This is a genomic window from uncultured Campylobacter sp. (assembly GCF_938017705.1).
Lineage (GTDB): Bacteria > Campylobacterota > Campylobacteria > Campylobacterales > Campylobacteraceae > Campylobacter_B.
In genome coordinates this window covers 1-48,194 of record NZ_CALIIS010000089.1, presented here as the reverse complement: position 1 = coordinate 48,194, position 48,194 = coordinate 1, and the positions used below count along the sequence as shown (strand labels likewise).

Sequence of the window (48,194 nt, the reverse complement as noted above, 5' to 3'; positions counted from 1 at the left end):
GAGAAAGATATGGAATTTAACTTTAGCATAAAGTATACGCTAAATTTTAACTAGCCTTAAAGCTTCTACTAAAAACCCCTGCCTGGGCGGTGAAATTTTAAAATTTTACCGCTCTTACCGCTTTATCTTAGCTCGCAAAATTCCATCTTGACGAAGTAAAATTTTAAATTCGCCGCTTTTGCCGCATGAGCTTTTATAAACGGATTGGCGCCGTGAAATTTAAAATTTAAACGGAGAAAATTATGTCTTTTCAAATTTAGCCAAGCGAGCATCTTAAAGCGTTAAAATTTTAAATTTAAGCTGCGAAATTGCTAGGAAATTCCACTGATTTTAATGGAATTTTTACTATAATTTCGTATGAAATTTAAAAGATTAAAGGAAATTTATGATAGACGTTTACGACTTGGCGGTGATCGGCGGCGGTCCTTGCGGCATCGCTTCCGTAGTAGAAGCCAAAAGAAACGGGCTTGCGCACGTACTTCTGCTTGAAAAAGGCGACAACCACTCTCAAACGATTAGGCAGTTTTACAAAGATAAAAAGCGCGTCGATAAAGAATATAAAGGTTTTGACAGCGAGACGCGCGGCTCTATTTCGTTTGAAACCGGCACGAAAGAGAGCGTGCTAAATTATTTTGACGAGCTCTTAGATAGCGACGAAATCGATACGAATTTCAAAAGTGAGGTCGAAAAGATCGAAAAGCACGCAGATGAGTTTTATATCACGACTAGCTCGGCTGGATACCGCGCGCGCAACGTCATCGTCGCAATTGGCAGGATGGGCAAGCCCAATAAGCCCGCTTATAAAATTCCGCCTTCGATCACGCAACGCGTAAATTTCAATCTCGATAAATGCACGATCAATGAAAAAATTCTAGTCGTTGGAGGCGGTAACTCAGCCGCAGAATACGCTATAGCGCTATGTAAAACCAATGTCGTGACGCTTTGCTATCGCAAGGCTAAATTTACCCGCCTAAACGAGACGAACGAAAGCGACGTAATGCGCGAGACCAAATACGGCAACATCATCTTGCGCTTAGGTATCGATATAGAGGCTCTTGAGAATGAAAACGGCAAGGTGCTGGTAAAATTTGATGATGGCACCGAGCTAGTATTTGACCGTGTGATATACGCGATCGGCGGCACGAGCCCGATCGATTTTCTTAAAAAATGCGGCATCGCTTACGATGAAAACGGCGTGCCGATCGTGGATGAAAATCTCCAGACCGCCACTAGCGGGCTTTACGTCGGCGGAGATCTCATCAGCAGAAGCGGCGGATCGATCGTAGTAGCGATAAATCACGCCCATACCATCATCAAAAATATCCGCAGATGAGGCTTTATCAGCCAAAAAAGGGTTATCGCTACACGAGCGATACGATTTTTTTGTGGAATTTTATAAGAAGCTCAGGCGTGCGTAAAACTGACGTAGCATCGCAAAATGGCTCTTGGGCGCTGGGCTGTGGCGCGGAATTTAAAGACGCGACAGATGGAGGCTTTAATGCAAAATTTTACGCTGCGGATTTCGCAGGCGACGAAGTGGAATTTTGCACCGAGGATTGTGCTTTTAGCAAAGAAGAGTTGTATGCCGCTGACCATAGCACGGAGAACGATCGCGATTTTGGAGGTAAGGGCTGCGCTGAACTTCAAGCGGAATTTAAAATGGAATTTCAAGCGGAATTTCAGGAGAAATTTCAAAGCGAGCGCTATAAAAATTCCTATTTTCAAAGCTACGAAGCCCATCATGCTTTAAAGCCTGATATCGCAAGCGGTGAAAATTTTAAAATTTGTGACGAGCAAATCGCGCAGTCTTTAGAATCTCAAAAGACGCACGATAAAGATTTCGCGAGCAAATTTAAAGGCGCCAAAGCACGCGAGGATTTTGCTGCGGAGTGCTTGCGTGACGGCGGGTTTGCCGCTTGCAATGAGCGTAGCCTAAAAGGCGCGCTAAATCCGCGAGCGATATATGGCGACGTGCTGGATGTGGGCGCAGGATGTGGAATTTTAGGACTTTTACTAAAGCGCGATTTTGAGAGCATTAATTTAAGCTTGCTAGAAATTCAAGAGCGAAATTTAGAAATCTTAAGGCTAAATTCTTTGCAAAACGATCTGCCTGCCGAGATTTTGCACGCGGATTTCGCGGAGTTTAAAAGCAAAAAGCGTTTTGACTTTATCGTCTCAAATCCGCCTTTTTATCGAGAGCGCATTTCGCTTAGCAAAGAGCCTCATATGGCGCTTAGTAAGAGCGCAGCAAGCCTTAGCTTACGGGATTTTGTGCGATCTGCGAATGCTCATCTTAAGCCTGGTGGCACGCTTATTTTTTGCTACGAGGCGGGCAAGCTAGCTAAAATTTGCGAGCTTTTGGGCGAGTTTAGGCTAAATTTGACGAGGCTTGGTTTTATCTATCCCGACATTTCAAAGCCCGCTAAGCTCGCGCTTTTGCAGGCTCGTAAGAACTCGCGCTCGCCCTGTGAGATCGTCCTTCCGATCTACGCTAGCGCGCACGGAAGGCGCACCGAGCAAGCCCAAGCGATCTACAAAAGCGCGGATCTTACGAGCGTGGATTATGAGTGAGTTTGGCTTTAGCTTTGATGCAAGCGCGTGTGAGCGCTGCGGCGGTAAGTGCTGCACGGGAGAGAGCGGCTATATCTGGATAGATGAGAGCGAGATTGCGGCGTTGGCGGTAAAATTTAAAATTTCGCCCGCAAGGCTTAAAGAAATTTATTTACAAAAAATAGGCGCTAAATTTAGCGTAAAAGAAAAGCCCTTTGAAGGCGGTTTGGCGTGCGTATTTTTTGACGAGGCGCAGCGCAACTGCGGGATTTACGAGCTGCGCCCGAAGCAGTGTCGTAGCTTTCCATTTTGGGAATATTTTAAAACGCATACTAAAGAATTGGAGGAAGAATGTATCGGGGTAAGGTTTTTGGCGGAATTTTAATCGCGGCGATGATTTTAGCGCCACAGTATCTAAGTGCGGAGGGTAGGACGAATGCTGCAGTAGCGAAGCAGTCCGTTACGGATAAAAAGGCGTCTGATCGGAATTCCAGCATTGGCACAAAAAACAGTGCAAAAGATGCAATTAAAAAGAGCTTGATAAATCGCGGCGTAAGCGCTACAAGTATAACCAAAGAAAAGCTAAACCACGCGATGCGAGCGCAAGAAGACGCCGAGCTAAATTTCGATTTGCTTACAGCTTTGGAGCTACTGCATAAAGATCCCGTCGCATCGATGTTTTTATACGAAAAGGCATACAATAAAACAGGCTCGTCCGTTTATCTGCTAGAAGCGCTAAAGACTGCTTTTGCGATCAAAGATCGTAAAAATACGGCGCGCTATTTAAAGCTCGGCGAAAAAAGTCTAAGCTCAGACTCTGAGTATCTGCGAGTAAAAATCGGCTACTACTTAGGCATTAAAGATAATCTAAATGCCAATACTGCTGCTCTTAAGCTAGTCACCGTAGATCCAGTTTCGCGTAGTTACGCGATCTTAGCGGCGACATATTATGCGATGGAGAATTTTACTTTAGCCAAAACCTACTTCGAAAAAGCCTATGAGCTAGACAAAACCGACGAAAATCTCATCAGATTATGCGACGTGCTGCTAAATAAACTCGATGATTCGGACGGAGCGATCCGCATCATAGAGACGCATAGGCGCATCTACGGCTGTGCCCAGGGTATGGCGTGCGAGCTGCTAGCCGATGTGTATCGCGCGAATAAGCGCTATTTGGATGTCGCTAAGATCGATGAAGCGCTGTATGAAGCCAAAGGAGATAATAAATTCTTAGACGATATGATAGCGATTTATTACTACTCAAACAACTTTGATAAAATAATCGAGCTTTTGAAAAAATACGACTACAAGCGCGAGCTTCTAATCGATGCCTACGCGCATAAAAAAGACTATAAAACCGCGATTAAAATGGCACGCGATGAGTTTATGAAGACCAAAAATTACGACTTTCTGGCGATCGAGGCGATCTACGAATATGAAAGTGCGGGCAAAAGCGTGGACGCTAAAACCCTGTCTAGCGTAGTGGCAAAATTTGAAAATATCGCGCCGCAGCTTAAAGACCCCGTGCACCTAAACTACTACGGCTACATCTTAATAGATCACGATTTGGACGTTCGCAAGGGCATCGAGCTCGTCCGCCGCGCTCTACAAAAAGACCCCGACTCACCGTATTATCTGGACTCGCTTGCTTGGGGATACTACAAGCTTGGCGAGTGCGACAAGGCTAAAAATGAAATGGCTAAGATCAAAGACGCAGAATTTTTTAATTCTCCCGAAGGCAAAGAGCATTTGGAGGCGATCGATGCGTGCGCCGCTGGCACAGGCGTAGCGCCGCAGAATTCTATATCGCAAAACCCCGCTACGATAAAAGGCTCCGCGCCGAAAGATCAGGCGCCGCAAAGCCCGGCAATAAAAACTCCTTCGCCTAATTCCATAAAATCTACGGCGCCCGAAAGCTCTGCGTTAGATTCCGCGCGTCCAAGTCCCACCACAACGCAGAATTTGGCGCCAAAAGACTCCGCTTCGCAAAATTCTGCTGGGTCTGCAAATTCCGCGATTCAAAACCAGACACCAAATTCCGCGGCTTCTGAAAATTTTGCGACGCCTATAAATTCCGCCGCGCAGAATTCTGCCTCGTCAAGACAAAATTCTGTATCGAGGCAGGATTTTATGCCAGAGCAAAATTCTACGTCGAAAGAGCCCACCGGCTCTAAAATCCAGACACCAAAGCAGTAGCGATGATTTTGGATGAAATTTTAAAACGCACTCGCGAGGATCTGGCGCTTCGTAAAGAAAGACTGCCCGAGGATCTGCTTGGCCGCTCGCTAAGCGCCAATCCCTACGAGCCGCGCGACGTCATAAGCGCGCTTAGAAGCGATGAGAAGGATCCGCTTCGCATCATTGCCGAAATCAAAAAGGCAAGCCCGAGCAAGGGGATCATCCGCGAGGATTTTGAGCCGCTAAGCCTTGCCGTGGAGTACGAAAATGCAGGTGCGAGCGCCTTTTCGGTGCTAACCGAGCCGCATTATTTCAAAGGCGATTTGGAGTTTATCCCGCAGATCCGCCGCTACACTCGCACGCCCATCTTGCGCAAGGATTTCATCATAGATCGCTATCAGGTTCTCGAAGCGCTGGTTTATGGCGCGGATTTTATCCTGCTGATCGCCAAAGCTCTGGAAGGCAAGGAGCTGAGAGAACTGCTTGAGTTTGCCCGCAGGCTGGGGCTTGAGGCGCTGTGCGAGATCCACGATAAGGACGATCTGAAAAAAGTGGTCTTTGCAGGCGCTGATATTATCGGCATCAACCATCGAAATTTAGAGACTTTCGAGGTCGATACGAGCCTGAGCGAGCGGCTAATCCCGCTGATTCCAAACGGCAAGATCATCGTCGCCGAAAGCGGTCTGCACTCGCACGAGCAGCTTTTAAGCTTGCACGAGGCGGGCGTCGATGCGTTTTTGATCGGCGAGCATTTTATGCGCCAAAATGACGTCGGCGCTGCGCTGCGCGAGATAAAGCTCGGCGCGAGCGGCAAAATTTAAATTCGGCTCGTTTAATAGCGCAAGCTTAAACCCGAAGCGAGCGGTTAAATTTAGCGAACGGAGTGAAATTTTAAAGCAGTAAATTTTAAAATTCTGCGGACTTTAAAATTTAACGGCTCTTTAAATTTAGCGCCGCGCCGCAATTTAATATCGCACATCGCGCGAGAATTCACGCTACGCTTTGCATCGTGAGTTTGTTATTGCACATGGCGCGAACAGCTGCGGAGCGAGGTTTAAATTTACGCTTCGCATAGCTTCGCGCAGGCGGGTTTGCGCTTGCGGAATTTGACTGCTTAGGATTGCGAGTTTGCCGCAATGCCCTACATGTCGTACGCTTACGCAAGCCTAGTATTGGCGATTATATACGGCGCCGTAAATTTAATCGCAGCTCGCGATCTAAGCCGCCCGTAGGCTGCAATACATCGCGATTGGGCTTTAACTGAGCCGCAGTTACGCGTGACCGCGCCGCGTTAAATTTTACCACGTGTTGCGATGGTGATTGCGGCGCAGGTTTGGCACCGCGTATCGTGCCTGTGAGTGCGTCAAAGTTTTGTTATAATGCGCCGCGCAAACGACCGCGTAAATTTAAATCGCATGCCGCGTAAGCGTATGTGCTACGCCTTGGCGTCGCGAGCTTGTTATCGCACGCTGTGCGAACGGCTGCGGAGCGGATTAGACGCTATGTTTGCCGCGAGATGAGTGTCCACCAAATACGCGCCCGCCGCGGGCTTCGATCCGCAGAGTGCGTATTGCGCCGAAGTGCTCCGCGATTGCAAAGCATGTCGCGCCCTGCCACGTGCATAGCTCCGCATCGTGCGAGCAAGCGCAGACCGCGTAAATTTAAAATTTTATGAAATTTAGAAGTTTTAAATTCCAAATTTCATAGAATTTTGCTAAACGCAAATTTTAAAATTCCATAGAATTTTGGAATTTCGGAAAGGAAAAGAGATGGATTATCTTTGCGCCCCTTGGCGAAGCGAGTATTTTACCGAAAAAAGAAGCGGCTGTCCCTTCTGCGACGCGGCGGCGGATGCGGCGTTTGACGATCGCAACGGCGTGCTTTTCCGCGCGCAGCACTGCTTCGGGGTGATGAACCTCTACCCCTATAGCCCGGGCGCGTTTATGGTCATACCCTACGAGCACGTCGATAATATCGAGTGTCTTAGCGACGACGCGTGGGCGGAGATGAGCCGCTACGTGCGCGCCGGAGTGGGGATCTTAAAGCGCACTCTGGGTGCAAACGGCGTAAATATCGGTATGAATCTCGGCGCCGCCGCGGGTGCGGGCATAGCCGAGCACGTGCACTATCATCTCGTGCCGCGGTGGCAGCGCGATACGAATTTCATCACGACGATCGCAAACGTCCGCGTAAACGGCGTTTCGTTCGCCCCGCTTTTTGAGAAGCTAAAGGCGGCTTACGCGGAGATTAAAATTTAAATTCGGAAGATCGAGATGGTATCGGCATGGGTTAAAAAGAACGATAAATGGGGTTTTATCGATAAAACGGGAAAGGAGATAGCTTCTTGCGTCTATGATGACGTTTCGTATTTTAGCGAAGGCCTAGCATGCGTTAGAAAGAACGATAAATTCGGCTTCGTCGATAAAACGGGCAAAGAAGTTATTCCCTGCATATATGATCGGGCCGAGGAGTTTTGCGAGGGCTTGGTGCGGGTTAATAAGAACGATAAATTCGGCTTTATCGATAAAACGGGTAAAGAGGTGATTTCTTGTATATATGATGATGCTTATAATTTTGAGGAAGGACTGGCGGAAGTTCAAAAAAGCGGCTATTGGGGCTTTATCGATAAAACCGGCAAAGAGATCGTTCCTTGTATATATGATGATGTTGGCGTTTTTCGCGAAGGCTTGGCGGACGTTAAAAAGAACGATTATTGGGGATATATCGATGAAACGGGAAAAGAAGTTATTCCTTGCATATATGATCGGACCGGGAGTTTTTGCGAAGGCTTAGCAAAGATTGAAAAGGACGGCAAATGGGGCTTTATCGATAAAACGGGCACAGAGGTAGTGTCTTGTATATACGAGCTTGTTTGGGATTTCGACAATACCTTGTGCGGATATTATGACGAAATCAAATATTACGAAGGATATGTTAAAGTCAAAAAAGAGGGCAAATGGGGGCTGCTAGATGATGAGGATAATGAAATTGTAAAGCCGGTGTTTTATGACGAAGTAGAATTTGTGAAAGTTTTAAGCGACGACTATATCAAGATTATTTTAGACGGTCGCGAAATAATCGTTGATAAAAACGGCAAGATAATATCGTAAATTTAAAGGAGAGATAATGGTTAGCGTAGAGCAAGCGATCGAGGATCTGAAAAACGGCAAAATGCTCGTTATGGTCGATGACGTCGATCGCGAGAACGAGGGCGATTTGGTGTTTGCGAGCACCTTTAGCAGCGCACAGAAGGTAAATTTTGCGATCACGCACGCTCGCGGAGTGCTGTGCGTGGCGCTTAGCCCGCAGATTGCGCAGCAGCTAGATCTAAATTTGATGGTCGATAAAAACACCTCGAATCACGAGACCGCATTTACCGTCACGATCGACGCGAAGGACGCCAAGACGGGCGTAAGCGCGTATGAGCGCAATATGACGATCGAGCTGATGTCGCGCGTGGGCGCTCGCGCGGATGATTTCGTCCGCCCGGGGCATATCTTCCCGCTTATCGCCAAAAGCGGCGGCGTGCTCGCCCGCACGGGGCACACCGAGGGCTCTACGGATCTATGCCGCTTGGCGGGGCTTTCGCAAAGCGCCGTGATCTGCGAGATCGTCAAAGACGACGGCGATATGGCGCGCAGGGACGATCTGGAAAAATTCTGCGCGCAGCACGGCATCAATATGATCTCGGTCGCGCAGATCGTGCAGTACCGCCTAAAACACGAAACTCTCGTTAAATTTAGCGAGCCAAAAAGCGCTCTGCTGTGCGGCGAAGCGGCGAAATTCTACGACGTGAGCGATCACGAGGGCAACGAGCACCGCGCCTATATTTTCGGCGAGCTGGGAAAGAGCGCGCAGACGAACGTGAAATTTCATAAAATTTCAAGCGATCTGGAATTTTTAAGCGATATGAAATTTAACGATTTCATGCGCGATCTGAACGTTTTGCGCAAAGAGGGCGGCGTGCTTTTGATGCTAAAATCCGCGCAAAATCGCACTGATTTTAAGAGCTTTGGCATCGGAGCGCAAATTTTGGCGCATCTGGGCGTGAGAAAAATCAAAATTTTAAGCAAGAGCGAGCCGAAAGACTACGCGGGGCTTAGCGGATTCGGGATCGACATAGTTTGATAGCTCATATCGATTTGGACAGCTTCTTCGTCTCTGTAGCGAGGCTTGCGGACCCCGCGCTTGCGGGCAAAAAGATCGCGGTCGTCGGAGGCGGCGACGAGGAGATTTTCGGGGGCAAGAGCGAGCTTGGCAGCGTGATTTTAAGCGCGAGCTACGAGGCCAGAGCCGACGGCGTGCACTCGGCTCAGCCCGTAAAACAGGCGCTTGCTCTGTGCCCACAGCTCATTTTGGTGCGCGCCAGACATGGCGAATACCGAAAAATTTCACGCGAAATTTATGAGTTTTTACTAAGCTTTACGCCCGAGATCGAAAAATTTAGCATCGACGAGTTTTTTCTAAATTTACGTGGCACGGCATACGACGCGGACGCGCTGGGCTTTGCTGCGTTTTTACAAAGCGAGATTATGCGCCGTTTTAGCCTTCCGTGCAGCGTCGGTCTTAGCGAAGCAAAACTTATCGCAAAGCTCGCCACCAGCCTTGCCAAGCCCTTCGGCGTGCGGCAAATTTTAAAATCGCAAATCGCGCGCGAGCTATCCGCCGTGCCGGTAGCGAAATTCCCGGGCATCGGCAAGGCGGCGCAAAAAACGCTCGGCAAATACGGCATCGTAAGCTTCGGCGACGCGCTAGGACACAGAGAAATTTTTGAAAAGATGGGCGCAAACGGCAGGAAAATTTTTGCAGCCCTTAGTGGCGAGGATGAGGGCGAGGTCGTCTCAAAGCGCGAGCGCAAAAGCATCGGCTTTGGGCGCAGCTTCGCGCCGTGCGCCGATCGGGACGAGCTGCGGCGTAAAATTTTAATTTTGGCGCGCCATTTGGCAGGCGAAGTGCTCGCAAGGGGCCTAAAGCCCGCGACGTATGATCTAAAGATCCGCTACAAATCGCGCGAGGAGTTTTCGCATCAGATCAGCCAGGATAGGGCGTTTAGCCTAAGCTTGCTGAGCGAGACCGCGCTTGAACTGTTTAGGCTCTGCGACGTGAAAAAAAGCGCACAGATAATCCACGTAGCGCTAAATCTTTCAAATTTCGGCGGCAGATCAGGCGGCTCGCTACTTTTTGGCGAGATCGATAAAAAGCAGCAGAGCTTGGATCGATCTTTAAGCAGGATTTGGGAAAAATTCGGCATCGAAAAGCTAAAAAAAGCGAGCGAAATTTGATTAAATTTAAAGGAAAAAGATGAAATTAGGCGAGCTATACTCGGTGATCTGCATAATCTTCGCGACGAATTTCAGGGGCGTGATAGATGAGCAGAAGTTGCGCGGCTTGGGCAAAAACTGGATCATCGTAAATAAAAATATCGAGAACAAAAACGGCCACGAGCTTTGGCAAAAGGTACAAGGCGAGCCTTACGAGGCGCTAGAGCGCGATTTTGAGGCGCTAAAAGGGGCGTTTGAGATGGATTTTTTCAAGCTCATAAGCGAAAGCGAAGTGGAGCTGTTTTATGAAAAATGCCGCTTCAAAAAGCCTTTTGCAGAGCTTAAAAGCGCTCACGCGGCCAATATGCTAGCACTTCTTGCCATGATCTTTAAGCAAAACACAGACGCGAAATCGCATAAAATTTTGACGCTATATCTGGCGCAATTTATTATTCCTAGCTTTTCCGCGCTTGCTACGCACGTGCAGATAAACGCTAAAAGCAGCTACTACAAGGCGCTCGGGTGGTTTTTGGCGGATTTTTGCCGCGTGGTGAAAGAGACGCTGGGGCTTAGGGTTTAAAGAAGCGGAATTTTGAAGCTTTGCGGTGCGAAATTTTAAAATTCTAAACGATTTTGGCGGCGCAGAATTCTATGGAATTTTAGAATTTTGCCTGCCCGGAATTTTAGCGGCATGGAATTTTACAAAATTTTAAAATTTCGTAGTCCGCGAAATTTGAGATGAAATTTTAAAGGAAAAATTTGAATTACTGGAACGAAATTTACGCCCACTTTGATCCCGTGGCATTCAGCGCGTTTGGTATAAACGTGCACTGGTACGGCATTATGTATGTTTTGGCGCTACTTACGGCGCTATTTATGGCAAAGTATTTTGTAAAAAAAGACGGCCTTGGCTTTAGTGATAAGATGCTTGATCGCTACTTTATCTGGGTTGAAGTGGGCGTCATTTTGGGCGCGCGGCTGGGATATATCGCGATTTATTCGGGCGAGGCGGCGTGGTATTTCAGCCATCCGTGGCAAATTTTCAACCCCTTTCATAACGGCGAGTTCGTGGGCATTCGCGGTATGAGCTATCACGGCGCGGTCGTCGGATTCGTGATCGCGACGGTTTGGTTTTGCAAAAAATTTAAAACCGATATGTGGGCGCTGCTCGATCTCGTGGCGCTTAGCGTGCCGCTTGGGTATTTTTTCGGACGCGTGGGAAATTTTTTAAATCAGGAGCTTTTCGGGCGCGAGACGAGCGAGCCGTGGGGGATTTTGGTGGGCGGCACGTTGCGTCACCCAAGCCAGCTTTACGAAGCGGTTTTGGAAGGACTGGTAATTTTCGTGATTTTATTTTTCTACCGTAAATTTAAGAAATTTAACGGCGAGCTGATATGTTTGTACGCGATGCTATATACGGCGTTTAGATTTTTTGTAGAATTTTTTAGGCAGCCGGACGATGGGCTTGGCTTTGTATTTTTAAATTTATCGATGGGGCAAATTTTATCTTTGGTGATGTTTTTGATAGCAGTTTTCTTAAAGCAGTCTTTGAAGAAAAAACTAATTTGCAGAAATTAAATTAATCTAAAGTTAAAAAGTAATATAATCTCTTTACAAAAATGTAAATTTTCGTTTAGCGGGGATTTATAATCATCTTTTTTAAGGAGAACCTATGCTAGGTCGCATTGAAGGCTTTACGGGCAGATCCATAGACGGCAAAAAAAGCCGCATTATGGCTTTGCAAGACGTGGCGCAAAGCATCAGCGGGCTGATTTTGGCCTGTTTTATGCTGTGTCATATGATATTTACCGGCACGATTCTGATCGGTAAGGGCGCGTTTGAGGGCGTCGTACATTTCGCCGAACCAGGCGGAATTTATTTCGTTACAAACATCGTCGCTTTCGTGATTTTCGTGATTTTCGTAGTTCACGCGTTTTTGGCGATGAGAAAATTTCCGGCTAACTACGCCGCTTACAGGGCGTTTAAAGCGCACAAAATGCGAATGAAGCATTGCGACACGACGCTTTGGTGGTTTCAGTTTTGGACGGGATTTTTCCTATTTTTCTTCGCGGCGGCTCATATTTTAACGATCGTATTCGGTCCTAAAATCACCGCAGATCTTGCTATCGCACGTTTTGGACAGCTTCACCTATTTTATTTCGTTTTATTGATTTTCGTAGTAACTCACGCTAGCATCGGAATTTATAGATTATATATGAAATGGATCAGCATAGACGGCACGAAGGCGGAAATTCAAAGGAAAAGAGCTCTCATCAAAAAGACGGTTTTCATCGTTTGGGGTGCATTTTTCCTGCTTTCGATAATCGCCGATTTCAAATGGTTAAGTTTAGAATAGGGAGCTTAGGATGAATGTAATATATTGCGATTCTTTAGTTATTGGCGGCGGTTTGGCGGGCTTAAGAGCTGCGATCGCTACCGGAGAGAAGGGGCTTAGCACCATCGTTTTGAGTCTGATCCCCGTTAAGCGCTCACACTCTGCGGCAGCTCAAGGCGGCATGCAGGCATCGCTTGGAAATTCCAAAATGAGCGAGGGCGACAACGAGGACGTGCACTTTGCCGATACCGTAAAAGGTAGCGACTGGGGCTGTGATCAGGATGTCGCTAGGATGTTTGCGCAAACGGCGCCTAAAGCGATCCGCGAGCTTGCGGGCTGGGGCGTTCCTTGGACCAGGATTACTAGAGGCGAGCGAAGCGCTATTATCAACGCTCAAAAAACCACGATTACCGAAAAAGATGAGGTTCACGGACTTATTCACAGCCGCGACTTCGGCGGTACGAAAAAATGGCGAACCTGCTATACCGCCGATGCTACGGGACATACGATGCTTTTTGCCGTTGCGAATGAAGCGCTAAAGCATAACGTCGATATTCATGATAGAAAAGAAGCGATTGCGCTAATTCATGCAAATAACCGCTGCTACGGCGCAATCGTGCGCGATTTGGTTACCGGCGAAATTAGCGCATACGTCTCGAAAGGCACACTGATCGCTACCGGCGGCTACGGCAGAGTTTATAAACACACCACAAACGCCGTCGTTTGCGAGGGTATAGGTGCTGCTATCGCGCTTGAGACGGGCGTCGCGCAGCTTGGAAATATGGAAGCGGTGCAGTTTCACCCTACGCCTATCGTTCCGAGCGGAATTCTACTTACCGAGGGTTGCCGCGGCGACGGCGGAATTTTGCGCGATGTGGACGGCTACCGCTTTATGCCGGATTATGAGCCTGAGAAAAAAGAACTTGCTAGCCGCGACGTCGTAAGCCGCCGCATAATGGAGCATATAAGAAAAGGCAAGGGTGTCAAAAGCCCTTACGGCGAGCACGTTTGGCTTGACATATCGATCCTCGGACGCGAACATATCGAGAAAAATTTACGCGATGTACAAGAAATTTGCGAGATTTTCAACGGCATCGATCCTGCCGACACCGAGGTAATAACCGACGAGCAGGGCAGAAAGCGCGGTAAAGGCTGGGCTCCGATCCTTCCTATGCAGCATTACTCGATGGGTGGCATCAAAACAAAAGCTACGGGCGAGAGTCCAACGCTAGCTGGACTTTTCAGCGCGGGCGAGGCTGCGTGCTGGGATATGCACGGCTTTAACCGCTTGGGCGGAAATTCCGTCGCCGAAACCGTCGTCGCGGGCATGATCGTGGGCGAGTATTTTGCGGAGTATTGCCAAGGACACGACGTCGATATCAATACGCACGATATCGAAAAATTCGTAGATAAAGAGCAAAACTATATGAAAAGCCTGCTTGAAAAAGAGGGTAAATTTAACGTATTCGAGATCAAAAACAAGATGAAAGACGTGATGTGGGAGCACTGCGCGATCTTCCGTACCGGCGAGGGGTTAGCCAAAGCCGTAAAAGAGCTTGAGGAGCTTTACAAGCAGTCCTTGGACGTCAAAGTAAGCAATAAAGAGCTTTTCGGAAACCCAGAGCTTGAGGAGGCTTATCGCGTACCGAAGATGCTAAAGCTTGCGCTTTGTATCGCCAAGGGCGCGCTTGATCGCACAGAAAGCCGCGGCGCGCACTTCCGCGAGGATTATCCGAAACGCGACGATCTAAACTGGCTAAAACGAACGCTTGCAAACTGGAAAGAGGGCGATACGATGCCTACCTTGACCTATGAGCCGCTTGATATTATGAAGATGGAGATGCCGCCTGCGTTCCGCGGATACGGCGCCAAAGGCAATATCATCGAGCATCCAGACAGCGCCGTGCGCCAAAAAGAGGTCGATGAAATTCGCGAAAAAATGCAAGCCGAAGGCAAAGGCAGATATGAAATTCAAGAAGCATTGATGCATTATGAATTGCAGCCAAAATATAAAGCACCTAACGAAAGAGCAGGTATAGGATATGAGTAGAAAAATAACAATAAAGGCATTTAAGTATAATCCGCTAAGCAAAATTTCAAAGCCGCACTTCGCTACTTACGAGATCGAAGAGACCGACGGAATGACGTTGTTTATCGCGCTTAACGTGATTCGTGAGAGATTTGATCCCGAGCTAAGCTTCGACTTCGTTTGCCGCGCGGGTATCTGCGGTAGCTGTGGTATGCTCGTAAACGGCAAGCCGCAGCTTGCGTGCCGCACGCTTACTAAGGACTATCCGGACGGCGTGATCGAGCTTATGCCGCTTCCATTTTTTAAGTTGCTAAAAGATCTTAGCGTCGATACGGGCAACTGGATGAATGCTATGAGCAAACGCGTAGAGAGCTGGATTCACACCGATCACGAAACCGACATCTCTAAGCTTGAGGAGAAGGTTGAGCCAGAGGTTGCGCAGGAGGTTTTCGAGCTGGATCGCTGCATCGAGTGCGGTATCTGCGTAGCTGCATGCGGCGTAGCGATAATGCGAAAAGACTACATCGGCGCCGTCGGTATCAACCGCGTGGCACGCTTTCAGATCGATGCGCTGGATAAGCGAACCGATGAGGATTTTTACGAGCTAATCGGCGATGATGACGGAGTATTCGGCTGTATGACGCTGCTAGGCTGCGAAGACCACTGCCCTAAGCACCTTCCGCTTCAAAGCAAAATCGCATATGTTCGCCGCAAGCTTGCCGCTCAGGGCAAATGCGGCTGCGGCGACAAATAAAATTTAAGCGGGATCTTCCCGCTTAAATTTATCTTCTAAATTTCGCTTTTTTAAATTACAGACTATGGTTATTCAAAATTAACTTTATGGTTGGATGATCAAATTTATAATATTTTTTTAATACTTCGTTTATTATAGCAAGCACTGAGAAATATATAGTAGAAAATTCCAATTCCAAAAGCTCTAAGAGCTTTAAGGTTAAAATTTTACAGATCATTTAAATTTATAGATACTCTTTGCCTAACAGCCATAAGTATTGATCGATTTGGCGTAACGAGTAACGCTTAAGATTATAAAATTTTATGAATTCTCTCAAGATACGACTAAATTCCTTATAATTTTTTAGGTCATCTCGCTTGAATTCGCAAAATTTATCTTTTTTTGCAAAGTATAAAAGATCTTTTTGTACGAAAGAATCAAAGATTGCATAAACGTCTGCTTGATGATGTGCGCAGTATTTACTAGCAAATGAATAAAAATTCCTACTTTTACCGTTTTTCATCGTAACGATTGCAATATCATTTATTAAACCTAAATCACCTGCCTTTAGTCGTTTATCAATGTCTAAATTTAGGATATGCTTTGCAACTCTAAATGTGTCTAAAATGTTTGTGCTATAAAAATCGTTTAATAAACAGACCTTTATAAGCACATCTTCTATTATTTGATTTGTAGGACGCTCTGCAAAAATTTCCACGATGGCTTTTTCTTGTAAAACATAATTACCGAGCGTCTCCCATTTTCTCAAATATTTTTCTACCTCTACTTCACAAGGGCACGGAATATTGGCGATCTCTTTACTCATAAATTTCTTCCTAGCTTTGTTTCGATTTCAAATTTATCTCTTACGCAGTCAAATGCTTTACAAATGGCGTCGAATAGTGTAATGTCACCAGGCTTTACTTCGCCTGCGGAGACATAGAAGCTCTCATACGCTAGGGTTGGTAGATATTGTCCTTCGTCCATCGGGGCTTTGATTGGAGCTTGCAAACCCGCATTTTCTAGTGGATTTTCACCACCTATGTATTCTTGCCATGAGTCGTAATCTTTGCCCGGGCGAGTCCCTCCATTTTGCAGTACATAAGAGTATAAGCTTAATGCTATTTTGCCACTCTCTATTGGTATTAAAGCTATTTGAAAGCTAGGAGTTATACGACCGCGCCCATTTGAAGCTTCTACACTTTGCGCGCGCGTAACTACTATGTAGCAGTTTGTCGTATCGCCTCTGCGGTAAGTTTGATGGAATTCACAGCTGTAGTGTTCATTTAGCTGTTTGCAAAGCGCTTCGGCAATAGCTTTGTTTGCGCCTCTAGGATTCTCTGTTCCTCCTTTAGTATCGCTAGGTGTAGCAGTTGAGGTTATAGACGAATACTTTAAAGCCTTTTTTAAAAGCTCTGTTTCGTTCTCGTCTATAACGCCGTTATTATCGCTATCTAAAAGAGATAAAATTTCATTGAAAAACTCAGTAAAATTTGCCTTTTCATCGTCTGTTAAGTCTTTCGCCGAAGCGAATATATCACTTTTGCAATCTATCAGCTTCTCAAATAACTCTTCGCTTATAAGCTCTTGATTTTGCACCAAGAGCTTATACATATATTCAAATTTATTTTGCATGCAAAGCGTAGCAAAGAGTATCAATTTGCTATCGTCTTTTAATTTCTCTTCGGCTATGCTGTTTATTACGAGCTCAAGTAGATTGTAAGAGTTAAATAGTCTTTTCATGCTGCGCGGATTATTTCTCCACATACTGCTGCATCTAACATTCCATAACCAACATAGCCAGCATGAGCAGGCTCATGTCCACTTCCTCCACCACTAATTAAAGCAACTTTGTCAACTTTTTTACGTAATTTTTGATATCATAAATATCGATCGGCATTTTAAACGGTACTTGAATAATTTTATCGAAAAAGCTTTTTGCTTTTTTAGGCGTTATATCTGAGCTATATTTTTCGCGCACACCTTGGAATATGACGCTAGAATCGACCGCTAGGATAAATACGCACTTTTCACAATCTAAATAATTTTTTAGAACTTCTAAAAGCTCGACTGCGCGTGATGGGTTTAGCCTATCCAAATCATCGACGAAGATTACTAGCTTCTCTTTGTTGCGAGCTTTGAGTGCAAAATTTACGCATTTTTCAAATTCGGCACGTAAATTTTTAACTTCAAGTGCGGCGTAAGTAGGAGAACTTTGGTTTAAGCAATCCATAGCGTTTCCTACCGCGGCACCTATTTTTTCGCCTAAAAATCTATCGGCGGCGAGGGTTACGGCGTTTCTCGCGATAGAACCTATGGAATTTAGCGCTTTATCAAAGCCCTTTCTGACCTCGCCTTTGGCACCGATGGATTCTACTATTTCGCGCATAAATGAAACTGTAAGCTCGCTATCTAGGTTAAATTGCGAATATTGCCACGTATTAAACCAAACTGGATAAATTTTTGTATCTAACTTTTCACGTGTCATTTCCATCATAGATGTTTTACCAGAGCCCCAATCGCCTTGAATAGCTATCGTCAGTGGAGTGGAGCACATACCGATAAACTTAGCAAGCCCTTCAATATACGGATTTAGCCCAAAAAGATCATTTTTAGCGGGTAGATCGGTAAAAGTGGCAGTATTTTTAGCCATAGATTTTCCTTTTTAAATTCCATAAGTTATTTTTGAAATCTTGAAGATTTTACTCGAAACTTCGAGAATTTCGGGCAGAATTTCATCGAAATTTTAAAAATCCGAGCGAATTTTTAAAATTTACAATCTACCTTGTGCTGAGTTCGACTTTTGCCATTTTGCTTTATATTCGCTATTAACGAAGCAAATTTTAAAATCGGCTCTATTTTCGTTATTGGTGTAGGCGATCTTCGTGTAGCCATTTTTATCTTGGTCTACTACATACCATAGCCCATCGCTTTTTGCTTTGTAATCCTGATTTACTACATAAACTAAAAGATCTGCCTTGTATTCTTTATCTGTTACGAACACCGTAAAATCGGGATGAGAACTCTTTGTGATACAAATTTTTGCCATTACTTCTCCTTTGAAAAATATTTAAAATTGTACTCCCTTGCTTATTAAAATTTATTAAATTTAAAATGTAAACTGGCTTAAATTATTATCTTGATTTTTGCTTTAATTAGAATTTCGGAATGGAGCTAATTCTCTTTCTGAAATATTAAAATTCTATATATTACGCTTAAATTTAGACTATAAGCGGTTGGAATTCCTAAATACGGCTACAAATTCTTAAATTCCATCTCTAGCTCTTTGCGCCAGTCTTGCAGTGCGCGCTCTGCGTCCGCGGCATATTTTTCGATCAAAGCGTCCGTTTTATTGAGAAACTCAAATAGCTTGCCCTCCCACACGGCGGGATTTAGGTTACTTTGATGCATCGTTTTTATATAAACCAGCTCCTTGCTAAGAGCCTCAAGCTCGTCAAGATAGCTCTCGCGAGCGCTTTCGTCGTGCAGCTCTAGCCGCTTTAGAGCTCGCAGTTTGCCCTCTAAAATATCGCAAAATTTCATATACCTTTGCGAGTTAAGCTCGGGATCTGCGGCGTCTGCGCGCGCGGAAGCCTTTTGAACCTGAAAATACACGAGCGCGCCCACCGCAAGGGCGACTGCGAACATCAAAGCGAAATTAGCCATTTTTTCTCCTTAAACCGTCCAAGCCCACGACTGCAAGCCCGAACCAAATTAGCGAAAAGCTTAAAATTTTGTAGCTCTCAAGCTCCTCGCCGTAGATAAATACCGCGATTAGCATGCTCATGCTAGGGCTGATGTATTGCATAAAGCCGATCGTAGATAGCGGCAGATACTGCGTGCTTACGGCGAAAGTAAGCAGCGGCAAAATCGTAATCAGTCCGCTTGCAAACAGCAGCGCGCCGCTTGCGCTAAAGCCGAAAGCGCCGCTTCCTTTCAGCGCGCAGTAGATCAGAAACGCGAGTGCAGGCAGCAGCATCAGCGTCGTCTCGCAAAACAACCCCTCAAAGCTAGGCACTTTTACCTTCTTGCGTAGGAGCCCGTAAAATGCAAAGCTAAGCGGCAGCACGAGCGAGATTATAGGAAGCCTACCCAACGCGTAAATTTGCACGCCGATCGCCGCAAAGGCTAGCAGCAGAGAAAATTTCGCCGCCGCGCTTAGCCGCTCGCGCAGAAACAAAGCGCCCAAGAGCACCGAAAATAGCGGATTTATGAAATACCCGAGGCTGGTGGCTAAAATTTGATCGGAATTTACCGCGTAGATATAAACTCCCCAGTTCGTGCTGATAAGCAGTCCCGTACAAAGCAGCGTGAGAGCGATTTTGGGGGTGCTAAGAAGCCGAGCGACGTTTTTTAAACGATGCGTAAAGCAGAGAAAAACGAGCAGTAGTAGGAAGGACCAAACGACGCGATGCGCTAAAATTTGCACCGCGTCCACGTCTTTTATGAGCTTAAAAAATATCGGAAAAACGCCCCACATAAGAAAGGTCACAAATGCAAGCATTAGTCCTTTAGCGCGATCGTTTTCCATAAAATTCCTTCCAAATTGCCTAAAGGCGCTATTTTAAGATTTTTTGGGTTAATAAAAGCTTATTTGGGTATAATCGTGAAATTTTACGAAACCTAGGAGGGGCTATGAGTTGGAGTAGGACGTCGTGGAAAGATTATAAAATTTTACAGCAGCCGATCTATCAGGATGAAAGTGCGGTGCAGGCCGCTAAAGAGCGCCTTTACAAGCTGCCGCCGTTAATTTTCGCGGGCGAGGTGCGAAATTTAAAAGCCGAGCTTGCGCGCGCCAGCGAGGGCAAGTCTTTTCTGCTTCAAGGCGGCGATTGCGCGGAGAGCTTTAATGATTTTAGCGCGAATAATATCCGCGATATGTTTAAGGTAATGCTTCAGATGGCGATCATTCTTACCTTTGCGGCGGGACGTCCCGTCGTCAAGGTGGGTCGCATCGCGGGGCAGTTTGCAAAGCCGCGCAGCAGCGACTTCGAGGAGGCGGGCGGCGTGAGTTTGCCTAGCTACCGCGGCGACATAATCAACGGTTTTGAGTTTAGCGAAGCGGCGCGCAAGCCGGATCCTGCGCGCATGATCGAGGCGTATCATCAAAGCGCTTCGACGCTGAATCTTCTGCGCGCCTTTTCTCGCGGCGGTCTTGCGAACCTGCACGAAGTGCATAAGTGGAATTTGGGCTTTTTGAAAAAGGGCGAGCTGGAGGCTAAATTTAACGAGCTCAGCGATGAAATTTCGCGCACGCTTAAATTTATGGAGGCATGCGGGCTGAGCGCTGCGAATTCCCCGAGCCTTGCCGAGACGGTGCTTTATACCTCGCACGAGGCGCTGCTGCTGCACTACGAGGAGTGCCTGACGCGCATCGATAGCACCAGCGGCGATTGGTACGATTGCTCGGCGCATATGCTTTGGATCGGCGAGCGCACGCGCGGCGCGGACGATGCGCACGTGCATTTTTTAAGCGGTATCAAAAACCCTCTCGGCGTCAAGATCGGCCCGAGCGGCACTGCAGATGAAATTTTGCGCCTTTGCGACAAGCTCAATCCGCAAAACGAAGCAGGCAGGCTAAACGTCATCATCCGCATGGGCGCGGATAAGATCGGCGCGCGGCTGCCGCAAATTTTACGCGAGCTAAAGCGCGAGGGCAGGGCGATCCTATACAGCATCGATCCGATGCACGGCAACACCGTCAAGGCCGCGAACGGCTATAAAACGCGCGAATTTTCTAAAATTTTAAGTGAAGTTCAGAGCTTTTTCGAGATCCACGCCGCGGAGGGCACGCACGCAGGCGGCATTCACCTTGAGATGACCGGTCAAAACGTCACCGAGTGCACGGGCGGCTCGTTTAACGTGACGCAAGAGACGCTAAAACAGCGCTACGAAACGCAGTGCGATCCGCGCCTAAACGCAGATCAGGCGCTAGAGCTTGCGTTTTTGCTCGCCGATAATCTAAAAAAGGCGGAGTAGTCCGCCTTTTGTTGCGCGAGAATTTGGTTGCGGCTTGGAATTTAATCGTAGTTTGGGATATTTTACGTAAGTTCGCGCCGCGACTGTGCTTTGCGCTTGAAACGCTTTAAATTTAATCATATCTTGACGCGAGCAATTTTAAATTTACGCGGCTTTAACTACAGAGCGGCTTTGGGTGCAGTTTCGGAGTGGCCGAAATATAGACGATTGAAATTTATACGGGAAAAATTCCAAACCCTATCGCAATGCGCCGTAGGTCAAAATATAGAGAATTGAAGCTTATACCTCGCGTGAAAACGTAAGCCGCGTAAGCTCGCCGCCAAAATACGAGCAATTGAAAATTTTGCGGCGTCGCGCTGCGATAAAATTTCTTTTTGCAGAGGCTTTGAAAACTTCTTAGCGGCTAAATTTATCCTCGCGGGCTTGGCGGCTTAAAATTTTAAATTCACTCTGCATGGAATTTTAAAATTTTGCGCCGCCGTGAAATTTTAAAATTTAACGCTAAATCTATGGCTTGCGGAATTTCATCTTTAAATTTCGCCGCGTAAATTTGATCACTCGCTTCTGCGGGTACGTCGCTTATCTGTGTGTGCTCAAGTTGGCGGCAGACTAAGCGGTAAATGTAGCTACGCAAGCTCGCCTCCATTTTTTGTACATAGCAAAAGAGAACGCCCCGCTATCTGCGGCATTCGGCATAAGTACTGCACAAAAGCCTCTTGCTTGAGATAGGTGAGACAAACAGACGCTGCAGCCGCTGCGGCGTGCGTTCTACCAGCCCATAAACTTCCGTTTAATCTTTGATAATACATGTGTCGGATGAGAGCGACTTTGCGTCTACTTTAAATTTTAGAGCGTGATCTCGCAGTAAATTTTAAACCTAAAATCTATCTTTGTATTTCTAAATTTTGGGTTGAAATTCTTTGAGTTGTGCCGTCGCGTATCGTGCCGCTATAAAATTCCATACCTCAAATTTAAAGAAAAATTCTGCGGGGCGGTGAAATTTCAAAATTCTGCCGCGCAAAATTTACGCAAGGTTTTTGCTTGCGCGATCGCGCGATAAAATTCCTAGGACGCGCAACCTGGGCGAGATTTTAAAATTTAAAAATCCCGCACTCAAGAAAAAAGCGATAAAATTTTATCGCTTTTAAAATTTTAGGCTCGCTTTTTGGATTTTTTTAACACCAGCGCAACTACTGCGATCGCGACATTTACGTCGTGCGTGATGCTAAGGCTTGCGGATTTGATATGAAATTTTTTACGGATTTTTTTACGTATTTTTAGATGCGGCGCGCCCAGGGCGTCTTTGTAAATTTTGGCGTCTTTGAAGCCAAACTCCGCGCCGATGCCGGTGCCTAACGCCTTGCTAAGCGCCTCTTTGGCGGCATAGACGCCCGCGATACTTTCGTCGCGCAGCGCGGAGGAGCACTCAGATTTTTTCAAAATGCGCTTTAGAAATTTCGTGCCGTATTTTGCGCGCAGCGCCGCAATCCTGCGCACCGCGGTTATGTCCGTGCCGATCTTTATCACGGTTTGGCGCTCCGCGGTTTAAATTTAATCACGATTGCAAGCTCCCTTTAATCTCGATGTCGATGATCTTATCGCCCTGCCTGATCGCGTCTAAAACCGCCAGGCTAGGCTGATCCACGATACGACCGAATACCGTATGCACGCCGTCTAGGTGCGGCTGTGCGCTGTGGCAGACGAAAAACTGGCTTCCGCCCGTATCGCGTCCCGCGTGCGCCATCGATAACGCGCCGCGCACGTGCTTGTGCTTTTGGCGGTCGCATTCGCACTTTATGCGCCAGCCCGGACCTCCCGTGCCGGTGCCGCGCGGGCAGCCGCCTTGGATCACGAAATTTGGAATTACGCGGTGAAAATTTAGCCCCTTGTAAAACCCGCTGCGCGCAAGGCTAGCGAAATTCGTAACCGCCTGCGGGGCTTCGTCGCCGAAAAGCTCCAGCTTCATATCGCCCTTTTCGGTTTTTATCACGGCGTATTTATCGCGCGCCAAAGCCGTCGCGTCGATGTCGTAAATTTTTAAGCTTTCCATTTTTTCTCCTATGCGATGTTGGTGTAAACTGCCTGCACGTCGTCGTCATCCTCTAGCCGCTCGAGCAGTGCATCGATGTCGCCCAGCTGCTCCTCGCTAAATTCGTGCTTTTCGTTAGCGATAAATTTTAAACTTGCGCTGATGATCTCAAGCCCTATCTTTTCGATACCTTCGTTTAGAGTGCCGAAGCTTTCGTATTCGCCGTAGATTAGAAGCGTCTTTTCAAGCTCACCCCTGTCGTTTTCAAACTCGTTGATCTCAAGCTCGCTAAGACCGAAGTCGATGAGCTCAAGCTCCAGCTCCTCAATGTCGCGGCTCGGCAGCTTGGTCTCAAAAACGGCCTTGTGCGAAAACATAAATTTCAAACTGCCGCTCGGCAAAAACTCGCCTTTGGCTTTATTTAAAATCGACTTTACGTTTGCGACGGTGCGGGTCGGGTTGTCGGTGGCGCATTCGATTATGAGAAGTGCGCCGTGGGGCGCCTTGCCGTCGTAAAAGATCGTTTTGATATCGGCGCTATCCTTGCCGCTTGCGCGCTTGATAGCCGCGTCGATGTTGTCTTTGGGCATATTTTGCGCCTTTGCCGTGGCGATCGCGGCGCGCAGTTTGGAGTTCATCAGCGGATCTTCGCCGCCCTCTTTCGCAGCCATCGTTATGGCCTTGCCCAGTTTTGGGAAAAGTTTGCTCATCTTCCCCCATCTAGCTTCTTTTGAAGCGCGTCTGTATTCAAAAGCTCGTCCCATAAAATTCCTTAAAACTTAAATTTAAAAACGGGTGATTATAACGAAAAACCCTTAAATTTCAGGAGCGGGCGTTGAAATAAAATTTATTAAAAAGTAGTATAAGTTTTGAAATTTTAATCCAAAGGAGAGGTTCATGGCTTTGAAACAAAGCGTAAAATTTAAGGCGCAAAATATCCACTGCGAAAACTGCGCGAGGACGATCAAAAACGCGCTTAAGGATGATTTCGGCGAGATCGAGGTGGACGTAGCAAGCGGAGTGGTAAGTTTAAGCTTAGATCCGAGCGACGAGGCTAAATTTAAAGAGGAGATGGACGATTTGGGCTTTAGCATCGCAGAAAAGCTGGCCTAAAAACTAACGCAATGCCAAACAAAATCACTCTAAATATCGTCGGGATGAGCTGCGTAAACTGCTCCAATGCGATCGAGCGGGTAAGTCGCAAGATCGAGGGAGTGCAGGAGGCGCACGTAAATTTCGCAAACGGCAGCGGCGAGTTCGTACTTGCTGATCCAGCGCTTGAGGAGACGCTAAAAGCCAAGATCAAAAAGCTGGGATACGATATCGCCGTAGATTACGAGGATTTGGAGCGCAAAAAGCGACGCAACCTCAAAGCGGCGCTATTTAGGCTAATCCTCGCTCTCATTTTAGCCGCGGCGGTAATGGCGGTGGAGATGAGCGGATTTTTAGGCTTCGTCCCAAAGGCGCTACTTTGCGCGGCAATGGCGTGCGTGAGCCTGTTTTACTGCGGCAAGAACTTCTTTTATCACGCTTACGGCTCGCTGAAAAACAGAAGCTTTGATATGAACGTGCTCGTGGCGATGGGAAGCTTTTTTGCGTTTGCCTATTCGCTAACGGCCGCGGCGTGGGTCTATACGCACGGCGTACAGAACGAATTTACCAATCTTTATTTCTCGTCCGCCTCGATGATAATCGCCTTTATCTCGCTCGGCAAATACCTAGAAGAGCGCAGCAAGATGAAGGCGAACGACTACATCAAGGGGTTAATCGATCTAAGCCCTAAAACCGCGCTTTTGATCAAAGACGACGGCACGATAGCCGAAGTGCGCGCAGAAGCGCTAAAGCCGGGCGACAAGGTGTTAGTAAAAAACGGCTCGCGCATCCCCTGCGACGGGCTTATCGTCGAGGGCGGCGCGCAGATCGACGCCTCTCTCATCAGCGGCGAGAGCTTGGCAGTTTATAAAGGCGTGGGCGATGAGGTAAACGCAGGCTGTGTCAGCACGGACGGCGTCATCTACGTAAAGGTGACGAAATTCCCGCATCAGACGCTGCTTGCCGAGATTAAAAATTTGCTGAACGAAGCGGGCAACAAAAAGATGCCGATCGCGCGCTTTGCGGATAAAATTTCAAATATCTTCGTGCCTGCGGTGATTTTGATCGCGCTTGTTAGCTTTATAGTGTGGATGGCGCTTGACGGACGGCTATCATACGCCGCATCTGCCGCTATCTGCGTGCTTATCATCTCCTGCCCGTGCGCGCTAGGGCTTGCGACGCCGATCGCTATCGTTTGCGCGATCTCAAACGCCGCAAAGGCTGGAATTTTAATCAAAAATCCCGAAATTTTAGAAATTTTAAAAGGCACCGACATCGCGGTTTTCGATAAAACCGGCACGCTTAGTAAAGGCGAAATTTCTGTAAGCTTCAGCGATCTGAGCGCTCAAGATCTCTACGCTCTGGCAAGTGCGCAAAAGCTTAGCGAGCATCCGATCTCAAAGGCGATCGTAAAATTTGCCGAGCTGAAATTCGGCGAAATTTCTAAATTTAACGGCGAGTTTGAAAGTATCGTAGGCAAAGGTATCGTCGCAAAAAATCCCACCGGCGAAATTCTTTGCGGTAGCGCAGGCTTTCTGCGCGAGCGCGGCGTGGACGTGGGCGTCGAAGTAGAAGCGGAGGAGCTTTTAGACAGGGGCTTTGGCGTCGTTTACTGTGCGATAGGCGGCTCGTACGCGGGCTTTATCGCATTTAGCGACGAGATCAGAGCCGAAGCGCACGGCGTCATTCAGACGCTGCAAAACAGCGGCGTAAAAACCGTCATGCTAACGGGCGATAACGCCAAAACGGCAAATTTCGTCGCTCAAAACCTCGGCATCGATGAGGTAAGAAGCGGGGTGCTTCCAAACGGCAAATATGAGTTCATCAAATCCCTGACGGACGAGGGCAGGCGGGTGCTTTTCGTGGGCGACGGCGTCAATGACGCGCCGAGCTTAAAAGCTGCTAGTATCGGCATCGCGATGAACGGCGGCAGCGATGTAGCCAAGGGCGCGGGCGACGTGATCTTTATAAAAAACGACCTTGCGAGCGTGCTGTATCTATTTCGTCTAGGCGGAGCCGCCATGCGGACGATCAAGCAAAACCTCTTCTGGGCGCTGTTTTACAACGCCGTATGTATCCCGATCGCAGCAGGCGCGCTATATCCAGCGCTTGGCGTGCTTCTAAAGCCGATGTACGGCGCCGCGGCGATGTGCTTTAGCTCCGTAACGGTCGTGTTAAATTCCATAAGATTAAAATTTGCTAAATTTTAACGCGGCGGATTTTGCGCTAGGCGCGGAATTTTACGCGGAGAAATTTTAATTCTACTTCGCGAAGAGCGCGTAAAATTTTATCTCGCGGCTAATCGTACGCGGAATTCCGCTAGATCTGTACAGCTTGCAAAATTTTATTTTATCGCTAGCCTGCGCATAAATTTAAAATTTTAAAGAAACCCGTCGCCGTGCTCACATATAGCGCCGCCCGTCGCTACGTCGCTAACTATCCGTCGCTTAACGTCGTTCGCCGCCGCACCGTAAAATTTCAGAAATTTCGCAAAATTCCATAAGCTTAAAGAAATTTCGTGCAGTCCACCGCCCGCACTAAGTTTTAATAAATAAATTTAAAGGTAAAATAACGCTTCAAATGCAATTCGAGGTAGCGATGCGAAAAATTCTAATGGGTTCGTTTGTTTTTTGCGGCACGCTTTTTGGCGCTTCTTGCGAGCAGATGCAGGAGGATACGCGCGGATTTTTCGGCGCGAGTTTGAGCGACGAGGAGCTGCTGCAAAGCGATTTTGGCTGTCAAGGCTCGCTGCTTAACGCCCCTTTTTTACAAAGCTTATGGCAGAGCGCGGTCGAGATCAGAGGCGAAAACGTCGATTGCGTCGGCAATAAAGCCCTGGTCAATGAAAAAAAGTTCGAGCGCGTGCTTGCATTCGCGGGTATGGACGGCGAGGGCTTTTTGAGCTACGCCAAAGAGAAAAACTACGCGCAAACCAGCGAAAAATCGTTTGAAGTTTTAGAATTTTATTCCGAGCGAAAGATCGGGAATTTTATAAATTACCGAAATTTTAAAACCGAGCTCGCAGCGGCGAGCGAGGCGCTTAAAAAACATTTCGCTGCAAGCTTCGATGACGCTAGAGCGAACGAGCTTGCGACTGCCGTTATCGCCGAGTTTGCCTCATACGCCGCAAACGATCGCGAAGTAGGCGCGCGCAGCGAGCTTGAGCTAGCGCTTAAGCAGGGCGTGAGCGCGGATGAGTTTAACGCGCTTTTATTCAGCAAAAGCTTCGCCTCGTATGAGCTTGACGATGCCCTTGATTTGGCGCTTTTGCTGGGTTACGATAAGCGCTTTATCTCCACTTTGATCGAGCACGGCGCGCAGGTGAATGCGGGCGAGGAGAACTCGCTGTTTTACGCGATGAGCAGTATCGAAAACGCCAAGTTTATGATCTCGAAAGGCGCGCAGGTAAATTATAAAAACTCTCTGGGTCAAACGCCGATCTTTTACGCCGTAGCGATGAAAAACTACGAGCTCGTGAAGCTTCTTATCTACAACCACGCAAGCGTGAACGTAAGGCAGATAAGCAGCACCGAGATGCAGGCTCTGGCGTCTTTGGGCGGCACCGAGGATACCTGCGCCTTTACGTTTGCGGGCGCGGGCGAGACTCTGCTGATGTATGCGGCGCAAAACGGCACCAAGCAGATCGTCGAGCTTCTGGTAAGATCGGGAGCCAACGAAAAGCTAAGCGACGAGGCGGGTCTAAACGTGATGGACTATGCGATTTTAGGGGGCGATGCGCAGACGCAGAGCTATCTGAAATCGATCGGTCTAAAGCCTAGCGAGAGCCTGGACGATGAGGGCTCGGACGGAGCGCCCGCAAAGGAGAATGAGCCTTAATTTAAAGCGCGGATCTGCTTGCCTGCGGCTTTTAGCGATAAAATTTCGTTTGCAGCGGAAGTTTAAAATGGGCGCTTGTTTTTAAATTTTAAAATTTCAAGGCGGGCAAATTTTACGCCGCTTCGCTTTAAATTTTAAATTTACGCGGAGCGAATTTGCGCGCTTTAAATTTTAAAATTTAAGGCCTTGCCGCGCGAGATCCGAATCGCCGGATTTAAAATTTAAAGCCCTTTGCGCGCATGAAGCGGATCTGCGCAAAGATGGGATCGGCAGCCGTAGTAGGCGCGAAATTTTAAAGCTTAGTCCAAATGCGGGCTAAGCTTTAAAATTTTATCAACCATATCAAGGATTAAAATGTTAAAAAATTTGCTTATCTTTACGGCGATTTTTTTGCCCGCGCTGGCGCTTGCGGACGTGGAGCCCGCCGTGCGAAACAGCGAGCTTTACGGCGCACTCACGCTTATCCCGCCGGTTGCGGCGATCGTGCTTGCTTTCATCACCAAGGACGTGATTTTGTCGCTGTTTTTGGGCGTACTAAGCGGAACCTTTCTTATCGGTATGGTCGATCAAAATATCGCAGCTTCGGCGCTTTTCGCTTTTACCGATCTGTGCTCGCGTATGGTAAAATCGATGGCGGATACGTGGAATGCGGGCATTTTGCTTCAGGTCATGTGTATCGGCGGGCTCATCGCTCTGGTTACCAAAAGCGGCGGCACGAAGGCGCTTGCGCTCTGGCTTAGCAAACACGCAGACACTCCCGTTTTGGGTCAAATTTACACCTGGCTGATGGGTATCGTGATATTTTTTGATGATTACGCAAACGCGCTGATCGTGGGCCCCATCATGCGGCCTCTGATGGATAAATTTAAAATTTCGCGCGCGAAATTCGCCTTCATCATAGACGCGACCGCCGCGCCGATCACCGGTATCGCGGTGATCTCTACGTGGGTCGGAGTTGAAATTTCGGCGATCAAAGAGGCTTATTCGCAGATCGGCATAGAAAACATAAACGCCTTTACCGTCTTCGTTGAGACGATCCCGTATAGATTTTATAATATTTTCATGATCTTTTTCGTAGTTGCCACCGCCGTGATGAGCAGGGAGTTTGGCTCGATGTATCGCGCAGAGATCGCATCTCGCGGCGGCAAGAGCGGAGCTGCGGATTTTAAGATCAAAAATTTAGAGGATCAAATTTTCGTACCCAAAGAGGGCGTCGTGCTTCGCAAGATAAACGCACTGATCCCGCTAGGCGCGATGATCGTCCTCTCGGTCATCGGCTTTTATCTAAACGGCTACAGCTCGCTGGAGGGCGAGACTTTGGAGGCGGTCAAAGCAGCTCCTCTTAGTTTTACATCGATCCGCACCGCTTTTAGTGCGGCGGATGCCTCGGTCGTGCTGTTTCAATCCGCGCTCTTTTCATCGATCATCGCCGTCGTTTTGGGCATCGCGCAAAAAATTTACGGCGTCAAAGAGGCGATCGAGGTCTGGGTTGGCGGCTGGAAAAGTATGCTAAATACCGTCATAATCCTGCTTTTTGCGTGGTCGCTAAGCTCGGTTATCAAGGAGCTTGGCACTTCGCGCTACCTAGTCGAGCTTCTAAGCGACGCTACGCCGCGCTTTGCTCTTGCGATCGTGATCTTCGTGCTTAGCTCGTTTATCTCCTTTTCAACGGGCACAAGCTTCGGTACTATGGGCATCGTCACCCCTCTAGCCGTACCGTTAGCGCACGCCGTGGGGCAAAAATACGGACTTAGCGGCGAGGAATTTCACGTTTTTATGTGCGTAAACGTAAGCGCGGTGCTTACCGGAGCGATCTTTGGCGATCACTGCTCGCCGATTTCTGATACGACGATCCTCTCTTCGATGGGCGCAGGCTGCGATCACATCGAGCATGTAAGCACGCAGATGACCTATGCGCTGGTCGTTTGCGGCATCAGTATCATTTGCGGCTATCTGCCTGCGGGCTTTGGGCTTAGCGTGTGGGGATGTCTGATCTTGGGTATCGCGGCTATCATTCTTTTACTGCGCGTGGTGGGTAAAAGAGTGGATGTATGAATTGCGAAAGCTTCGGTAGTTGCGGTAGCTGCACGCTCGGCGAGCCCTATGAGGATCAAATTTTATACAAAAAGCGTCTGATCGCCGATAAGCTTAGAGAATTTTTTGATGGCGAGTTTGAGTTTTTTGCCTCACAGCCGCAAAATTATCGTATCAGGGCGGAATTTGGCATCTGGCACGATATTTGGCACGGCGCATTTGATCTTGCCTACACGATGGGCGGCGCACGTAGCAAGAAAATTTTAATTAACGAATGCCCCAAAGTAGCGCTTCCTATCGCAAATTTAATGCCGCGGCTGCTAGAGGCGCTTAGGCGGAGCGAAGCTTTAAAAGAAAGGCTCTTCGGCGTCGAGTTTATCTCGTGCGCTAGCGGGATTTTGGCGACGCTGCTTTATCACAAGCGCCTGGGCGAGCGCGAGCAGGGGGCTATTTGCGAGCTGGCGGGCAAGCTTGGCATCAGGGTTATGGCTCGCGCGCGCGGACAGAAGCTGCTAAGCGGCGAGCTAAGCCTCACAGACGAGCTTTGCGTGGACGGGCGAGTTTATAAATTTCGCTTCGGCGAAAACGCCTTCATCCAGCCCAACCGCGGCGTGAACGAAAAGATGATCGCCTGGGCGAGAAGCTGCGTAGACTTCGGCAAAGACGGCGCGGGCGAAGGGCGCGGCGCGCAGAATTTCGCCGCTAGGAATTTCATAGTAGAGAATTCTGCCGCGCAAAATTTGGGCTGTGAGCAGTCTGCTACGCAAAATTCTATGGATAGAAATTTCGCTTCTGAAAATTCCTCTGAATTGGATGCCGCTTGCCGGAATTCTGTTGAAGCAAATTCCGCTTGCGCAGAATGTAGCGACGAAAATTCCGCGAAATTTAACTGCGCGTCCGCAGGCGAGAGCTCTACGGATAGGAATTTCGCTCGCAAGGATTCGGAAGTGCAAAATTCCGCCCCTCAAAATTTCATCGAACAGAATTTGACCGCGCAAAATTTGGATTGCGAAAAGCAAAGCGCGCAAAATTTGGCTAAAAAGAATTCCGTCGCGCAAAATTTTAGCCGCGAGCAGTCCGCAGCACAAAATTCGAGCTGCGAAAAACATTCCGTGCGCCCAGAAAGCTCCGGCGCGCGCGATCTGCTGGAGCTGTACTGCGGGCACGGCAACTTCACTATCCCGCTTGCGGCTAAATTTAACCGCGTGTTGGCGAGCGAAATTTCAAAAAGTTCGATCGCGAATGCCCGCATAAACTGCGAGCTCAACGGCGTTTGCAACGCGCAATTCATCCGCCTTAGCGCGGATGAGCTGATGAGCGCGTTTGCGCGCAGGCGCGAGTTTGAGCGGCTAAAAGGGATCGATATTTTCGGCTACGATTTTTCGCACGTCTTGATCGATCCGCCACGCGCGGGGCTGGAGCCTAGCGTGATTGATTTCATAAAAAATTTTCAAAATTTGATCTACATCTCCTGTAATCCGCAGACGCTTTTTGAAAATTTACGCTCGCTTTGCGCTACGCATGAGGTGCGCAGATTTGCGATCTTCGATCAGTTCGCGCATACGAGCCATATCGAATGCGGCGTGCTGTTGCGGCGCAGGAGTTAAGCGGATCTAAAACCGAAGTCGCGGATTTAGACGGCGCGCTGGATAAAATTTCGCCTAAAATATGTATAATAACAAAATTTAAAATTACGAAAGGAAGTAGATGGTTGATCTAAATAAAATCATCCAAGCAAAGCGCACGATAAACGATTTCGTCTATAAAACGCCCTTTGCTCTGGCGCCGAAGCTCAGCAAGCTTTACGGCGCAGAAGTGTATCTCAAAAGCGAGAACTTGCAGCGCACCGGCGCATATAAGATTCGCGGCGCTTATAATAAAATCGCGCATCTTACGGACGAGGAGCGGGCACATGGAGTAATAGCTGCAAGCGCGGGCAACCACGCCCAAGGCGTAGCGATGAGCGCGCAAAAATTCGGCGTGCATGCCGTGATCGTAATGCCTGAAGCCACGCCGCTACTTAAGGTAAGCGGCACGAAGGCTCTGGGCGCGGAGATCATCCTAAAGGGTGATAATTTCGACGAAGCGTACGCGTTTGCGCTGGAATATGCGAAGGAGCACAATCTGACATTCGTGCATCCTTTCAACGACGAGTTCGTCCAGGCGGGCCAAGGCACGATCGCGCTTGAGATGATCGAAGAGGTCGCAGATCTTGAATACATCGTCGTTCCGGTTGGTGGCGGTGGGCTTGCGACGGGGGTTTGCAGCTGCGCCAAGCAGATTAACCCTGACATCAAAATCATCGCCGTAGCCGCCAAGGGCGCGCCCGCGATGCACGATAGCTTCGTCGCGAAAAAGCCGCTAAATTCCAAATCTGTCCGCACCATCGCCGACGGCATCGCCGTGCGGGATACTAGCGAGATCACGCTTAGCACGATCATCGAGTGCGTCGATGAGTTCGTGCAGGTCGATGACGAGGAGATCGCAAGCGCGATACTCTATCTGCTCGAGCAGCAAAAAATCATCGTCGAGGGCGCGGGCGCGGCAGGCGTAGCGGCGCTGATGAACGCGAAATTTGCATTCCCCGCGGGCGCAAAGATCGGCATCATCCTAAGCGGTGGCAACATCGACGTGCAGATGCTAAACATCATCATCGAAAAAGGCCTCATAAAATCGCACCGCAAGATGACGATCAACGTCACGCTCGTCGATAAGCCGGGCGCGCTTACGGGGCTTACCGAAATTTTGCGCCGCGCCAACGCAAACATCGTCAAGATCGACTACGACCGCTTCTCGACCAATATCGAGTACGGCGACGCGCAGATCACAATCACGCTTGAGACCAAGGGCAAGGCTCATCAAGAGGACATAGCCTGGGCGCTCAAAAACGCAGGGTATGATTTCAGGGAGATTTTGTAGAATTTTGCTCGGGCTTGTGAAATTTGCCTGCGCTTGTAAAATTTGCTCTTGAATTTAGCCGAGATTGTAAAATTTACTCCGCGTTTGCACCAATGCTACGGCGCGGCTAAATTTACACTCGCTTGCGCACAGGTTGCGGCTCGCTACGGCTTTGACTCACCACGCTAAATTTTAAATTTGCCGCTTTATACTCGCTGCGTCGAAATACTTTGCGGCTCGCGGTTTTAAATTTTACGTAGAATTTAAAATTCCAAATATACGGCGCAAGCCGAAATTTAAATTTAGCGCGGACGCAGTCCGCCCCGCTTAAAGCGTCGTCGGGGGTTGGGTGGGGTTTGTGGGTGAGCAGAGCAATGCGGTGCTGTGGGGCAGCGCCGCCTCTGCGAGAAGTGTGACCTCGCAATTCAAGCCCCCTTCCCGCCCCAAGATATGCATGTCACGGCTGAAATTTAAATAGAATTTTATTTTGTAATAAATTTAAAATTTTCTGTATAGAATTTTGCCTCTAGAATTTAGGTCGTGGCGGCGTTTTCTCTTAAGGGGAAAGGGGCGCTACTTGCGAGGCGCTCCCCTTTCCCCTTAAAATCCTCTAACCCCTGGCACGCTCAAGGGGCGGACTGCGTCCGCGTTAAATTTATAATTGTGCTTCGCTTCTTTAAAATTCTTTCTTTGATTTTAAAATTTCTTGCCGCAAAAATCGCAAAATTTTAATTGCACTACAAATCGGCGCGGTATTTTGCTAAAATACCGATAAAATTTTAAAGGATGGAATTTGGAAAATTTTGCTTTTCTTCTAAATTTAGTGATATTTTGCATCTTGGTTTTTATGTTTTTTAAGATGCGCAAAAGCGGCGAGCAGGCGGGCAAGCCGCAGATCGCCACCGACATCACGCGGCTTAAAAGCATCGGCGAGCTGAGCGTTTTTAAAATTTACTCCAAAGAGATCGTAACGCGCAAGCAAAACGTAGGCAGCGGGCTGCTGGGCTCGCTCGTTTCGCCGCTGATGACGAAAAAGCAGATCGCCATCATCTTCGAGTTTGAGATCGAGTTTGTTTACGACCTGCTAAGCCCCGAGTTTGCGATACTGCCGCAGGGCGAGGATCGCTACGAGATCAAGATGCCGCCATGCAAATACAAATACTCGATCAAAGATATGAAAATTTACGACGAGAAAAACGCCAAGCTGTTGCCGTTCCTGCTGCCCGATTCGCTAAATGGGCTATTCGGCGCGAGCTTTGATGAAAGCGATAAAAACCACCTTATCGACGACGCAAAGGACGAGGTCAAGCAGCTCTCGCTAAAAATCATCAACGATCTTGGCGGCAAGATACACAAATCCGCGACCGACACGCTGGAGGCAATCGCCAAGAGTTTCGGCGCGAAGGAGGTCGGATTTATCTTCCAGGACAAGGCGCTTCAGACGATCGATATAAGCTCCAGCGAGATCGCAATCGACAAGTCGCTAAAATCGCAGATCGAGAAGTAGATGGAGCTTTTTAAGGCACTTTTTAAAATTTATTTCGCCCGCATGCTCGCGTTTATGGATGTCTGCGCGAGGGCTTGGCAGCGATTTTACGAGCCGATTAGGCTGCGCAAAGAGAAAAAGCGTCTGCGCGCAAAGGGCTATTTTACCGAGGATGCGACGTGGGCGGAGTTTTTTGCGGATTTTAAATTTTGCAAATGCTTCATCATCAAAAAAATCCTCTATCCAAACTTCTATGCTATCAAAAACTCCATCAAATGGGAGGCGGGCTCAAAGCGGGCTAGCTTTACAGTAGGTTCGTTTGCATACGACGAGATCGCGTGGGTGTGGGTGCCGCGAGCCTTCGACGGCGGGAGGAAAAACGATCTGGAAAAGCTAAAAGATCTACTACAAAAAATCCCCGCGTTGCGCTACGAGCAGAGCGATACGGGGATTAAAATTTTCGGCTACGAGTAAGGTAATTCGGCCGGCGAAAATTTGGTGATGAAATTTGGTGATGAAATTTGGTGATGCGCCCGCGCCGAGAAATTTCACGCATTCGCTGCGAAATTTCGATACGTTAGCGCCTCGTGCATGCACGTTTGCTCGACGTGAAATTTGCACGCTCCGGTCTGCTGCGAAATTTCGGGCAAATACCCGCTGCATAAATTTGATGCAAAAAGCGGGCTTGCATTTTGCGCGTAAATTCTGCGCGAGCGTGCGTCTGTGCGTGGGATTTGCGCGCGGCAGTTGTTTTTGGTGCGACGTCTTGCGGATTTAAATTTATGCGCTCAATCGCGTCGTATTTTTGATACGCGACACGGCACGGAATTTTGCCGTTTAGGAAGCGCGCCGTGCGGCAAATTTCGCAACAGAAAATGTCGCATCAATTTCGCCGCATTCAAATTTCGGCAGGTAAAATTTGCCTTGCGGCATCGTGTCGCGCAAAAATTCGCCGATCGCGGCGCAAAAACAGACGCGCTCAATTTCGCGGTAGAGATTTCGGCGCGGCACAATTTGTAAGCGTAAAATTTACCGCCTGTTTTCATTGCGTTGGCGTGAGCCGACTTGAAGCGCGGCACAATTTGTGGATGCGAGACTGCGCCGCAGCGGTTCCGGCGATGCGGCAGATGTAAATTTAAAAATAAAGAGCAAAAATGGTTCAACTACTACTTGGTAAAGCGAGGGCTCTGCTTGCGCCCGCGCCGAAATTTTATTTCGGCCTATGCGGCGCGGTGGGTGTATTTTGGCTCGTCGTCGCGCTTAATTTGATCGTTTGCGCGGCGCGGGCGTATTACTTTTACGGCGTGGAAGATCGCATATTTTCGCGGATCTTTGAGGATTTTTGCTGCATTTTGATCATAAATTTGCTCATCTTTCATCTCTGCTTCGTCGTTTTTAGAAGATTTTTCGGGCTTGCCGCTCTGTTTGTGCTAGCGATCAATGCGCTTTGTGCGGCTATCTCGCTCTTTTTGGTCGTTTTTTTTCGACTCAGCTTTTAACGTCGTCGCGCTCGATGCGATAATCCACACCGACGCGAACGAAAGTAAGGAATTCGCCGCGCAATTTCTCAGCGCGGGCGTGATCTGCTCTTTGCTCGCATTCGCGGCCGCGACGTTTGTCGCGCTGAAGTTTAAAAAAAGCTCGTGCAACGCGAGGCTGCGAGCCGCATTTAGCGTGATCTATCCGATTTGTGTGGTCATTTTTTGCATTTTTACGGCGACCAAAATCGCAAGCGGCGGCGAGCGTTATCGCGCGACGCTTGGCACATACGCTCCACTTGAGTTCGCGTTCGTCGTAAAAGATTATCTCGGCGATGCAAATTTCTTTGCCGATCTGTAAAACATCGAGCGTGGCTACGACGAGGTGAAGCGGGCGAATTCCGCGCTTGATTTTAACGCAACGCAGATTAAAAACGTCGTGCTGATTATCGGCGAGAGCCTGCAGCGCGGCCATATGTCGCTTTACGGATACGGCAAAGATACGACGCCTTTGCTAAACGATCTGCAGCGGCGGGGCTGCTTATTAAATTTAGCGATACGGTTTCGTGCTACGGCGCGACCAATCCCGCGCTGATGCGGATACTTAATTTCAGCGACTACGAAAGCGAGCGCGAAAGGCCGTGGTTTGAGAGCCTTAGCATTATCGATATGTTCGCGCTGAGCGGCTTTCGTACGATGTGGATCAGCAATCAAGAAGCCTTCGGCAAATTTGCCCTTAGCGCAAAAAGTGCCGCCGATCGCGCCGAAAAAAAGCATCTTTCTTTCCACAAGCGATCAGCTCGATAGCATGCGAGTCGCGCACGACGGCGCGCTGCTGCCGATCATCAAAGAGGCGAAAAAATCGCAGCGCGAGCGAAATTTCTACGTCGTGCATCTCATGGGAAATCATATGGACTATAAAAAACGCTATCCCGAGGAATTTGATAAATTTAAAAGCGACGATATCGCCTTACCGTTTACGCAAAAGCAAAAGGTCGCCCTCGCGTGCTGCGATAACAGCGTGCTGTATAACGACTACGTGGTGAATGAAATTCATCGGATGAGGACAGCCTCATCGTCTATCTCAGCGATCACGGAGAGAATATCTATGAGCAAAACGGCCTCATCGGGCACAACATCAATACCCGATTCACCTACGAAATTCCGCTGCTTTTCATCGCTTCAAAAAGCTTTATCGCCGATCATGCGGAGCTTTGGCGGCGCATAGGCGCGGCGAAGGACGAGCCTTTTATGAGCGACGATCTGGCTCACGTGCTCGCCGATATTTTAGGCATAGAGCCGCTGCAGTTTAACGTGCGCAAAAGCCCGCTGCGCGATGAATTTGACGCTTCGCGCAGGCGAATGACGAACGGGGTGGATTACGACGAAAATTTAAAAGGTAGGGGAGGATACGGGCGGTAAACGGCTCCACGCCGAAATTTAAGGCTTTACGCGCCGTATTGCTTCCGATGCCGTCTACGATCGGGCCGGCTCGAAGCTGCACTTGATTTTGCCGCGAGCGTCAAATTTAACGCCCGTATTTTCGGCGCGAAGCGACCGTCTAACGCAATCGCGCTCGGAAATTTACCAATATCGCGGAGCATTTGCTACGAGCCCGCAGCATCAATTCGGCGTTACCGTTGCGCTGCAAATTTATGCGCCGGCGTGATGCTAAATTCGTTTCTTGAGGATGGGCGATTTTTGCGATTTCACAATGTAAATTGAGCGAAATTTATTGCGTTTGTGCTTTAAATTTACGCCGCAAAACGAATATTTTTTAATGCTACTTTAAAAATTTAATAGTTAATAATTCTTTAATATTGATAGGAGTATAATACATTTCAAATTTTAGCGTGCAAAAGCGTCGCTAAATTGAGTTCGCTTGCCGCTATTTCATCTCGCATTTATGGAGGAGTTCAAAATGCACAGTAAAACTATCGGCGCGAGTTTATCTTTGGCGCTCGCCGGCCAACTTTACGCCATACCCGTTGCGAATCCGCTTACGATCGATAAAACCACGGATTTAAATAATTACGACGTCTATGAAAAAGACGTCGACGACGGAACCCTAACGGTAAAAAATCCGACCGTCGCGCAGATAATTACGCTCGATAGCCAACCGAGCGATAATTCCCCGTTGAATAATATCATCGTAAATAGCGCCACGGCAGCCGATCAGACGCTTAAGGGAAATGCTTTGACGATGAACGGCGGTACGCTCAATAGTATAAACGTAGCTTCCTCGCAGCAGGACGGTACCGTATTTAGCGAAAATACGCTGAATCTAAACGGCGGTGAGCTCAGGAAAACGCATCTCGTTGAATCAAACGGTAGAGCTACGGCTACGAAAAATGTCTTAAATTTAAACGGCACTATGATTTATCACGGTCTTTCGGTTGTAGATATCAATGGGGGTGCGGCGAATGAAAATACGCTTAATATCAACGGTACCAAAGGCGAACGTTTAACGACTACCTTTACCGCTGCGTATCTCGGCAATAGCGGTACCGCCGATGGTAACGTTTTAAATATCAACGGCGGCACGATCGGCGATTCGTTGAGCGCTATGCGGGCCGCATTTGCATGGGGAAATAGTAAGCTTACGAACAACGTCGTAAATCTCAAAGATGCGGACGATCTTCGCGGTAGGATAGACGTTGCAAATATAATGTGGGCGCACGACGGTGCGGAAGCGAGAGATAACGTGCTTAACGTATATGTCCGCGATAAAGATTGGAGCCGATTGGATCTCTGCGTCGCATTCGGTCGGGAAAACCAAAAATTAAGCGGTAACACTTTCAACGTCTACGGCAAAAACGATACGTTTAAATCGATCGCGGGCTTTGAAAAACTCAATTTCTATCTAGCCGCGGATACCGCAAACGACGAGACGATTTTAAATTTAGTAAGCGGCGAGCTAACCGATATAAGCAAAGCGACTATCGGCGTGGGTATAGCAAACGGAGCGGATAAGCTCAAATCGGGCGATCGCGTAAATCTCATAAAAACCGCAAGCGGGATAAAATTCGGCGATATGGCTAACCGCTCCGAACAGTTAGTTCAAAGCGGGCTTTCGACTGCCTATACATTCGCCTTGCGTAGCGCTAACGACGATAAAGACCTGATCGCCGACGTAACCAAAATCACGATAAATCCCGATCCGCAGCCTCTGCCGAATTCCGATCGAATCGGAGCGAAGCTAATGGCACAAAATAAAAATACGCTGGAAACCGGCGCTGCGGTGCTGGGCGCGATAAATCAAAGCGACGATATCCTTTCGGGAATAACGGATACCGCAGACGGAACGTTTGCGTATGCGGGAGGTTTTAATATGCGCTACAATTCCGGCTCCTATGTAGAAAACAAAGGTATCTCCGTGCTCGCAGGAGCGATGGGCCGTATTGGGGACGGCGCGAGCCTGGGAGGATACGTAGAAACGGGCGGCGGTAAATATGAGAGCTTCAATGATTTCGCCGTCAAAGGCAGCGGCGATCTCAAATACGCGGGGGCGGGCATTGTGAGCGAATTCGACTTGGCGGAAAATTTCTATGTCAAATCGGGAGCCAAAATCGGTCGTATCAAATCGGACTACGAGGCTTCTCTGGCCTCGGGAAGGGCCGAATACGACGTAACGAGAACCTACTACGGGGCAAATTTAGCCCTCGGCAAGATTTTCGAGCTGAGCGCTAATCTCAATGCGGACGTTTATGTCAAGGGCTTTTATACGCATATCGATTCTAAGAAAACGGAGGTCTTGGGCGAGGGCATCAAGCTGGAGGGTATCGATTCTGTAAGAAGCAGGGCAGGCGCTCGATTTAATTTCGACGTAAGCGATAACGTGGAGCTTTTCGCGGGAGCCGCTTTCGAGCGAGAATTTAAAGGCAAGATCGGCGGCTATAATAGTACCTACGCTATGGATATTGATGCCGCGAGCGTCAAGGGCAATACCGCTATCGGCGAGATCGGCGCGAAGTATTCGAGCGGCAAGCTGGATACTTCCTTGAAACTAGAGGGTTTAAGCGGCAAGAAAGAAGGGATCAACGCGGGATTGCGCTTCGTTTATAAATTTTAAGCGGCTAAAGTATGCTCTAGCCTGCGTCGGTGCAATCAAAGGGCGGGATTTAAATTGAAATCGGAGCTTTTAAATTTAGGTATAAAATCAAATTTTTTAGCTGCATACTATTGAAAAAGATTGGGCTTGCCGAGCGCATCGTCTCGGGAGCGCAAACGACGGATAAAATTTCGTTTGGATACGAGCCGATATGCCTGCAAAAGGCGTATGCATTGAATTTGAAACGCCCGCTTTCATTATGCGCGATGAAGATATTTTAAACTCAAGGCATCGTAACGTCGCGATGTAAATCTCAATAGTCGCATCGTAGCAAAGTTTACAAACCTTTCGCGGCGCATTTTTCGCTACAATTTACAAAACGGCGTCAAAAAAAAGCGAGCGTCTTTGGCGCAGACGCTTGCTAGGCCCCTGCTACGCCGCGTTTGCAAACGCCGTCGCCGATACGCTCGGGCTGAGTGGCGCGCAACGAGGATTTAAAATTCCAAACTCCGCCTTTGCAAGATGAAATCCCGCGCTTATTTCGTCACACCGTAAATTTTAAAATGTGCGAAATTGTACCGCTTAGGCGATCGAAAAACAATCGCAATGCGGCGATTCAAATTTAAACCTCTCGCGTAAAATCGTCGCCCTGCGCGCCTAATGCCACAGATCCTGCGAGCTCGCGGAGCTTTTCATACTAAGCTACGCAAGAAGCATCACCGCGGGCGTCAACGGCTTTAAGATTAAATTTGCTAGCGCCATGTATTTTACGACGCTTGGGGTGATGAGGGGCGGCGCGAGTACTTGCAGCATGCCGTAGATGATGTCTGCGGCGACATCAACGATTAGCAGCGCGGCGTATACGGCAAAAAGCTTGCATCCGGTAGCGGCGCGCAACTTAAAATTTATAATTATCCAAGCGAGCGTAACCGCAAATATCAAATACGGCACGTATATTTGCAGCCTATTACAATCACATCTTCTAAGTATATAAATGGCTGAAAAATATAGCAGCGCCGCAAGCGCAATGCTGTAGGCGTATTTGAAGATTATAAAAACCTGCGGACCCGTGATATTTTGGATGTTTTTAAGCGCGTGGTAAAGGAATGTGAAGGCAAAAATCCACACTAAGATTTGAGAATCCAAGTACGCGATCTCGCCTTTATAGAATACGCTACGCTTGCGGCCAGTAGGCAGAGCGCGCCGAGCGTGCCTTGCAGCTTCGCTCTTTGAAAATCTTCATTCTTTTATACCTTTAAATTTTAATGCGCGGCTCGCTGCTTGCACTACGCAGATGAACGGCGGGCGCTGCTTTGATTATCGCCACGCGGGCTTTAAATTTAGCCGCTGCGAATTTTAATTTTAGCCGCCGTGCATACTTCGTACTTTACGTCGCTGTGAATGATTTAAGCTCAGCACGCCGCCGAATATCTCATCCTTGGGCTACTGCCGCGAATTTTATTTAGTTCCGCCGTTACGAGTGCTTTTAATTTAACGCCGTAGTTACCGCAAATTTTACTTTGGCGCCGCCGCTCGCGTAATACATTTTTGAAATGGGATTTTACGCAAATTCTGTTTAAAATGGATTTAACTTTTTAAATTTAAAAGCAGCGGCATGAAATTTACGCGGCATCTGAAATTTAAGCGCAGCGCAAAAGCGAATGGCGAAGATTTGTGTATTGTTTCGCTTTTTTTAAAATTTCACTCCATATTATATTTCGTCGTGCTAGAATTAAGATAAAGTAGCTGGTGTCTGAACTGGCATTTTGCATTATTTTTGTTGAAAATATATAATTTAATCCAAAATTTATATACACTTCGCTATTATCCCATTTTCAATTTCGCGGCCCACTCGTCTAGTGGTTAGGACGCTGGCCTCTCACGCCGGTAACAGGAGTTCAAATCTCCTGTGGGTCACCATTACTCATTTTTATATCCATTTATATCAATGTATAACCATTTACAGATTACCGACAGTAAGGCATTTTAGGGCTATTTTCAATTTATATTAATTTATATCGATTTATAATTATTTTCGTAAAAAATGTATAACTTTCTGTATAACAAGGGTATAAAATGGCTAAAATTTTAACCGCGACGCAGGTTAAGAAATTAAAATTTGAGGGCAGCGGCAAACTCAAGGCGCATTCTATCGATAGCACGTGCGCGCTGTATCTCGTGTGTTTCGCAAATGGCAGCAGATATTACAAGCTGCGCACAAAAAGAGGATACACGACGCTAGGAAGTTTTGAGGATATGAGCCTTGCCGAAGCTAGAGAAAAAGCAATGAGTTTGCGCAAGTCCGGCGCGAGCGATGAACTACAAAAGCAGAAACTCAAAGATATCTTTTACGCGTGGCTGAATATTAAAATTCCGCCCGAGGATAGCGAGAAAATAAGGCAATCTCGTCGCAAGATGGTAAACCGCGCAAATAAACATCTGCTGCAACCTCTAGGCAATATGGCGGTAAATGAGATCGGCACAAAAGAGGTGATCGCGGCCACCAAGGGCGTGAATTTTGCAAGTGCTAAAAAGATAATCCCAATCCTGCGCGACGTACTTAAATTTGCTCGCGCCCAAAACGCGGCAGGCGATATATCGTTTATTTATGAGATCATCGATGATATGAGCGAAATTTATCCTAAGAAAAAAGTAGAGCACAGAAAGGCGGTGACGGATCCAAGGCGTCTAAAAGAGATTATAGAAATTGTGAGAGATGCCCTTATAGAGCAGACGATTAAAAACCTCTTTTTTTTCAATTTGATTATGGCACAGCGCCCACATCAGATCAGAGAGCTTAACTGGGATAGGGTAGATGGGGATTTTGTATATTTCAAAGAAGTGGACAATAAAACGGGGGTAAATGCGCGCCTGCCGTTACCGAGACAGGCAAAGCAAATTTTAGAGGATCAAAAAAGGATAAGCGCGGAGGGGATAGTTTTCAAATCGAGCACCTATTCTAAGCGTAGCGGCTGGGCTATCTCGGACGGCACGCTATTAAAAACGCTGAAGCGCTTGGGTATAGCCGATCTACACGCGCACGGCTTTCGCTCGATGTTTGCGACCTTTGCTATTCGGGCAACCGACGGCGAGCGGGCGATGTTTGAAAAGCGTATCATCGATGAAGTATTATTACATACGCCCGGTAATGAGGTGGATAAAGCATATTTTAGGGACTTCAACTCGCGGGAGCATTTGCGGGTATTGCAGTGGTGGGCGGATTATTTGGACGACTTAATAGCTTAAGCTGTCCGCGTTTGATCGCATCCTTTTCGCGCCATATGATCTAAGCTCTTACTTCCCATTGGGTATTGAGCCTTTCCTGTTATTCTGCACGCTTCCACCTCCTATCTGAATATTCCCGCCGTTTATGACGACGGACGCAGCGCTTCTTTTAGCTTTATTTTTGCGGCGGGCGCGTTTGCGTCTTTTGTGGGGGCTATCCTTTTTAAAATATCTGCAATAAATTTCAAGTAGACCCAAAGGATTAAAATGCTCTTTCGCATAGCTTGGGTAGAGGGTATCGAGATATAAAAGCTTATCTAGAACTTTATCCATATTGAAATCTTCGCCATAGACCTCTTTAAAAGAGAGCTCCAATTCTTGCAGCTGCGCCTCTTGCTTTTTGCTAAGAAGTTCTCCTTCTTCACTCGGGTAAATCCGTCCACCTATGCTTTTCATCGCTCGTCCTTTAGATAAAGTTTATTGCTTTCGCTTTGCTCTTTTAGCTTTGACAGAGCGGCAGAAAGCTTGTTTTGCAGGCAGGCAAGATCTGATTGCAAAAGCTCGAGCTCATGCCGCATAGCTGCCGGCGCCTGCGCTTGCTCAATGCTTGCTTGCACTACGATGGAGCTCAGGCGCGCGATATATTCTTTTTGGGAAGCTATGGTTTGATTGGCTAACGCTAACTCGCCCGCCATATCCTCTATCTCGCCCCTTAGTCGAAAGACCTCGGACATATGAGAGATCGCCTCGTGTTTTACGTCGGTTAGCTCCTTATTAAGCGCCGATAGCTCGGCGCCGTTTATGCGAGCGGGAAAGCCCGCGCGAGCGGTACGCTTGGCGCGATATGAGGCGAGCGCATTTTTCGCTTTTGTGGTCTCGCCTTTATAGTAGGCGAGCTTTCTGCCGTATTTCTTGGCCTCAAGCTCGGCATCCGCTTTCAGATTTGAGATTTCACCCTCGTAAACTAAATTTTGTTTGCGTATAGCGGCATAATCCCGCACCTGCTTCAAAATCGCTTTTTCGAGCTCCTGCTCCGCCCATAGTCTAAAACCCTTAGCCTTTTCGCTACGAATAAACATCCCGAGTTTTATTATGCCGCGGAGCGTCCATTTTAGGATTTCTTGTCTGCCGCCTTTAGTGTCAGCTAGCTCGTAGATGAAGTGAATATCCTCGACGATTTCGTCTGCGTGGTTGCGTTTGTGGTCGATAATGGTTTGTTTGCTTACGCCATAACGTTGAGCCACGTATTCAGAAGTGAATGTTTGGAAATTTAGAATTTCAACTTGCGGGCTTAGTTGTGTGAATAAAGAATTCATCTTAAAACCTTTCATTTTTGAAATATTTTAAGCGAATTATATATTATTATTGAAAGTTTGTCAAGGGTTTTTATTCATTTTTGAAAAAATAGCTAAAATAAACTTCTAAAAATGAAAATAAAGGGTAACGAAATTTTCGTTCTCCTTATAGATTTGATACGATTTCGTGGGCTTTTTTGATTGTTTCTAGCTTTGATTTGAGTTCGATATTCTCAAGCAAAGCATTTAGATACAGCTCGGCAAGTCTCGGCAGGTCGCCGCCTTTCCACCTTGCAACCGTGCTTTCGGGAATATCCATCCTCTCCGCCAGCTCTCTTTGCGTGATATTTAGTTCTTTACATACGCGCTTAACTATGTTTTGCTCTTTTCCATAGTCGGCGTCAAAATGCCACTCTAGCACATATAAAAGTTCGCTGTCCTTGTCGGCAAAATATATATATCTATCAGCCCCTTGAGGAGATGACGGCTTTACTAGATACCCCACTATAGATGAGATTTTATTTTTTAACTCCTCTTCTATAAGGTAGTAGTTTGAATACAAAGGATCTGTATCAAGTTTTATTTGCCGTGCGACCCTGCCATATGCCACAGCTTTTTCTTGATCGACAACATCGTATCCTAGAACTATTACGCTATTTTTCAAATACTCTAAAATTTTTTTAGCAAGCATATCCCATATTTGCTTCGGTGGCATTTTGTTTTCTAAATCCCAAAACTCGTCCTTTATAGTGGCTAAGAAATCTAAAATCTCCCTCGTTCGTATATCCTGTTTATTATATTTTTCATTGGCTATATGTATTGCCTCTGAGATAACTCCAACATTAAATGCAGATATGCTTTTTTCCTTAAAAGCTTCTTTTATCATATCTTCCGTTATTTTTATATGTTTACCCATTGTTTATCCTTCAAAATTTACTTCAATTTTACAAAAACCTAAATTTAAAAGCCCTTACGCGCGTTTCGTAAAACAACGCAAAAGCCTTGCTCGCTTATGATCTTTTAACGCTCGCACGGGCTTAGCGGACGCCGCGAGATCATAAGCCCTTATCCTTTTTCATACGCTTATATCCGATATAGTCTTTCGCGACGATCGCTCCTATGCCAAAACCCATTAAAAAATAAACAATCCAAATCATCTTTTCTCCTTAAATTTCGATATAATTCCCGTATGGAATTTTTAGATCTTTTAAAAAACATTTTCGGCTCCGAAGCTGCGGCTTTCTGTCTCGGCGCTTTCGGAGGTTATGTGTTCGCGGTAAAATTTATTCTGCCGCAAAAAATCCGCGATATAGAAAATGGCTTGAAGACCGAAACCTTTTCTAGAAACTGCCCGTTGGTATACTCCGCTTATGGAGGGTATAAGAACGAGGTCAAGGTAACTATCCGCGGCGAGAAAGTAATACATTGCGCCTGTCCTTATTTCGACTATACCGAGCGATGCTGTCGTCAAAAACATGAACCTTGTCCGCTTATGATCTTTTAACGCTCTCATTAATACTCCGTCCTGCTTGTCGCAAGGGCTAGCACCCCTCTTTTAGCTTTTTAATATCCTCGTTGAGCCAATCAAGGGGATAGCGGGCTTCGCCGTTGAATATTATGAAGCGCGGCATAAATTTCCACTTCCCTTTGTTTTTTGGCATTCGCATTTTGGCGAGAATATTGCTGTTTTCGGAATAGCCCAGCATAATCGAAGCCTCTTTTTGCGTCAGCAGCCTTTGGTTTTCGGCGGCGACTCCAGCTGTGATGCCGCCGTTTTCAAAACGTCCGAGCACGGACGACGCTTCTTTTGGTTTTTGATATTCTGTCATTTCTTTTCCTCCGCTAAAGCTTCATCTAGCTTTTTATTCAGTAGCTTGATGGCCTTTTCTAAAGTATTGCTACCTTGCAATTTTTCTATCCCTATCTGCCCTGTTTTTGCGCTAGCGGCGATATAAAGGGTGTTTTTGGACGGGTATAGAAAAGCAAAAACCGCGACGACTATCGATATTTTAATAATGCACCTCGCGGTTTTTACCATTCGCGCGCTCGTATCGTCGTCGAATTGAATGCCGCCAAACCACAACATTATGCCTGCTAAAAGGACGCAGAAGCTACCCAACAATAGCGGATACATTTTATCCGACAGATCCGCCAAGTATATTAATAACAAGATTTCATTCATTTTTCGATCCTTTTTAAAATTTTCCTCAACTGCTTTAAATTTAGCTCAAGCAGTCGTCTGTGGATTTGTTCTGCGAGCGCACTTTTTTTGTCGCGCTTTTCTGCAGGTCCGTCTATCTTGCGCAAAAGCTCACGCTCTTTTTCTCGGTCGGGGCTACTCATTTTTTCTATCCTTTTAAATTTTGATGAAATTTTTCCCTGCGTAGGGACTCATAGTTGTGAATTTTATACCCTCTCGCAGTTGCGTATTCGATCTCTAGCCCTATGCCTTTTGAGCCGACTATCAAAGACAGATCGCAGGTTTTGGCGCTAGGGATAAAAATCTCTCCACATGTGTCGATTTGCATAAAGCAAATTTTCATAATCTCGTCGTAGCTTCTATCCGCATACTGCACCGAGTTTGCGAGCACGGGCGAAAAGAGTTCTACGGCTAGCCCCTTGCTGTCAAAAAATTCGTCGGCTTCCTCTAGCGCCTTGATAGCTATACGTCTTGCTTCGCGCCTGTTAGCTACCGCCGTATATGGCGAGCAAATGTAAATGCGCGGTATATGTGTGTAACTACTCATATTTTGTATCCTTAAGAACGCACCTTATAGCCTCAATCTCGTTTTGGAATTCGTTCAGGTTTCTTATCTTTACGCAATCTCGTTCTAAGATATGTTTTGGCATCGCCGTGGCGATTCCGTTTGACATACAGATGCTATATGTGTCGCTATCTTTTTCAAAAATCTTAGCGATGACGCTTTTTCCTTTAAAAGTTTTTTTATTGTAAATATAGTCTCCCACCTCAAATTTATTCATGGCTTTTCTCCCTCAAAAATAACGCTGCGATGCCGGCGGTCGCCGTAAGGACGCCTCCTAAAATCACGATGATCCATAATGCAATTTCTATTTGCATATCTCTCTCCTTAAAATAAATTTTGCGCTAATGCGTATATGGCGATCATCAGGATCGCAAAGCCCGCGCTAACCATCACCTGCTTCAGATGGCTCAATATCGATCGCGTCATCTTCCACCTCCAACGAAATCGCGCTAAATCGCGATAAAATTTCATCGGCGCTCACGGCGTCGCGCGGCATAAGCGCCATACGATCCAGCATCTTATCCTTGCGAGTAGTGCTAAGCGTAGCTATAAATTTCATCGTCTCTCTCTCCTCTCTTGAAATGATCTCTCCGTTTCGTTTTTTCTCTAAAATTTCGCGCGCCTCGCTCTCGAAAAATTGATATGAGCTAGCCATAAGCACGTCGTTTCGCTCAATATCTACTTTGGTGTTTTCCACTACAGCCTTGAGGCTGGAGTTGCGAAGCATATCTCTTACGGGTTTATCCTCGCTCATAGCCAAAGTGACTTTGTTTTGTAGGGCTTGTACCCAGCCAAATTTCTTTTTCCATCTACCTATTGCGCTCATAGAGCTTTTCAACCCCATATCGTGAAGCTTTTTAGCTAAAGCTCGCTCCGATATAGGAGTAAAGTCGTTCTCTAGGTTCGCGCTTTGAATATAGATGTCAAAGGCTTTTTGTT

At 47.3% G+C, this 48,194-nt stretch carries 50 protein-coding genes, 1 tRNA gene and 3 pseudogenes; 33 read left to right on the top strand and 21 right to left on the bottom strand.

From position 1 onward, the window contains the following. The first annotated feature begins 385 nt into the window (after positions 1–385). From Q0605_RS04635 to Q0605_RS04570, 14 genes are all read left to right on the top strand, one after another. Positions 386–1,333 (top strand): NAD(P)-binding domain-containing protein, encoded by a 948-nt coding sequence (locus tag Q0605_RS04635; protein ID WP_297881223.1) that lies wholly within the window; start codon positions 386–388, stop codon positions 1,331–1,333. Then, positions 1,330–2,571, top strand: coding sequence for a methyltransferase (locus tag Q0605_RS04630; protein ID WP_298704673.1), 1,242 nt, complete (start codon positions 1,330–1,332; stop codon positions 2,569–2,571). Before Q0605_RS04635 ends, Q0605_RS04630 begins: the two co-directional genes overlap by 4 nt. After that, the gene (locus tag Q0605_RS04625; RefSeq protein ID WP_298704670.1) at positions 2,564–2,935 is read left to right on the top strand and encodes a YkgJ family cysteine cluster protein; all 372 of its coding nucleotides are present in this window, start codon (positions 2,564–2,566) and stop codon (positions 2,933–2,935) included. The genes Q0605_RS04630 and Q0605_RS04625 overlap by 8 nt, the downstream gene beginning before the upstream one ends. Then, positions 2,902–4,746: a hypothetical protein gene (locus Q0605_RS04620; protein WP_298704667.1), complete on the top strand. Its 1,845-nt coding sequence runs from the start codon at positions 2,902–2,904 to the stop codon at positions 4,744–4,746. The genes Q0605_RS04625 and Q0605_RS04620 overlap by 34 nt, the downstream gene beginning before the upstream one ends. A gap of 2 nt (positions 4,747–4,748) precedes the next feature. Next, complete coding sequence (trpC, locus tag Q0605_RS04615) at positions 4,749–5,549, top strand: indole-3-glycerol phosphate synthase TrpC (RefSeq protein ID WP_298704664.1); 801 nt, start codon at positions 4,749–4,751, stop codon at positions 5,547–5,549. Between the two features lie 948 nt (positions 5,550–6,497). Beyond that, a complete protein-coding gene (locus Q0605_RS04610; protein ID WP_297917433.1) occupies positions 6,498–6,986 on the top strand; it encodes an HIT domain-containing protein in 489 nt (162 codons plus the stop codon). Positions 6,987–7,001: 15 nt separating this feature from the next. Beyond that, a complete protein-coding gene (locus Q0605_RS04605) occupies positions 7,002–7,838 on the top strand; it encodes a WG repeat-containing protein (protein WP_298704661.1) in 837 nt (278 codons plus the stop codon). A 16-nt stretch (positions 7,839–7,854) separates the two neighbouring features. After that, positions 7,855–8,856, top strand: coding sequence for a bifunctional 3,4-dihydroxy-2-butanone 4-phosphate synthase/GTP cyclohydrolase II (locus tag Q0605_RS04600; RefSeq protein ID WP_298704659.1), 1,002 nt, complete (start codon positions 7,855–7,857; stop codon positions 8,854–8,856). After that, the gene (locus tag Q0605_RS04595) at positions 8,853–10,010 is read left to right on the top strand and encodes a DNA polymerase IV (protein ID WP_298704656.1); all 1,158 of its coding nucleotides are present in this window, start codon (positions 8,853–8,855) and stop codon (positions 10,008–10,010) included. The genes Q0605_RS04600 and Q0605_RS04595 overlap by 4 nt, the downstream gene beginning before the upstream one ends. Positions 10,011–10,029: 19 nt before the next feature. Beyond that, complete coding sequence (locus tag Q0605_RS04590) at positions 10,030–10,569, top strand: hypothetical protein (RefSeq protein ID WP_298704653.1); 540 nt, start codon at positions 10,030–10,032, stop codon at positions 10,567–10,569. A 179-nt stretch (positions 10,570–10,748) separates the two neighbouring features. Then, on the top strand, positions 10,749–11,567 hold the full coding sequence (gene lgt / locus Q0605_RS04585) for a prolipoprotein diacylglyceryl transferase (RefSeq protein WP_298704651.1): 819 nt from the start codon (positions 10,749–10,751) through the stop codon (positions 11,565–11,567). A gap of 94 nt (positions 11,568–11,661) precedes the next feature. Next, positions 11,662–12,345 (top strand): fumarate reductase cytochrome b subunit, encoded by a 684-nt coding sequence (locus Q0605_RS04580; RefSeq protein ID WP_298704648.1) that lies wholly within the window; start codon positions 11,662–11,664, stop codon positions 12,343–12,345. 10 nt (positions 12,346–12,355) lie between these two features. Next, positions 12,356–14,374 (top strand): fumarate reductase flavoprotein subunit, encoded by a 2,019-nt coding sequence (locus tag Q0605_RS04575; protein WP_298704645.1) that lies wholly within the window; start codon positions 12,356–12,358, stop codon positions 14,372–14,374. Then, a complete protein-coding gene (locus Q0605_RS04570) occupies positions 14,367–15,107 on the top strand; it encodes a fumarate reductase iron-sulfur subunit (protein WP_298704642.1) in 741 nt (246 codons plus the stop codon). Before Q0605_RS04575 ends, Q0605_RS04570 begins: the two co-directional genes overlap by 8 nt. Before the next feature lie 223 nt (positions 15,108–15,330). Here Q0605_RS04570 and Q0605_RS04565 read toward each other — a convergent pair whose 3' ends face one another. From Q0605_RS04565 to rarD, 7 genes are all read right to left on the bottom strand, one after another. Further along, the gene (locus Q0605_RS04565; protein WP_298704639.1) at positions 15,331–15,912 is read right to left on the bottom strand and encodes a hypothetical protein; all 582 of its coding nucleotides are present in this window, start codon (positions 15,910–15,912) and stop codon (positions 15,331–15,333) included. Next, on the bottom strand, positions 15,909–16,829 hold the full coding sequence (locus Q0605_RS04560) for a hypothetical protein (protein WP_298704636.1): 921 nt from the start codon (positions 16,827–16,829) through the stop codon (positions 15,909–15,911). Before Q0605_RS04560 ends, Q0605_RS04565 begins: the two co-directional genes overlap by 4 nt. Beyond that, positions 16,826–16,927: a dihydroxyacetone kinase subunit DhaK gene (locus Q0605_RS11410; RefSeq protein ID WP_363317210.1), complete on the bottom strand. Its 102-nt coding sequence runs from the start codon at positions 16,925–16,927 to the stop codon at positions 16,826–16,828. The genes Q0605_RS04560 and Q0605_RS11410 overlap by 4 nt, the downstream gene beginning before the upstream one ends. Next, entirely contained in the window at positions 16,927–17,739 is an 813-nt protein-coding gene (locus Q0605_RS04555) for a P-loop NTPase fold protein (protein ID WP_298704633.1), read from the bottom strand. Before Q0605_RS04555 ends, Q0605_RS11410 begins: the two co-directional genes overlap by 1 nt. A gap of 120 nt (positions 17,740–17,859) precedes the next feature. Continuing rightward, the gene (locus Q0605_RS04550) at positions 17,860–18,135 is read right to left on the bottom strand and encodes a DUF6150 family protein (RefSeq protein ID WP_298024852.1); all 276 of its coding nucleotides are present in this window, start codon (positions 18,133–18,135) and stop codon (positions 17,860–17,862) included. A 206-nt stretch (positions 18,136–18,341) separates the two neighbouring features. Then, positions 18,342–18,752, bottom strand: coding sequence for a hypothetical protein (locus Q0605_RS04545; protein WP_298704630.1), 411 nt, complete (start codon positions 18,750–18,752; stop codon positions 18,342–18,344). After that, the gene (rarD, locus tag Q0605_RS04540; RefSeq protein ID WP_298704627.1) at positions 18,745–19,617 is read right to left on the bottom strand and encodes an EamA family transporter RarD; all 873 of its coding nucleotides are present in this window, start codon (positions 19,615–19,617) and stop codon (positions 18,745–18,747) included. Before rarD ends, Q0605_RS04545 begins: the two co-directional genes overlap by 8 nt. A gap of 104 nt (positions 19,618–19,721) precedes the next feature. On the opposite strand from rarD, the gene Q0605_RS04535 reads away from it, so the two are divergent. After that, positions 19,722–21,065: a class II 3-deoxy-7-phosphoheptulonate synthase gene (locus Q0605_RS04535; protein ID WP_298704624.1), complete on the top strand. Its 1,344-nt coding sequence runs from the start codon at positions 19,722–19,724 to the stop codon at positions 21,063–21,065. A 445-nt stretch (positions 21,066–21,510) separates the two neighbouring features. On the opposite strand, the gene Q0605_RS04530 is transcribed toward Q0605_RS04535, so the two are convergent. From Q0605_RS04530 to Q0605_RS04515, 4 genes are all read right to left on the bottom strand, one after another. Continuing rightward, entirely contained in the window at positions 21,511–21,699 is a 189-nt protein-coding gene (locus Q0605_RS04530) for a hypothetical protein (protein ID WP_298704622.1), read from the bottom strand. A 518-nt stretch (positions 21,700–22,217) separates the two neighbouring features. Then, the gene (gene acpS, locus Q0605_RS04525) at positions 22,218–22,592 is read right to left on the bottom strand and encodes a holo-ACP synthase (protein WP_298704619.1); all 375 of its coding nucleotides are present in this window, start codon (positions 22,590–22,592) and stop codon (positions 22,218–22,220) included. A 28-nt stretch (positions 22,593–22,620) separates the two neighbouring features. Further along, positions 22,621–23,115 (bottom strand): peptidylprolyl isomerase, encoded by a 495-nt coding sequence (locus tag Q0605_RS04520; protein ID WP_298704616.1) that lies wholly within the window; start codon positions 23,113–23,115, stop codon positions 22,621–22,623. A gap of 8 nt (positions 23,116–23,123) precedes the next feature. Beyond that, positions 23,124–23,858, bottom strand: coding sequence for a YebC/PmpR family DNA-binding transcriptional regulator (locus Q0605_RS04515; RefSeq protein WP_298704613.1), 735 nt, complete (start codon positions 23,856–23,858; stop codon positions 23,124–23,126). A 133-nt stretch (positions 23,859–23,991) separates the two neighbouring features. Between Q0605_RS04515 and Q0605_RS04510 the strand changes: the two genes are divergently transcribed. The 16 genes and pseudogenes from Q0605_RS04510 to Q0605_RS04435 all read left to right on the top strand — a co-directional run bounded on the left by Q0605_RS04510 (position 23,992) and on the right by Q0605_RS04435 (position 40,251). After that, positions 23,992–24,207 carry a heavy-metal-associated domain-containing protein gene (locus Q0605_RS04510; protein ID WP_298704610.1) on the top strand — a complete coding sequence of 72 codons (216 nt, stop codon included), beginning with the start codon at positions 23,992–23,994 and terminating at the stop codon, positions 24,205–24,207. 11 nt (positions 24,208–24,218) lie between these two features. After that, positions 24,219–26,396, top strand: a complete 2,178-nt coding sequence (locus Q0605_RS04505) for a cation-translocating P-type ATPase (RefSeq protein ID WP_298704607.1) — start codon at positions 24,219–24,221, stop codon at positions 26,394–26,396. A gap of 370 nt (positions 26,397–26,766) precedes the next feature. Further along, positions 26,767–28,023, top strand: coding sequence for an ankyrin repeat domain-containing protein (locus Q0605_RS04500; protein WP_298704604.1), 1,257 nt, complete (start codon positions 26,767–26,769; stop codon positions 28,021–28,023). 354 nt (positions 28,024–28,377) lie between these two features. Continuing rightward, positions 28,378–30,078 carry a Na+/H+ antiporter NhaC family protein gene (locus Q0605_RS04495; RefSeq protein ID WP_298704601.1) on the top strand — a complete coding sequence of 567 codons (1,701 nt, stop codon included), beginning with the start codon at positions 28,378–28,380 and terminating at the stop codon, positions 30,076–30,078. After that, positions 30,075–30,698: pseudogene (locus Q0605_RS04490) on the top strand (tRNA (uridine(54)-C5)-methyltransferase TrmA); the annotation flags it as partial. The gene Q0605_RS04495 and the pseudogene Q0605_RS04490, both read left to right, overlap by 4 nt. Before the next feature lie 483 nt (positions 30,699–31,181). Beyond that, positions 31,182–31,664 (top strand): annotated as a pseudogene (locus Q0605_RS04485) (methyltransferase domain-containing protein); the annotation flags it as partial. A 100-nt stretch (positions 31,665–31,764) separates the two neighbouring features. Next, on the top strand, positions 31,765–32,976 hold the full coding sequence (ilvA, locus tag Q0605_RS04480; RefSeq protein WP_005872070.1) for a threonine ammonia-lyase: 1,212 nt from the start codon (positions 31,765–31,767) through the stop codon (positions 32,974–32,976). Between the two features lie 772 nt (positions 32,977–33,748). Beyond that, on the top strand, positions 33,749–34,462 hold the full coding sequence (locus Q0605_RS04475) for a DUF4230 domain-containing protein (RefSeq protein WP_297950489.1): 714 nt from the start codon (positions 33,749–33,751) through the stop codon (positions 34,460–34,462). Beyond that, positions 34,463–34,915 carry a hypothetical protein gene (locus tag Q0605_RS04470; protein WP_298704598.1) on the top strand — a complete coding sequence of 151 codons (453 nt, stop codon included), beginning with the start codon at positions 34,463–34,465 and terminating at the stop codon, positions 34,913–34,915. Positions 34,916–35,595: 680 nt separating this feature from the next. Beyond that, on the top strand, positions 35,596–35,940 hold the full coding sequence (locus Q0605_RS04465) for a hypothetical protein (protein ID WP_298704595.1): 345 nt from the start codon (positions 35,596–35,598) through the stop codon (positions 35,938–35,940). Then, entirely contained in the window at positions 35,891–36,280 is a 390-nt protein-coding gene (locus tag Q0605_RS04460) for a hypothetical protein (protein ID WP_298704592.1), read from the top strand. Before Q0605_RS04465 ends, Q0605_RS04460 begins: the two co-directional genes overlap by 50 nt. 24 nt (positions 36,281–36,304) lie before the next feature. Beyond that, positions 36,305–36,514: a sulfatase-like hydrolase/transferase gene (locus tag Q0605_RS04455; protein WP_298704589.1), complete on the top strand. Its 210-nt coding sequence runs from the start codon at positions 36,305–36,307 to the stop codon at positions 36,512–36,514. Positions 36,515–36,727: 213 nt separating this feature from the next. Continuing rightward, positions 36,728–37,155: pseudogene (locus Q0605_RS04450) on the top strand (sulfatase-like hydrolase/transferase); the annotation flags it as partial. A 15-nt stretch (positions 37,156–37,170) separates the two neighbouring features. Further along, a complete protein-coding gene (locus tag Q0605_RS04445) occupies positions 37,171–37,341 on the top strand; it encodes a hypothetical protein (protein WP_005872049.1) in 171 nt (56 codons plus the stop codon). A gap of 499 nt (positions 37,342–37,840) precedes the next feature. Then, a complete protein-coding gene (locus Q0605_RS04440) occupies positions 37,841–39,991 on the top strand; it encodes an autotransporter outer membrane beta-barrel domain-containing protein (protein WP_298704584.1) in 2,151 nt (716 codons plus the stop codon). Between the two features lie 110 nt (positions 39,992–40,101). Beyond that, entirely contained in the window at positions 40,102–40,251 is a 150-nt protein-coding gene (locus tag Q0605_RS04435) for a hypothetical protein (protein WP_156187200.1), read from the top strand. 421 nt (positions 40,252–40,672) lie between these two features. On the opposite strand, the gene Q0605_RS04430 is transcribed toward Q0605_RS04435, so the two are convergent. Further along, positions 40,673–41,116: a hypothetical protein gene (locus tag Q0605_RS04430; protein ID WP_298704581.1), complete on the bottom strand. Its 444-nt coding sequence runs from the start codon at positions 41,114–41,116 to the stop codon at positions 40,673–40,675. 699 nt (positions 41,117–41,815) lie between these two features. Between Q0605_RS04430 and Q0605_RS04425 the strand changes: the two genes are divergently transcribed. Together Q0605_RS04425 and Q0605_RS04420 are read left to right on the top strand one after the other, a co-directional pair. Then, a tRNA-Glu gene (locus tag Q0605_RS04425) sits at positions 41,816–41,890 on the top strand. Positions 41,891–42,046: 156 nt separating this feature from the next. Further along, positions 42,047–43,216 carry an integrase arm-type DNA-binding domain-containing protein gene (locus Q0605_RS04420; RefSeq protein ID WP_298704578.1) on the top strand — a complete coding sequence of 390 codons (1,170 nt, stop codon included), beginning with the start codon at positions 42,047–42,049 and terminating at the stop codon, positions 43,214–43,216. Positions 43,217–43,264: 48 nt separating this feature from the next. Here the strand turns inward: Q0605_RS04420 and Q0605_RS04415 are convergent, their stop codons facing one another. The 9 genes from Q0605_RS04415 to Q0605_RS04375 form a co-directional block, all read right to left on the bottom strand. After that, positions 43,265–43,651, bottom strand: a complete 387-nt coding sequence (locus tag Q0605_RS04415; RefSeq protein WP_298704575.1) for a hypothetical protein — start codon at positions 43,649–43,651, stop codon at positions 43,265–43,267. Next, positions 43,648–44,511, bottom strand: a complete 864-nt coding sequence (locus Q0605_RS04410) for a hypothetical protein (protein ID WP_298704573.1) — start codon at positions 44,509–44,511, stop codon at positions 43,648–43,650. The genes Q0605_RS04415 and Q0605_RS04410 overlap by 4 nt, the downstream gene beginning before the upstream one ends. A 145-nt stretch (positions 44,512–44,656) precedes the next feature. Beyond that, complete coding sequence (locus tag Q0605_RS04405) at positions 44,657–45,406, bottom strand: helix-turn-helix transcriptional regulator (RefSeq protein ID WP_298704570.1); 750 nt, start codon at positions 45,404–45,406, stop codon at positions 44,657–44,659. 625 nt (positions 45,407–46,031) lie between these two features. Beyond that, positions 46,032–46,319, bottom strand: coding sequence for a hypothetical protein (locus Q0605_RS04400; RefSeq protein ID WP_297921133.1), 288 nt, complete (start codon positions 46,317–46,319; stop codon positions 46,032–46,034). Next, positions 46,316–46,672, bottom strand: a complete 357-nt coding sequence (locus Q0605_RS04395; RefSeq protein ID WP_297921130.1) for a hypothetical protein — start codon at positions 46,670–46,672, stop codon at positions 46,316–46,318. The genes Q0605_RS04400 and Q0605_RS04395 overlap by 4 nt, the downstream gene beginning before the upstream one ends. After that, positions 46,669–46,833 carry a hypothetical protein gene (locus Q0605_RS04390; protein ID WP_297921128.1) on the bottom strand — a complete coding sequence of 55 codons (165 nt, stop codon included), beginning with the start codon at positions 46,831–46,833 and terminating at the stop codon, positions 46,669–46,671. The genes Q0605_RS04395 and Q0605_RS04390 overlap by 4 nt, the downstream gene beginning before the upstream one ends. Before the next feature lie 5 nt (positions 46,834–46,838). Continuing rightward, the gene (locus Q0605_RS04385) at positions 46,839–47,237 is read right to left on the bottom strand and encodes a DUF4406 domain-containing protein (RefSeq protein WP_298704565.1); all 399 of its coding nucleotides are present in this window, start codon (positions 47,235–47,237) and stop codon (positions 46,839–46,841) included. Then, a complete protein-coding gene (locus tag Q0605_RS04380) occupies positions 47,230–47,472 on the bottom strand; it encodes a hypothetical protein (RefSeq protein ID WP_298704562.1) in 243 nt (80 codons plus the stop codon). The genes Q0605_RS04385 and Q0605_RS04380 overlap by 8 nt, the downstream gene beginning before the upstream one ends. A gap of 165 nt (positions 47,473–47,637) precedes the next feature. Continuing rightward, positions 47,638–48,194: hypothetical protein (locus Q0605_RS04375; RefSeq protein WP_298704559.1), on the bottom strand; the 557-nt coding region annotated here is incomplete at its 5' end.

What these genes read in the sequence shown, in the direction of transcription:
- Q0605_RS04635 (WP_297881223.1), top strand. Translation starts at nt 386, where the DNA reads ATGATAGACGTTTACGACTTGGCGGTGATCGGCGGCGGTCCTTGCGGC.
- Q0605_RS04630 (WP_298704673.1), top strand. Translation starts at nt 1,330, where the DNA reads ATGAGGCTTTATCAGCCAAAAAAGGGTTATCGCTACACGAGCGATACG.
- Q0605_RS04625 (WP_298704670.1), top strand. Translation starts at nt 2,564, where the DNA reads ATGAGTGAGTTTGGCTTTAGCTTTGATGCAAGCGCGTGTGAGCGCTGC.
- Q0605_RS04620 (WP_298704667.1), top strand. Translation starts at nt 2,902, where the DNA reads ATGTATCGGGGTAAGGTTTTTGGCGGAATTTTAATCGCGGCGATGATT.
- trpC (WP_298704664.1), top strand. Translation starts at nt 4,749, where the DNA reads ATGATTTTGGATGAAATTTTAAAACGCACTCGCGAGGATCTGGCGCTT.
- Q0605_RS04610 (WP_297917433.1), top strand. Translation starts at nt 6,498, where the DNA reads ATGGATTATCTTTGCGCCCCTTGGCGAAGCGAGTATTTTACCGAAAAA.
- Q0605_RS04605 (WP_298704661.1), top strand. Translation starts at nt 7,002, where the DNA reads ATGGTATCGGCATGGGTTAAAAAGAACGATAAATGGGGTTTTATCGAT.
- Q0605_RS04600 (WP_298704659.1), top strand. Translation starts at nt 7,855, where the DNA reads ATGGTTAGCGTAGAGCAAGCGATCGAGGATCTGAAAAACGGCAAAATG.
- Q0605_RS04590 (WP_298704653.1), top strand. Translation starts at nt 10,030, where the DNA reads ATGAAATTAGGCGAGCTATACTCGGTGATCTGCATAATCTTCGCGACG.
- Q0605_RS04580 (WP_298704648.1), top strand. Translation starts at nt 11,662, where the DNA reads ATGCTAGGTCGCATTGAAGGCTTTACGGGCAGATCCATAGACGGCAAA.
- Q0605_RS04575 (WP_298704645.1), top strand. Translation starts at nt 12,356, where the DNA reads ATGAATGTAATATATTGCGATTCTTTAGTTATTGGCGGCGGTTTGGCG.
- Q0605_RS04570 (WP_298704642.1), top strand. Translation starts at nt 14,367, where the DNA reads ATGAGTAGAAAAATAACAATAAAGGCATTTAAGTATAATCCGCTAAGC.
- Q0605_RS04565 (WP_298704639.1), bottom strand. Translation starts at nt 15,912, where the DNA reads ATGAGTAAAGAGATCGCCAATATTCCGTGCCCTTGTGAAGTAGAGGTA.
- Q0605_RS04560 (WP_298704636.1), bottom strand. Translation starts at nt 16,829, where the DNA reads ATGAAAAGACTATTTAACTCTTACAATCTACTTGAGCTCGTAATAAAC.
- Q0605_RS04555 (WP_298704633.1), bottom strand. Translation starts at nt 17,739, where the DNA reads ATGGCTAAAAATACTGCCACTTTTACCGATCTACCCGCTAAAAATGAT.
- Q0605_RS04550 (WP_298024852.1), bottom strand. Translation starts at nt 18,135, where the DNA reads ATGGCAAAAATTTGTATCACAAAGAGTTCTCATCCCGATTTTACGGTG.
- Q0605_RS04545 (WP_298704630.1), bottom strand. Translation starts at nt 18,752, where the DNA reads ATGGCTAATTTCGCTTTGATGTTCGCAGTCGCCCTTGCGGTGGGCGCG.
- rarD (WP_298704627.1), bottom strand. Translation starts at nt 19,617, where the DNA reads ATGGAAAACGATCGCGCTAAAGGACTAATGCTTGCATTTGTGACCTTT.
- Q0605_RS04535 (WP_298704624.1), top strand. Translation starts at nt 19,722, where the DNA reads ATGAGTTGGAGTAGGACGTCGTGGAAAGATTATAAAATTTTACAGCAG.
- Q0605_RS04520 (WP_298704616.1), bottom strand. Translation starts at nt 23,115, where the DNA reads ATGGAAAGCTTAAAAATTTACGACATCGACGCGACGGCTTTGGCGCGC.
- Q0605_RS04515 (WP_298704613.1), bottom strand. Translation starts at nt 23,858, where the DNA reads ATGGGACGAGCTTTTGAATACAGACGCGCTTCAAAAGAAGCTAGATGG.
- Q0605_RS04510 (WP_298704610.1), top strand. Translation starts at nt 23,992, where the DNA reads ATGGCTTTGAAACAAAGCGTAAAATTTAAGGCGCAAAATATCCACTGC.
- Q0605_RS04505 (WP_298704607.1), top strand. Translation starts at nt 24,219, where the DNA reads ATGCCAAACAAAATCACTCTAAATATCGTCGGGATGAGCTGCGTAAAC.
- Q0605_RS04500 (WP_298704604.1), top strand. Translation starts at nt 26,767, where the DNA reads ATGCAATTCGAGGTAGCGATGCGAAAAATTCTAATGGGTTCGTTTGTT.
- Q0605_RS04495 (WP_298704601.1), top strand. Translation starts at nt 28,378, where the DNA reads ATGTTAAAAAATTTGCTTATCTTTACGGCGATTTTTTTGCCCGCGCTG.
- ilvA (WP_005872070.1), top strand. Translation starts at nt 31,765, where the DNA reads ATGGTTGATCTAAATAAAATCATCCAAGCAAAGCGCACGATAAACGAT.
- Q0605_RS04470 (WP_298704598.1), top strand. Translation starts at nt 34,463, where the DNA reads ATGGAGCTTTTTAAGGCACTTTTTAAAATTTATTTCGCCCGCATGCTC.
- Q0605_RS04465 (WP_298704595.1), top strand. Translation starts at nt 35,596, where the DNA reads ATGGTTCAACTACTACTTGGTAAAGCGAGGGCTCTGCTTGCGCCCGCG.
- Q0605_RS04445 (WP_005872049.1), top strand. Translation starts at nt 37,171, where the DNA reads ATGAGCGACGATCTGGCTCACGTGCTCGCCGATATTTTAGGCATAGAG.
- Q0605_RS04440 (WP_298704584.1), top strand. Translation starts at nt 37,841, where the DNA reads ATGCACAGTAAAACTATCGGCGCGAGTTTATCTTTGGCGCTCGCCGGC.
- Q0605_RS04420 (WP_298704578.1), top strand. Translation starts at nt 42,047, where the DNA reads ATGGCTAAAATTTTAACCGCGACGCAGGTTAAGAAATTAAAATTTGAG.
- Q0605_RS04415 (WP_298704575.1), bottom strand. Translation starts at nt 43,651, where the DNA reads ATGAAAAGCATAGGTGGACGGATTTACCCGAGTGAAGAAGGAGAACTT.
- Q0605_RS04410 (WP_298704573.1), bottom strand. Translation starts at nt 44,511, where the DNA reads ATGAATTCTTTATTCACACAACTAAGCCCGCAAGTTGAAATTCTAAAT.
- Q0605_RS04405 (WP_298704570.1), bottom strand. Translation starts at nt 45,406, where the DNA reads ATGGGTAAACATATAAAAATAACGGAAGATATGATAAAAGAAGCTTTT.
- Q0605_RS04400 (WP_297921133.1), bottom strand. Translation starts at nt 46,319, where the DNA reads ATGACAGAATATCAAAAACCAAAAGAAGCGTCGTCCGTGCTCGGACGT.
- Q0605_RS04395 (WP_297921130.1), bottom strand. Translation starts at nt 46,672, where the DNA reads ATGAATGAAATCTTGTTATTAATATACTTGGCGGATCTGTCGGATAAA.
- Q0605_RS04390 (WP_297921128.1), bottom strand. Translation starts at nt 46,833, where the DNA reads ATGAGTAGCCCCGACCGAGAAAAAGAGCGTGAGCTTTTGCGCAAGATA.
- Q0605_RS04385 (WP_298704565.1), bottom strand. Translation starts at nt 47,237, where the DNA reads ATGAGTAGTTACACACATATACCGCGCATTTACATTTGCTCGCCATAT.
- Q0605_RS04380 (WP_298704562.1), bottom strand. Translation starts at nt 47,472, where the DNA reads ATGAATAAATTTGAGGTGGGAGACTATATTTACAATAAAAAAACTTTT.